This window comes from Streptomyces sp. MMBL 11-1, from assembly GCF_028622875.1.
Lineage (GTDB): Bacteria > Actinomycetota > Actinomycetes > Streptomycetales > Streptomycetaceae > Streptomyces.
The window spans coordinates 7,916,913-7,974,583 of sequence record NZ_CP117709.1; the positions used below are offsets into that span (position 1 = coordinate 7,916,913).

General features: G+C 72.6%; 45 protein-coding genes (2 of these 45 cut by a window edge). 23 read left to right on the top strand and 22 right to left on the bottom strand.

What is annotated here, in order from left to right; genetic code table 11:
* The 5 genes from PSQ21_RS35050 to PSQ21_RS35070 all read right to left on the bottom strand — a co-directional run.
* On the bottom strand, positions 1–492 hold the 5' portion of the coding sequence (locus PSQ21_RS35050; protein ID WP_274035487.1) for a hypothetical protein. The gene continues 27 nt to the left of window position 1, outside the view; the window shows 492 of its 519 coding nt (coding positions 1–492); it begins with the start codon at positions 490–492; its stop codon lies off the left edge, out of view.
* A gap of 142 nt (positions 493–634) precedes the next feature.
* Complete coding sequence (locus PSQ21_RS35055; protein ID WP_274035488.1) at positions 635–13,279, bottom strand: non-ribosomal peptide synthetase/type I polyketide synthase; 12,645 nt, start codon at positions 13,277–13,279, stop codon at positions 635–637.
* 343 nt (positions 13,280–13,622) lie between these two features.
* Positions 13,623–13,952, bottom strand: a complete 330-nt coding sequence (locus PSQ21_RS35060) for an antibiotic biosynthesis monooxygenase family protein (RefSeq protein ID WP_274035490.1) — start codon at positions 13,950–13,952, stop codon at positions 13,623–13,625.
* Positions 13,949–15,073 carry a sensor histidine kinase gene (locus PSQ21_RS35065; protein WP_274035492.1) on the bottom strand — a complete coding sequence of 375 codons (1,125 nt, stop codon included), beginning with the start codon at positions 15,071–15,073 and terminating at the stop codon, positions 13,949–13,951. The genes PSQ21_RS35060 and PSQ21_RS35065 overlap by 4 nt, the downstream gene beginning before the upstream one ends.
* The gene (locus PSQ21_RS35070; protein ID WP_274035494.1) at positions 15,066–15,764 is read right to left on the bottom strand and encodes a response regulator transcription factor; all 699 of its coding nucleotides are present in this window, start codon (positions 15,762–15,764) and stop codon (positions 15,066–15,068) included. Before PSQ21_RS35070 ends, PSQ21_RS35065 begins: the two co-directional genes overlap by 8 nt.
* 86 nt (positions 15,765–15,850) lie before the next feature.
* Between PSQ21_RS35070 and PSQ21_RS35075 the strand changes: the two genes are divergently transcribed.
* The 5 genes from PSQ21_RS35075 (at position 15,851) to PSQ21_RS35095 (ending at position 20,912) form a co-directional block, all read left to right on the top strand.
* Entirely contained in the window at positions 15,851–16,531 is a 681-nt protein-coding gene (locus PSQ21_RS35075; protein ID WP_274035495.1) for a M15 family metallopeptidase, read from the top strand.
* A 23-nt stretch (positions 16,532–16,554) separates the two neighbouring features.
* The gene (locus tag PSQ21_RS35080; protein WP_274035498.1) at positions 16,555–17,649 is read left to right on the top strand and encodes an endonuclease/exonuclease/phosphatase family protein; all 1,095 of its coding nucleotides are present in this window, start codon (positions 16,555–16,557) and stop codon (positions 17,647–17,649) included.
* Positions 17,650–17,982: 333 nt separating this feature from the next.
* Positions 17,983–19,092 (top strand): FecCD family ABC transporter permease, encoded by a 1,110-nt coding sequence (locus PSQ21_RS35085; protein WP_274035499.1) that lies wholly within the window; start codon positions 17,983–17,985, stop codon positions 19,090–19,092.
* Positions 19,092–19,874, top strand: coding sequence for an ABC transporter ATP-binding protein (locus PSQ21_RS35090; RefSeq protein ID WP_274035500.1), 783 nt, complete (start codon positions 19,092–19,094; stop codon positions 19,872–19,874). The genes PSQ21_RS35085 and PSQ21_RS35090 overlap by 1 nt, the downstream gene beginning before the upstream one ends.
* A gap of 15 nt (positions 19,875–19,889) precedes the next feature.
* Positions 19,890–20,912 carry an ABC transporter substrate-binding protein gene (locus PSQ21_RS35095; RefSeq protein WP_274035501.1) on the top strand — a complete coding sequence of 341 codons (1,023 nt, stop codon included), beginning with the start codon at positions 19,890–19,892 and terminating at the stop codon, positions 20,910–20,912.
* On the opposite strand, the gene PSQ21_RS35100 is transcribed toward PSQ21_RS35095, so the two are convergent.
* Positions 20,872–21,807: an NAD-dependent protein deacetylase gene (locus tag PSQ21_RS35100; RefSeq protein WP_443334437.1), complete on the bottom strand. Its 936-nt coding sequence runs from the start codon at positions 21,805–21,807 to the stop codon at positions 20,872–20,874. The genes PSQ21_RS35095 and PSQ21_RS35100 overlap by 41 nt on opposite strands.
* Positions 21,808–22,095: 288 nt before the next feature.
* On the opposite strand from PSQ21_RS35100, the gene PSQ21_RS35105 reads away from it, so the two are divergent.
* Entirely contained in the window at positions 22,096–22,677 is a 582-nt protein-coding gene (locus PSQ21_RS35105; RefSeq protein ID WP_274035503.1) for a snapalysin family zinc-dependent metalloprotease, read from the top strand.
* Positions 22,678–22,784: 107 nt separating this feature from the next.
* Here the strand turns inward: PSQ21_RS35105 and PSQ21_RS35110 are convergent, their stop codons facing one another.
* Together PSQ21_RS35110 and PSQ21_RS35115 are read right to left on the bottom strand one after the other, a co-directional pair.
* A complete protein-coding gene (locus PSQ21_RS35110; protein WP_274035504.1) occupies positions 22,785–23,969 on the bottom strand; it encodes a GDSL-type esterase/lipase family protein in 1,185 nt (394 codons plus the stop codon).
* Positions 23,970–24,040: 71 nt separating this feature from the next.
* On the bottom strand, positions 24,041–24,613 hold the full coding sequence (locus tag PSQ21_RS35115) for a TetR/AcrR family transcriptional regulator (protein WP_274035505.1): 573 nt from the start codon (positions 24,611–24,613) through the stop codon (positions 24,041–24,043).
* An 82-nt stretch (positions 24,614–24,695) separates the two neighbouring features.
* Here PSQ21_RS35115 and PSQ21_RS35120 point away from each other — a divergent pair, with 82 nt between their 5' ends.
* The 3 genes from PSQ21_RS35120 to PSQ21_RS35130 all read left to right on the top strand — a co-directional run bounded on the left by PSQ21_RS35120 (position 24,696) and on the right by PSQ21_RS35130 (position 26,984).
* Positions 24,696–25,187, top strand: coding sequence for an FBP domain-containing protein (locus tag PSQ21_RS35120; protein ID WP_274035506.1), 492 nt, complete (start codon positions 24,696–24,698; stop codon positions 25,185–25,187).
* A 343-nt stretch (positions 25,188–25,530) separates the two neighbouring features.
* A complete protein-coding gene (locus PSQ21_RS35125; protein ID WP_274035507.1) occupies positions 25,531–26,781 on the top strand; it encodes a cytochrome P450 in 1,251 nt (416 codons plus the stop codon).
* Positions 26,782–26,786: 5 nt separating this feature from the next.
* The gene (locus PSQ21_RS35130; RefSeq protein WP_274035509.1) at positions 26,787–26,984 is read left to right on the top strand and encodes a ferredoxin; all 198 of its coding nucleotides are present in this window, start codon (positions 26,787–26,789) and stop codon (positions 26,982–26,984) included.
* Positions 26,985–27,061: 77 nt separating this feature from the next.
* On the opposite strand, the gene PSQ21_RS35135 is transcribed toward PSQ21_RS35130, so the two are convergent.
* From PSQ21_RS35135 to PSQ21_RS35145, 3 genes are all read right to left on the bottom strand, one after another.
* Positions 27,062–27,613 carry a tellurite resistance TerB family protein gene (locus tag PSQ21_RS35135; RefSeq protein ID WP_274035510.1) on the bottom strand — a complete coding sequence of 184 codons (552 nt, stop codon included), beginning with the start codon at positions 27,611–27,613 and terminating at the stop codon, positions 27,062–27,064.
* Between the two features lie 147 nt (positions 27,614–27,760).
* A complete protein-coding gene (locus tag PSQ21_RS35140; protein WP_274035511.1) occupies positions 27,761–28,417 on the bottom strand; it encodes a DedA family protein in 657 nt (218 codons plus the stop codon).
* 944 nt (positions 28,418–29,361) lie between these two features.
* Complete coding sequence (locus PSQ21_RS35145) at positions 29,362–29,907, bottom strand: MOSC domain-containing protein (RefSeq protein ID WP_274035512.1); 546 nt, start codon at positions 29,905–29,907, stop codon at positions 29,362–29,364.
* 207 nt (positions 29,908–30,114) lie between these two features.
* Here PSQ21_RS35145 and PSQ21_RS35150 point away from each other — a divergent pair, with 207 nt between their 5' ends.
* From PSQ21_RS35150 to PSQ21_RS35165, 4 genes are all read left to right on the top strand, one after another.
* On the top strand, positions 30,115–30,741 hold the full coding sequence (locus tag PSQ21_RS35150; protein ID WP_274035513.1) for a class I SAM-dependent methyltransferase: 627 nt from the start codon (positions 30,115–30,117) through the stop codon (positions 30,739–30,741).
* A gap of 92 nt (positions 30,742–30,833) precedes the next feature.
* A complete protein-coding gene (locus tag PSQ21_RS35155) occupies positions 30,834–31,517 on the top strand; it encodes a response regulator transcription factor (RefSeq protein WP_274035515.1) in 684 nt (227 codons plus the stop codon).
* Positions 31,514–33,037: a sensor histidine kinase gene (locus tag PSQ21_RS35160; protein WP_274035517.1), complete on the top strand. Its 1,524-nt coding sequence runs from the start codon at positions 31,514–31,516 to the stop codon at positions 33,035–33,037. The genes PSQ21_RS35155 and PSQ21_RS35160 overlap by 4 nt, the downstream gene beginning before the upstream one ends.
* Complete coding sequence (locus tag PSQ21_RS35165; protein WP_274035518.1) at positions 33,034–33,618, top strand: hypothetical protein; 585 nt, start codon at positions 33,034–33,036, stop codon at positions 33,616–33,618. Before PSQ21_RS35160 ends, PSQ21_RS35165 begins: the two co-directional genes overlap by 4 nt.
* A gap of 132 nt (positions 33,619–33,750) precedes the next feature.
* On the opposite strand, the gene PSQ21_RS35170 is transcribed toward PSQ21_RS35165, so the two are convergent.
* The 4 genes from PSQ21_RS35170 to PSQ21_RS35185 form a co-directional block, all read right to left on the bottom strand.
* Entirely contained in the window at positions 33,751–37,089 is a 3,339-nt protein-coding gene (locus tag PSQ21_RS35170; RefSeq protein WP_274035520.1) for a S8 family peptidase, read from the bottom strand.
* A 195-nt stretch (positions 37,090–37,284) separates the two neighbouring features.
* Positions 37,285–37,833, bottom strand: coding sequence for a GNAT family N-acetyltransferase (locus tag PSQ21_RS35175; RefSeq protein WP_274035521.1), 549 nt, complete (start codon positions 37,831–37,833; stop codon positions 37,285–37,287).
* A 76-nt stretch (positions 37,834–37,909) separates the two neighbouring features.
* Positions 37,910–38,848, bottom strand: a complete 939-nt coding sequence (locus tag PSQ21_RS35180; protein WP_274035523.1) for a sigma-70 family RNA polymerase sigma factor — start codon at positions 38,846–38,848, stop codon at positions 37,910–37,912.
* A 50-nt stretch (positions 38,849–38,898) separates the two neighbouring features.
* Positions 38,899–40,089, bottom strand: a complete 1,191-nt coding sequence (locus PSQ21_RS35185) for an NAD(P)/FAD-dependent oxidoreductase (RefSeq protein ID WP_274035525.1) — start codon at positions 40,087–40,089, stop codon at positions 38,899–38,901.
* 380 nt (positions 40,090–40,469) lie between these two features.
* Between PSQ21_RS35185 and PSQ21_RS35190 the strand changes: the two genes are divergently transcribed.
* Genes PSQ21_RS35190 through PSQ21_RS35215 form a run of 6 tightly spaced genes read left to right on the top strand, consistent with a single transcriptional unit; the run spans position 40,470 to position 44,992 of the window.
* A complete protein-coding gene (locus PSQ21_RS35190) occupies positions 40,470–40,772 on the top strand; it encodes an urease subunit gamma (protein WP_069753525.1) in 303 nt (100 codons plus the stop codon).
* The gene (gene ureB, locus PSQ21_RS35195; RefSeq protein ID WP_274035527.1) at positions 40,769–41,107 is read left to right on the top strand and encodes an urease subunit beta; all 339 of its coding nucleotides are present in this window, start codon (positions 40,769–40,771) and stop codon (positions 41,105–41,107) included. Before PSQ21_RS35190 ends, ureB begins: the two co-directional genes overlap by 4 nt.
* A gap of 1 nt (position 41,108) precedes the next feature.
* Positions 41,109–42,812 carry an urease subunit alpha gene (locus PSQ21_RS35200; RefSeq protein WP_274035529.1) on the top strand — a complete coding sequence of 568 codons (1,704 nt, stop codon included), beginning with the start codon at positions 41,109–41,111 and terminating at the stop codon, positions 42,810–42,812.
* Positions 42,812–43,477, top strand: a complete 666-nt coding sequence (locus tag PSQ21_RS35205) for an urease accessory protein UreF (RefSeq protein WP_274035531.1) — start codon at positions 42,812–42,814, stop codon at positions 43,475–43,477. The genes PSQ21_RS35200 and PSQ21_RS35205 overlap by 1 nt, the downstream gene beginning before the upstream one ends.
* On the top strand, positions 43,470–44,222 hold the full coding sequence (gene ureG / locus PSQ21_RS35210) for an urease accessory protein UreG (RefSeq protein WP_274035533.1): 753 nt from the start codon (positions 43,470–43,472) through the stop codon (positions 44,220–44,222). Before PSQ21_RS35205 ends, ureG begins: the two co-directional genes overlap by 8 nt.
* Positions 44,219–44,992, top strand: coding sequence for an urease accessory protein UreD (locus PSQ21_RS35215; protein WP_274035534.1), 774 nt, complete (start codon positions 44,219–44,221; stop codon positions 44,990–44,992). The genes ureG and PSQ21_RS35215 overlap by 4 nt, the downstream gene beginning before the upstream one ends.
* A gap of 156 nt (positions 44,993–45,148) precedes the next feature.
* On the opposite strand, the gene PSQ21_RS35220 is transcribed toward PSQ21_RS35215, so the two are convergent.
* The 5 genes from PSQ21_RS35220 to PSQ21_RS35240 form a co-directional block, all read right to left on the bottom strand.
* Positions 45,149–46,405: a sugar ABC transporter permease gene (locus PSQ21_RS35220; RefSeq protein WP_274035536.1), complete on the bottom strand. Its 1,257-nt coding sequence runs from the start codon at positions 46,403–46,405 to the stop codon at positions 45,149–45,151.
* On the bottom strand, positions 46,402–47,262 hold the full coding sequence (locus PSQ21_RS35225) for an ATP-binding cassette domain-containing protein (RefSeq protein WP_274035537.1): 861 nt from the start codon (positions 47,260–47,262) through the stop codon (positions 46,402–46,404). The genes PSQ21_RS35220 and PSQ21_RS35225 overlap by 4 nt, the downstream gene beginning before the upstream one ends.
* Positions 47,263–47,373: 111 nt before the next feature.
* The gene (locus PSQ21_RS35230) at positions 47,374–48,453 is read right to left on the bottom strand and encodes a substrate-binding domain-containing protein (protein ID WP_274035538.1); all 1,080 of its coding nucleotides are present in this window, start codon (positions 48,451–48,453) and stop codon (positions 47,374–47,376) included.
* Between the two features lie 122 nt (positions 48,454–48,575).
* A complete protein-coding gene (locus PSQ21_RS35235; RefSeq protein ID WP_274035539.1) occupies positions 48,576–50,042 on the bottom strand; it encodes an FGGY-family carbohydrate kinase in 1,467 nt (488 codons plus the stop codon).
* 85 nt (positions 50,043–50,127) lie between these two features.
* Positions 50,128–51,183, bottom strand: coding sequence for a 2-hydroxyacid dehydrogenase (locus tag PSQ21_RS35240; RefSeq protein WP_274036100.1), 1,056 nt, complete (start codon positions 51,181–51,183; stop codon positions 50,128–50,130).
* A gap of 247 nt (positions 51,184–51,430) precedes the next feature.
* On the opposite strand from PSQ21_RS35240, the gene PSQ21_RS35245 reads away from it, so the two are divergent.
* The 3 genes from PSQ21_RS35245 to PSQ21_RS35255 all read left to right on the top strand — a co-directional run bounded on the left by PSQ21_RS35245 (position 51,431) and on the right by PSQ21_RS35255 (position 54,503).
* Positions 51,431–52,081 carry a histidine phosphatase family protein gene (locus PSQ21_RS35245; protein ID WP_274035541.1) on the top strand — a complete coding sequence of 217 codons (651 nt, stop codon included), beginning with the start codon at positions 51,431–51,433 and terminating at the stop codon, positions 52,079–52,081.
* Between the two features lie 5 nt (positions 52,082–52,086).
* Positions 52,087–52,863, top strand: coding sequence for a DeoR/GlpR family DNA-binding transcription regulator (locus tag PSQ21_RS35250; RefSeq protein ID WP_274035543.1), 777 nt, complete (start codon positions 52,087–52,089; stop codon positions 52,861–52,863).
* A 167-nt stretch (positions 52,864–53,030) separates the two neighbouring features.
* Positions 53,031–54,503 (top strand): FGGY-family carbohydrate kinase, encoded by a 1,473-nt coding sequence (locus PSQ21_RS35255; RefSeq protein ID WP_274035544.1) that lies wholly within the window; start codon positions 53,031–53,033, stop codon positions 54,501–54,503.
* Between the two features lie 20 nt (positions 54,504–54,523).
* On the opposite strand, the gene PSQ21_RS35260 is transcribed toward PSQ21_RS35255, so the two are convergent.
* Positions 54,524–54,745, bottom strand: coding sequence for a hypothetical protein (locus PSQ21_RS35260; RefSeq protein WP_274035545.1), 222 nt, complete (start codon positions 54,743–54,745; stop codon positions 54,524–54,526).
* Between the two features lie 291 nt (positions 54,746–55,036).
* Between PSQ21_RS35260 and PSQ21_RS35265 the strand changes: the two genes are divergently transcribed.
* Positions 55,037–56,593, top strand: a complete 1,557-nt coding sequence (locus tag PSQ21_RS35265) for a pectate lyase family protein (protein WP_274035546.1) — start codon at positions 55,037–55,039, stop codon at positions 56,591–56,593.
* Here PSQ21_RS35265 and PSQ21_RS35270 read toward each other — a convergent pair.
* Positions 56,581–57,671, bottom strand: the 3' portion of a protein-coding gene (locus PSQ21_RS35270; RefSeq protein ID WP_274036102.1) for a pectinesterase family protein. The gene runs 73 nt beyond the window's last position; the window shows 1,091 of its 1,164 coding nt (coding positions 74–1,164); its start codon lies off the right edge, out of view — the gene reads right to left on this strand; it ends in the stop codon at positions 56,581–56,583. The genes PSQ21_RS35265 and PSQ21_RS35270 overlap by 13 nt on opposite strands.

The window sequence follows — 57,671 nt, forward strand, 5'->3', positions numbered from 1 at the left end:
CCAATGCATCTCGGGCAACGGGGTGGTGACCGCGTCCAGTTCGAGATAGGCCAGGTGTCGCAGGAACCGGCTGAACACCTGGGCGGCCGCCGAGGAGTCGTCCCGCACCGGCCGCGCCGCGGTCATGGTGGCGGTGAGGGACCGCGCGTCGGGCTCCCCGTCCGGGGTCTCCACCTTGAGATAGCGGGCGACGCGCTCCGCACCGTACTGCAGCACCGCCTCGCCGACGAGTGCCTGGATGTGCTTGCAGAACATGCCGCGCGCGCCACCGCAGGGCCGGTTGTTGTTGGTGCTGCAGGCGAACGCGTACGTCCGGGCCGCCACGGACGACACGTACACCCGGCCGATGTCCGATCCGCTGGAGACGACCCCCTGCAACCGCCCGTCGGCCAGTTCGACGAACGGCACCTTGGCCAGCTTCCGCGGGCGCGCGGGCGGCATCACCCGCGCCGTACTCGACTTCTCCCAGACCGACAACGCGTCAACTCCCATGCAGGCGAAAGGGGGCGTCCACGCCATCGCGGCGGGACATGAACGAACTTAATCCCGACCACTGACAACGCGGCCGGCAGCCCGCGACGCCTCGGCGTCCGGCCCGCGGCGGCCCGTCCACCCCGTCCGGCACGGGAAAGGGTCATGAACTCCAGAGGTGTCGCGCGAGCAGCTCCGGGTCGATGGTGCGGGTGAGCAGGTGCAGGGGCGCCGCGCGGATGCCGGTCGCCTCCGCCGCTTCCCAGTAGGCCAGCCCGGTGGCCGCGTCGACCGGACCGTGGACGAGCGGCACCTCGGCCCCCGAGGCGTGGAGCAAGGACTCCAGCCGGCAGGACGCGACGGTGTCCGGCACCATCGGCCGCGCGAGGTGGCCGGCCACCGCGGCGGCCGGGAGGCCTTCGGCCACCTCCCGTTCCGCCGGGCCGACGCTCAACAGCCCGCCGCCCACGACCAGGACGTCCTTCGCCCCTTCCATCCGGCCGATGGCGCGGGACGTGTCGAAGCAGTGCGGGAACGAGTCGTCGACCACCGTCGTACCCGGTGCGAGGCGGTCGATGTCCAGGAGCGTGCCGCCCCCGCTGACCGCCGCGACGATCAGGCGGGCGTCGTACACGGCTTCGGGCAGACCGTGGTCCGACTCGACCACCTCCACGATCTCGACGAGGCGGCGTTGCAGGAGGCTCTCGGCCAGCTCCTTGAGCCGTGGCCCGCTGCCCGGTACGTCGCAGAGCAGCAGTCGTGCGGGCGGCTGCTGGGCCCGGCTGAGCAGCAGTTCCAGCGAGGAGGAGCCGATCGAGCCGAGCCCCACGAACGCCACGGCCAGAGAGCCCAGTCGCTGCCCCATCGCGTCGAGAGCCGCGTGCACGGTCCTGACGACGGACACGACGGTCGCCGCGTGACCGGTGGTGACGGCGGGGGTGGTGCGGGCAGGGGGGACACCGTGATCAGCGGGCGCGGCGGTGACGGCTCCTGCCGTGCCGACGGCCCGCAGGACGTCGAAGCCGTAGCCGGTGAGCGAGGGGATCATGCCCGCGAGGGACACGGCCCGCGCACCCAGGGACGAGGCCAGCTCCACCCCCAGGGCGGTGTGACCGAGCAGGTCGTCGCCGGCGGCGAGTTCGTCCGCGAACAGCGGAACGCACACGAAGCCCGAACGGCCCAGCGGCGTACTCAGCGTCTCCAGGAGCCGTGGCCGGCCGTCCGGAAACAGCAGGGTCCGCAGCTGCTCGCGCGGCAGCGCGGCCTCCGGCAGACCTGACAGCCGGGCGAGGTCGGCCGGGGACGGCAGATAGCCGATGAGCGCGGCATCCATCCGCGCATCCCGGCCGGGGCCGTCGGGGCGGGCGAGCCGGCCGGGGCCTGGCACGGCCGAGGCCGCCGCGTGCGCCAGATCGGCGCGCACCGATTCCGCGAACGCCGCCAACGACTCCGGGGTGAACGCCGTCGCCGCCGCCCGGACGGTGATCCGCAGCCGTCCGCCGTCCGGACCGGCGGCCAGGAACACATCCGTACCGGCAGGCGGCGGCGTGTACACACTGTCGCCGTCCTCCCGGGCGACCGCCAGGGTCCTCCCGCTCTCCGGACCCAGGGCGGAGAAGTCCAGATAGGTGAAGAAGAACTGCGAGGTCATGGGCAGCCCGTTGGACAGCGGGGGTACGACCCCCTCGTACGTTCGCGCCTCGGCGGCCTCGGCGGCGACACGCAGCAGATCGCCCTCGAAACCGCTGCCGCCGGGCCGCCCGGCCGCCGGACCCGCCGGACGCAGGGGAACAGCCGTGGCGTAGGGACCGAACACCCGGTGTGCGTCGGGCAGGGAGTGGTCCCGGCCGCTCACCGCCAGACCGAGCACCAGATCCCCCCGGCCCGTGGCAGCCGCGAGCGCCCGGTAGTAGGCGGTGAGCACCGGGGCGTGGAGGGTGGAGCCGGTGCGGGCGGCGAGCCCGCGCAGGGCCTCCACCTGACCGGGCTCGACCGTGAACCCGTAGGTATGGAAGAGCGGGTCGGCGGCGGTCCTGCCGGCGGCGAGTACGGGCGGCCGGTAGGGCGCGCTCAACCGAGCCCACCGGTCCCCGCCGGTCGGGACGCCCCGCCCGGCTGAGACGGTCGGCGCGTCGAAGACCCTCCCGGCGGTGGTCACCCGGGCCGTCGACGGGGTTGTCGCGGTGGCCGTCCCCGTGCGCTCCGCGAGCTGGAGGGCGTGGTCGCGGAACGTGCTGCGCAGGGGGGCCGTCGCCGGTTCTTCACCGCGGGACAGGGCGTCGTACACGGCCGTCAGCTCCCGTACCAGGAGTGCGGCGCTGTAGCCGTCGCCGATGATGTGGTGGGCGTGTGCCACCAGGACGTGTTCGTCGGGAGCGACGGTGAGTACCCGCAGGCGCACCAGGGGCCAGGCCCAGGTTTCGAAACGGCGCGCCCGTTCGGCGGTGACCCGCTCCTCCACCTGACCCGGGTCGGTGAGGGTCTCGAAGTCGACCGGCAGGCGCAGTGAGGACGGAAGTTCCTGCTGGACGGGCGGGCGCACCCCGGCGGGGAAGACGGTACGCAGCATCGGGTGGCGCACGACGAGCGTGTCCACCGCCCTCTGGAAGAGGGTGGTGTCGAGGCGGCCACGCAGACGCAACCGTGTGAGCCAGGACGACGTCGTGCCCGGTGAGACGGCTTCGGCCAGCAGAAAGCCGCGCTGGGTCGGTGTCAGCGGGAAGGCCGGGGGAGTGACGGCCGGATCGAGCGTCCCCGTGCGGTCGCCCACCGGATCGCGTCCCAGGGCCGACGCGCCCGCAGCGCCCGCAGCGGTGTCATCGGTCTCAACGGCGTCAGAAGTGTCAGCGGCGTCAACGGCGGTGCCCGTGGCGTCGGTGGCGGTGTCCGCCGCGGCGTCCACCGCCGAGGCGAGGGCCGCGAGCGTGCGACTGCGGTAGATGACGGTCGGCCGGGGGAGCGGTCCGCCCTGCTTCTCCAGCCGGGCGAACACTTCCAGCACGAGCAGGGAGTCGCCGCCCAGGACGAAGAAGTCGTCCTCGCGGGACACGTCCTCGGCCTGGAGCAGCGCGGACCAGATGGCGGCCAGCCGGACCTCGGTGGGCGTGCGGGGCGGTGTACGGACCTCACCCGTACGCGCGCCGCTGTCCGCGCCCGTGTCAGCCCCGGGACCTCCGGCCGCTCCCTGGAAGGTCAGCAGCCCACGGCGGTCGATCTTGCCCGTGCTCGTGAGCGGCATCCTGTCGACACGGGTGATCCGGGACGGAAGCATGTACGAGGGCAGTGACCCCGCGAGATGGAGCCGGAGCGCCAAGGCGTCCGCCCCGGGAGTCCCGGGCCCCGGTGTGACGAAGGCGGTGAGGCGTCCGTGCTCGGTGAGGACGACGGCGTGGGCGACGTCCGGATGGGTCTGGAGCACCGCTTCGATCTCGCCCGGCTCGACCCGGTTGCCACGGATCTTCACCTGGTCGTCCAGCCGCCCGAGGAATTCCAGGACGCCGTCCTCGGAGCACCGCACCCGGTCGCCGCTGCGGTACCACCGGCGACCGCGCCGGACGGTGAACGCGGCCTCGGTGAGTTCCGGTTCACCGAGGTAGCCCGAGGTCAGGCCGGTTCCGGAGATGAGGAGCTCACCGGCCTCGCCGGGCCGCCGGGGCTCCCCGTCGGGGCCGACGACCTCCACCTCCGTGCCCGAGACGGGGCGGCCGATGGGAAGCCGCCGCACCTGGTCGCCGGGCCGGGCCCGGATGATGTGGCAGCTCGTGTTGATCGTGGCCTCGGTCGGGCCGTACAGGTTGGCGATGTGCTGGCCGTCGCCGAAGAGGTCGAACCAGCGGCGTACATGCGCGGGCGACAGGGCCTCGCCGCCGACATGGATCCACCGCAGCGCGGACAGGTCCGGCGGCGGTGCGCCGTGCCGCACGCGTTCCTCGGAAGCGCTGAGCAGCTGCTCCCAGAGCGTGGGAACGGAGCTCCACACGGTGATGCGGCCGCGTTCGACGTGGGTCAGCAGCCGGTCGGGATCGCGCAGCAGGTCCCACGCCACCGTGACCACGGTGGCGCCGACGAGCAGAGGGGCGAGGAGCTGGCGGACGGAGGCGTCGAAGCAGGGCGACGCGGTCTGGGCGAGCCGGTCGTGCTCGTCGTACCCGAAGGTGTCGATCGCCCAGTCGAGGTAGTTCTCCATCGACCGGTGGGTGACGGGTACGGCCTTGGGCCGGCCGGTGGATCCGGAAGTGAAGATCACGTAGGCGATGCCGTCGGCGTCGACCGGGCCGTCGGGCGCGGGGAGCGCGTCCGACGGCCGGACGGAACCGGCGACACGGCCGGGGCCCCCGGCAGGCCCCGGAACCGTATCCCGGCAGGACGGCGCCGAAGCGTCGACGGACACCAGGGCGACGTCGCCGAGTGCTTCCCCCACCGCCCGGGTGGCGGTGTGGCAGAGCACCGTACGGGCTCCCGAGCGCGTGAGCTGGTCCGTCAGCCGCGCGGTCGGGTGGCCGGCGTCCAGCGGAACCCAGCCCGCCCCGGCGCGCAGGGCCGCGACGACCGAGACGACGGTGTCGGCGCCGGGTTCGGTGAGAAGCCCGACGAGGCTTCCCGGGGTGACGCCGCGGGCCAGGAGAGAGGTCGCGAGGGCGTGGGAGGCACGGTCGAGTTGGGCGTACGTCAGGGTGGTGGCGCCGGTGTCGACGGCGACCGCGTCCGGGGTGGCCCGGAACCGGTCGACCAGCCGGCCCACGAGCGTGGCGGCGCCGGATCCGGTACGGGGCCCGATGCCGTGGTCGGGTACGGACTCCGTGATGACCGGTGCGGCGGGCCGGGGCTCGCCGAGCGCGGCCAACTCGGCGTGGAAGTCCCGGTCCAGGCGGGCCACGGTCGCCGGGTCGAAGAGCCGGACGGGAAAGTTCCACGAGAAGCGCAGCGCCGCCTCGTCCTGCCAGCACAGCAGGCTCAGGCGGGTCGCGGCGGTGGCGGTACCGGCAGCGGTCGGCCGCACGCTCACCGGACAACGCCCGTCGAGCGGGGCGGGGAAGCGCGAGAAGCTGAAGCCGGCCGGGCTCACGGTCCGGGGGCCGGCCCCGGAGGGGTCCGGCGGCAGCAGCCGCGCCAGGTCCAGGCCGGTGAGGCTCGCGTGCCGCTCGCTCTCCAGCCAGATCCCCGCCAGCCGTTGGGCCAGAGCCCCCGCCGACTCGTCCGGGTCCGTCCCGCACAGCAGCGGAAGGGTGTCGGCGAGCGGCCCCACGAGCCGGTCCAGGCCCGGCAGGCGATCGTCCCGCCGGGCGCGGGCTACGTTCACCGCGATCTCCCGCTGTCCGCTCCACCGGGCCAGACAGCGCACGTGCGCGGCGAGCAGGAGATGGAACAGGCTCACCCCGTGAGCGGCGGCCCGCTTCTCCAACGCGGCGGACAGCACCGGGTCGAGAACGCTCTGGTGTGTGGTCACCGGCGCGGCCGGCAGGGCGGACGGATCACCGTCGTACGGCAGGCGCAGCGGTTCGCCCCGGGAGCCCAGCCGCCCCGACCAGTACAGCCGGTCGGCGGCGAGGGCCTTCATGCCGTCCGGGGAGGACCGCTCATCGGCGGCCGCGGCCGCGTACCGCGCGAAATCTGTGCCGAGCGGGGGCAGCGTCGGTGCGCGCCCGTCGGCGAGGGCGGTGTAGAGCGACCACAGTTCTCCGGCGAGGACGTTGAGGCTGTATCCGTCACCGGCCGCATGGTGGATCACCAGCACCAGATGGGACAGCTCCGGGCTCTCCCGGGCGAGGAGCGCGCGCACCGGAGGCTCGGTGGAGAGGTCGAACGGGCGGTTGCACAGGGCCGTTTCGAGCCCCTCGATCTCCCCGGTACGGCCGGTCAGCTCCCGGACCTCGTACCAGGCGGACAGCGCGGCGGGCGGCGCGACGTACTGCCGTGGTGCCACCGAGCCGACCCTGTCGCCGGTGCTCTGGCCGCTCTCAGCGCTCTGGTTGCTCTCCGTGCTGCCCGTGCTCCCGATGCGGATCCGGAGCATGGTGTGCCGGTCGGCCAGTGCGGCGAGCGCCCGGCTCAGAAGCCGGGTGTCCAAGGGCCCCCGGACGGTCTGGCGGACGTAACCGTGAGCCGGGACGTCGGGGTGGAGCCGACTGCTGGTGTGCAGGGCCAGTTGGACGGGGGTGAGCGGGAAACCGACGCCGTCCGGCAGGGGAGACGGGGCCGGAGGAAGGGACCGGGAGGAGTGGGCCGGAGGTGAGGGGGAGGGCATGGTGTCGAGGTGCGCGGCCAGTTCGGCGACAGTCCGGTACTCGAAGAAGAGCGTGGCGGCCAGCGGCCTGCCCAGTTCCCGTTCGAGCTGCCTGACGAGGTCGACGGCGGCGAGCGAGTCGAGGCCGAGGGCGAGAAACGGTTCGTCGTCGGGAATCCCGGTGGCGGGCAGACGCAGCGCCGGGGCCAGCAGCCGCCGAAGCACTTCCGCCGTACCGGTGCGAGGTCCGGTCCCCGCACGCGTATCCCGGTTCGCACGCGTGCCGTCGCCGGTGCCTGTGCCGGGCACCCGGCACGTGGTCGCCGGTTCCGTGCCGGATTCCGTGCTCGTCCCCATGGGTACCGTCGGCGCGGTCGGGTCCGCCATGGCCGCGGGCCCCGGGGGCGACGTCAGGTCGGCGAGCAGCAGTTGCGCCGCGTCGACGCCGCATGCCGTACGGAGCGCCGCCAGCGCGGGGCCGACGGCGACGGGCGGGCCCCCGGCACTCCGTACGGTGGTGGAGCCGCCTTCCGCCCCGGCTCCGAGAGCCGTCGCCATGCCCGTCCCGGCGAGGGCCGCGAGGTTCACCGACTGCCAGGGCCGGCCCGCGTGCCGTTCCGACGCGGCGAACGCGTCGAGGAAGGCGTTGGCGCTCGCATAGTCGCCCAGCGCTCCCGCCAGACCGGGCAGCACGGCACTGACGGAGGAGAACGCGATCCGGACCGCCGGGTCGAGCCCGTGGCGGCGCAGGGCCAGCGAGAGCAGCAGACTGCCCCGGGTCTTGGCGGCCAGGGCTGCCGCCGTCTCCTCCGCGCGCCTGGTGCGCAGGGTGCCGGGGCGCACCGTCCCCGCGGCGTGGAAGAGGCCGTCGAGGTGGGGCAGGCCGGCGAGGAGGGCGTCGACGTCCCGCTCCACCGAGACGTCGGCCACGCGGTAGTGGACGGTGGCGCCCAGCGAGCGGAGTTCCTCGGTCAGTCCCGAGGGAGGACGGGGGGAGCGCCCGGCGAGTACGAGGGTCGGGCGGCCACGCCCGGCGAGGTCCCGGGCGAGCGCGGCGCCGAAGCCGCCGCCGCCCCCGGTGATGAGGAACGTGCCGTCGGGCGGCAGCGGTGATCGCGTAGCCCCGCCCGGTGCGGTGGTGCTGCCCGCCAGCGGCACGAAGCGACGGGTGAGCCTGCGCCCGGCGCGCCAGGCGACGGTGGCGGCCCCGGCGTGGGTGCTGCCGTCCGACTTCGGTTCGGCCAGTTCGGCCAGCACGGCGGTCAGGCGCTGGGACGCGGTGTCCAGCGAGCAGAGGTCGAGGGCGGTGGCCGCGGCGCCCGGTGTCTCCCGCGGCAGCGCCAGCAGGAGCCCGCCGAGGACGGCGTGGGCCGGCCTGGGCCTTTCCCGTTCGGTCCCCGTGCCGTGGACGTCCTCGGTCAGCACCAGCAGCCGGTCCGCGCGCGTCTCGTCGAACCGTGCGAGGGCCTCGCCGAAGGCGGCCAGCGCGGTGTCCTGGGCCCGGTCGAGCGCGTCGGCGGTGTCCTGGCCGGGAGCGGGCCCGGCGACCAGGACCACGGCATCCGGCGGCCCGTCGCCCCTTTCGTGCATCCGGACGCCCTCGGCGGAGAGCTGCGAGGCGAGCCGGTCGACGTACGCGGAGTCCGGCCCTGTCAGCAGCACCGAACGCACGGCCGCCGCCCTTCCGGGCAGGGGGGTGTCCTCCCACAGGACCCGGTGCAGCAGAGGGCTCACGGGCGGATCGGCCCAGTACCGGCGGCGCTGGAAGGGGTAGGTGGGCAGGGGGATCCGGTGGTGCTCCGCGTCGAGCGCGGTACGGTCCAGCGGCACGCCGTGCGACCACAGGCGGCCGACGGTTTCCAGCAGGGCCCCCCGTCCACCGCCGTGCCCGCCACCGGGGAGCCGCTCCGCGTCCGTACGGCCGTCGGAATCTCCCGGGAGGGCGCACATCACCGTCGCTCCGCCGGTGAACGCGCCGGAGGCGGCGGACGCCACGGATGACCCGGGTGTCCCGCCGCCTTCGGCGCTGGCCTCCGGTGCGCCGGCGGCGTACGCCTCCGTCGCCGCGCGGACCGCGCCGGACAGCGTCGCGCCGTGGCCGACCTCCACGAACGTGTCGTATCCCTCCCGCGCCAGGCGTTCCACGGCCTTCCCGAACAGCACCGGACGTTCGGCGTGGTCACGCAGGTACTCCGGGCCGAGGACCGGCTGCCACTCGGCGGTGACGGTGCTCATGAGGGGGACGGAGGGGGCCTGCGGGGTCAGCGCACGGGCAGCGTCGGCGAGCCGGTCGGCCACCGGCCGCATCAGCGGTGAGTGGAAGGCCCGGGAGACCCGCAGACGACGCGTGGGAACGCCCAGGGCTTCGAGGCCGGCGGCGGCACGCTCCACGGCACGGACGTCCCCGGAGAGGACCTGGAGCCCCGGACCGTTGTACGCGGCCACGGCGAGCGCCCCGCCGGACTCCGCCACCGCCGCGGCGACGGCCTCCTCACCCCCGCGGACGGCGATCATCGCCCCGGGTTCGGTGAACGCGCCCATGAGACGGCCGCGTTCGGCCGCGAACCGCACCGCCTCCCGGAGGGTCAGCGCCCCGCCGGCACAGGCGGCCGCGATCTCCCCGGCACTGTGCCCGGCCACGGCGTCGGGCTGCACGCCCCAGGCGCGCAACTGGCGGGCGAGCGCCACCCCGGAGGCGACGAGGAGCGGCTGCGCCACCTCTGTGACCGCCTGCTCGGCCGGGTCCGCCTCCGGGTCCAGCGCCCAGTCCAGCAGGGGCCGCCCGCACACCGGACCGAGCAGCGCGGACGCTTCGTCGAACGTGTCCCGGAACACCCGCGCCGTCCGGTACAGCGCCCGGTCCTGGCCGGGGAACTGCGAGCCCTGCCCGGGGAACAGGAAGACCACGCGCGGCCGGGAACGGACGACGCTCCCGACCTGCCGGACCGCTTCTCCCGTCCCGCCGCCGGCGGTGACGGCGGCGAGCCGCTCCCGCAGATCTCCGTCGGCGACGACGGCGAGCCGGTGGGGCCCGTCGTCCCGGGAGGTACTCGCGGTCCGGCAGACATCGCCCTCGCGCAGCCGCGGACGGCTTTCCAGGTGTGCGGCGAGCCGGGTCACCGCTTCCCGCAGCCCGCCCGGGCTGTGCGCCGACAGGGTCAGCAAGTGAGGCCCGTCGACCGCGACGTCACCCGCGACACCCGTGGAAGGCGGGGCCGGGGCAGGCGGGGGCGCGGCCTGTTCGAGAACGGCATGGGCGTTGGTGCCGCCGAAACCGAACGCGTTGATCCCCGCGACGAGAGGCCCCTCGGACGTCCAGTCCCTCGCCTCGGTCACCACGGAGAAACCGGCGGGGGCCAGGCCCGGCGAGGCGGGGGCGTGGTGCAGCGACGGCGGCAGCCTGCGGTGGCCCAGGGCCAGCACGACCTTCACCAGCGCGGGCAGTGCGGCGGCGTTCAGCAGATGCCCGATGTTCGTCTTCACCGAACCGACCGACCGCGGTTCGCCGTCGGGTCGTTCGGGGAACGCGTGAGCCAGCGAACGCAGCTCGATCGGGTCCCCCACGGTGGTGCCGGTCCCGTGGGCCTCCACATAGGTCACCGAGGCGGGATCGACCCCCGCCGCCTCGTACGCCCGGGTGATGACCTCGCGCTGCCGCAACGGATTGGGCGCCATGAGGCTCATCGACCGGCCGTCGTTGTTGACGGCCGTGCCCCGGACCACCGCGAGCACCGGATCGTCCGCGAGGCGGGCCGCGTCGAGGCGCGTCAGGACGATGGCCGCGCCGCCCTCTCCCGGCACGAAGCCGTCGGCGTCGGCGCTGAAGGCACGGCTGCGTCCGGTGGGGGAGAGGGCCCCCGCCTCTTCCAGCAGCCGGTGCGGGGCCGAGGTCAGGTGGAGGTTGACCCCGCCGACGACGGCGAGGTCGCACTCACCGTCCAGCAGGCTGCGCCGGGCCAGATGCAGCGCCACCAGGCCCGACGAGCAGGCGGTGTCCACGGCGATGGCGGGCCCGTCGAGGTCGAGGCACTGGGTGACCCGGGCGGCGACGAGGGCGGGCAGGTTGCCGGTGAGCGCCGCGGGCCGCGGGGAGCCGTCGGCAGCGGCCCGTTCCAGGATCTGCCGGTAGCCGCTGTCCCCGACCGCCGCGAACACGCCGATCCTGCGGCCGCGTCGGCGGGGTCCCGCGTATCCGGCACGTTCGAGTGCCTCGTGCGCGAGTTCCAGGAAGATCCGGGCCTGCGGGTCGAGCGCGCGGGCCTCGTCCTCGCCGATGCCGAAGCAGCCGGCGTCGAAAGCGGCCGGATCCTCCAGCAGTGCGGCCCATCGCTTCCGGCCGACCGCCGGAGCAGCCGGCCGGGCCCCCGGGAGGTCCTGGCCGTCGTCCCATCGTCCTCGCGGTACGGGGGTGACGGCGTCGTGCCCGTCGACGAGCAGCTCCCAGAAGGCCTCGGGGGTGTCGGCGCCGGGGAACCTGCACGCCATCCCGATGACGGCCGCAGAGGTGTCGGCCGTGGCAGCGCCGGGGACGGTGGCGGCTACGGCCATGTCCCCGGCGGACGCGCCGCCGGTGCGCGGCGGGGCGCTCTCCACCGCTTCCGGGGCACAGGACGTCGGAACCGGCGCCACCGTCAGAAGGTGACCGGCGAGTGCGGACACCGTGCCGTGGTCCCGGATGACCGCCGGCGGCAGCGTCACACCGAAGGCGTCCTCCAGGGCCCCCAGTACCTCCATGGCCTTGACCGACGTCCCCCCGAGGCTCCCGAACGCCTCGTGCGCCCCGATCGAACCGGCGGGTCGGCCCAGCACCCGGGCCCACACCTCCCGCACCGCCTCGACGGTCTCCGCCCGGGCGCGGGGCGCCCTCGCGGAAGCTTCCGCCGCCGGCCGCGCCGCTTCCGCGAGACCGCCCGCCGCGGACGGGGGCCCATCGCCGTCACCCGAAGCGTTCTCACCCGCTCCTCTCCCACCCGTCCCGAACGCGCCGTCCTCGAAACGCTCCCGCAGCCGCCGGCGTCGCAGTTTGCCACTCGTCGTACGGGGGAACGCCCCCGGCGGCAGGGTCAGCACCCGCACGTCGTCATGGAGCAGGGCCTCGCGCACCCGGGCCGAGACACGTTCGAGTACCTGGGCCGCCTCGCGCGGGGGCCGTGCCCAGGGGACGAACACCACGACGCGCTCCGCTCCGGTGACCGGGTCGGTCGACCCGACCACCGCGGGGGCCCCGGGAGGCAGCCCGGGAGTGGCGGCCGCGACCTCTTCCATGTCCGAGGCGTGGAAGGTGCGGCCGTTGAGGAACAGCACGTCCTTGTGCCGGCCCGTGACGCACAGCCGGCCGTCCCGCAGGAACCCGAGATCCCCGGTGCGGAGCCACCCCCCGGCGAACACCTCCGCGCTCACATCGGGAAGGCGGTGGTAACCACGGGCCAGTTGGGGACCGCTCACCATGATGTGCCCGGTCCGCCGGTCCCCGAGGACGGTGCCCGCGTCGTCGACGACGCGTACGGAGCAGCCGGCCACCGGCCGCCCGACGTCCATCAACTCGACGGCGCCTTCGCCCGGTTCGGCGTCCACCGCCACTCCACGGCTCAACGCCGCCCGGTCCAGGACGAGGGGCTCGGCCACTTCCCCCGCCGGCGGGAAGGTCACCGCCAGCGTCGCCTCGGCCAGGCCGTAGACCGGCTGGGCCGCCGCCGGGTCCAGCCCCGCCGGCCGGGTCTTGTCGGCGAAGGCACGCCACACCGCGGGCCCGATCGGCTCCGCCCCGACCAGGATCAGCCGTACCGCCGAGAGGTCCAGCCGGGCCAGGACCTCGTCGGGAACCCGGCGTACGGCCAGCGCCAGGGCGAAGTTGGCCGCGGACAGCACCGTGGCCCGGTGCCGGGCCGCCACCTCGAACCACAGGCGGGGCCGCTTGGCGAACGACAGCGGACCGATCTTGACCTGCCGGGCCCCGGCGGCCAGCGGAGCGAGGTGGGTGCCGATGAGCCCCATGTCGTGGAAGTACGGCATCCAGCTGACCACCACGTCCTCGGGTCCCAGCGCCGAGGCGGCCCGTATCTGCGCCAGATTGGCCAGCACCGCTCCATGGGTCACCTCCACCCCCTTGGGCACACCGGTGCTTCCCGAGGAGAACTGCACGAACGCGACGTCGTCGTGCCCGGCGGCGGCGGGCTCCCGCAGCTCCGGCCCCTCCCGCAGGACATCGAGGGACAGGGCGCGGACAGTGTCGGGGAGGTCGCCCGACAGCGACGAGGCCGAGGCGTCCACGACGACGGGCGGCCGCCCCAGGTGCTCCCAGACCGGCAGCACCCGACGTGCGTCCGGCGCGAGCGGGACCGGAACGAGACCGGCCGCCACAGCACCCCAGAACATCGGCTGGAAGTCCTCGCTGCGGTCGGCGAGCAACGGCACACAGGTCCCGGGCGCGACGCCCGCCTTCCGGAAGCCGCCGGCCACGCGCAAGGACGTGTCCAGGAGTTCGCCCAGGCTGACCGTCAGCTCGCTCCCGTCGCCGCGGACATGTACGACGACCTGCCCGGGAGCCTCACGGACCGCGCCCAGTAGTACATCAAGCAGTGTCACGTCGTACTCCGTCGGTCCGTCGGTCCGTTCCCCGAAGAATGATCTTAGAAAGGCACGGGTCGCGGGGAATCAGCCGCCGGGAGGAGAGCGCATGCACCCTGGGAGTGACCTGATGGAAGAGGTCCGGCTCGGTTTCCGGACCGGGCCGGGAAGCGACCGGCGTGTCCACCGCGAACGCGGGGACCGAGGAGAAGCACCGCCTGGACGGTCCCGTTCGCCGGGACCGTGGCCCGGACGCTCGAAGCGGCCTGCCGGGCCGGAGCGACCCGCCCGGCCGGCCATCGGCCGGACCGGGCGGATCACCCCTCTGCGCGCGCTCGCGCCACCTGTCGTACGTGCCGTGCTACGCGCCGGTCGGGGAGGCCTGCTGCACGACCTCGAAGGACCACACCGTGGACCCGCTGGCCGCCGGCTTGGGCCGCTCGCCGCTGCCGGCGTCACCGCCCTGGTGGGCCGCCTTCATCGGCCCCTCCATCCACGCCTGGAAGGAGGCCTCGTCACGCCAGCGCGTGTAGACGAGGTAGTCGTCCGTGCCCTCGACGGGCCGGAGCAGCTCGAACCACTCGAATCCGTCGGAGCCCTCCACGGCATGGGCCCGGGAAGCGAAGCGCTTCTCCAGTGTCTCGCGTTGTTCCTGGGGGACGGTCAGCACATTGATCTTGACTACGCTCATGGCTCCATCCTGCCGTACGAGGTCCTGACTCCGTCGGCGGGCGGGCCGGTCGCGGGGAGTTCCACCGTGATACGGATCCCGCCGTCCGGGCGCGGGGTGAGGGTGAGCGTTCCGTCGTGCGCGCGGGCGATGGTCTTGACGATGGCCAGGCCGAGGCCGACGCCCGCGTGGTGGGTGCGCAACCGTTCCGCGCCGCGGCGGAACGGTTCGGTGAGCGTCGAGGCCAGCTGCGGGGTGACCTTCGCACCGGTGTTCTCGACCGTGAGCACCGCGGCCCGCCGTCGGACGCCGGTGGTGACCCTGACGGTGCCCCGTTCGGGCAGATTGTGGACGATCGCGTTGTGCACGAGGTTCGTGGTCAGCTGGAGCAGGAGCGTCGGCGATCCGGTCGCGGGGGCGAACTCGCCGCGTGTCTCGACGGTGACGCCCTGTTCTTCCGCGAGGGGGAGGAGGGTCTCGGTGGCCTCCTCCGCGAGCAGCGACAGGTCGACGTGTTCCCGGGTGAAGGAACGCCGGTCGGCGCGGCTGAGCACGAGCAGGGCCTCGGTGAGGTCGATCGCCCGGCCGTTGACGGCGTACAGACGGTCGATGATCTCGTCGGTGTCGCGGTTCGGATCGGTGCGGGCCACATCGAGAAGCGCCTTCGAGATCGCCAGCGGGGTACGCAGCTCATGGGAGGCGTTGGCCGCGAATCTCTCCTGCTCGGCGACGTGTGCTTCGAGCCGGGCGAGCATGGTGTCGAAGGCGTCGGCGAGTTCCCGGAACTCGTCCCTGCGGCCCGGCAGCCGGATCCGGTGGGAGAGCGACCCGTGCGTGGCCGCGCGGGTGGCTTCGGTGATCCGGGTCAGCGGGGCGAGCATGCGGCCGGCGAGGACCCACCCTCCCAGGAGGCCGAAGACGAGAAGGACCGCCAGCACGGTGGCCGCCGCCGGGGCGAAGGTGTACGCGAGGAGCTGACGGTTGGGGTTCTCGTGGAGCATCCGCCTGTCCCAGTCGTCGGGAACGTACTCCAGGAGGAACACCCACACCGCGGTGAGCAGCAGGACGCCGGCGACCATGAGGAAGCCGGCGTAGCTGAGGGTGAGCTTGAGGCGGACGCTCAACCCGGGCCGCCTAGCCATGGTCCTCGCCGTCGCCGCGACCGGTGCCGGACGCTGTGCCGATGCGGTAGCCGACACCCGGCACGGTGGCGATGATCCACGGTTCGCCGAGGCGCTTGCGCAGGGCCGAGACGGTGATGCGTACGGCGTTGGTGAACGGGTCGGCGTGCTCGTCCCACGCGCGTTCCAGGATCTCTTCGGCGCTGACGACACCGCCGTCGGCGGCGACGAGGACGTCGAGCACCGCGAACTGCTTCCTGGTCAGCGCGACGTAGCGGCCGTCCCGGTAGACCTCCCTGCGGAAGGTGTCCAGCCGCAGACCGGCGATCTCCCGCACGGGCGGTCTGCTGTGGGCGCGTCTGCGGTCGAGCGCCCTGAGCCTGAGCACGAGTTCCCGGAGATCGAAAGGCTTCGTGAGGTAGTCGTCGGCGCCGAGCCCGAACCCGGAGGCCTTGTCGTCGAGGCGGTCGGCGGCCGTGAGCATGAGGATCGGCATTCCACTGCCGGAGGCGACGATGTGTTCGGCGATCCGGTCCCCGGACGGCCCGGGGATGTCGCGGTCCAGGACGGCGATGTCATAGGTGTTGACGCTCAGCAGCTCCAGAGCGGTCTCGCCGTCACCCGCGATGTCCGCCGCGATCGCTTCGAGACGCAGGCCGTCGCGGACGGCTTCTGCCAGATACGGTTCGTCTTCGACGATCAGCACGCGCATGTGCCGATGCTACGAGTCGGCGCCTGTCGTCGGCGTATCGAAAACCGCATACGCCCCGGCAACACCGCGCTGCCTTGACTGGCGGTATGACTCGACCACCGCCGTCCTTGCGAACACCACCCCGCCGGACGGGCCGGCTCCTCGTCGTCGGCGCGGTAGCCGTCGTGGCGGCGATCGCCACGGCCCTCGGCCACGCCCTGCTGACCCCCTCACAGTCCCCGTCGCCCTCGGCCTCGGCCCGCTCCCCGTCCGCCGCCCCCTCCTCGGCCCCGGCACCCCTGCCTCCTCTTCACCGTGAGCACCGTGGAGCGCTGGGAGAGGCCGACGGCGTCGTCCCCGACGGTGTGACGGTGCTCGACGACGGGATTCCGGCCGTCGCCCGTCTCGACGCGGATCTGCTCGCGGCTCTCCGCCGGGCGGCACGGGAGGCGGCGCGGGACGGCGTCGAGTTCGCCGTCAACAGCGGCTGGCGATCCCCGGCGTATCAGAATGAGCTGCTCCGCGAGGCGGTCGCGCGGTACGGGTCGGAGGCCGAGGCCGCCCGGTGGGTGGCCACCGCGCAGACGTCGCCGCACGTGTCGGGGGACGCGGTCGACATCGGGCCGGCCGACGCGACGGAGTGGCTGTCCGAACACGGCGCCGCCCACGGACTGTGCCAGACCTACCGGAACGAGCCCTGGCACTACGAGCTGCGAACGGAAGCGATCGACCGGGGTTGTCCGCGCATGTACGCCGACCCCACCCAGGACCCGAGGATGCGACAGTGACCGGCAGCGAACGAGGACGGACGATGACACAGGTGGACACGGCCGGAACCGCGCAGGGCGACCCGGACACGCGCGGTCTTGGCCAGGGCGACGCCCGTCCCCGGGACGAGGGCCCCGGGGACACCGGCCCCCGGGACAAGGGTGTGAGGACAGGTCTCTGGAGGCGCGGCCGGGTACTCGCGGCGGCGGCGCTGCTGCTCGGCCTGGTCCTGATGCTGCACGCGAGCATCCCGAACCGGGTCGGGAACCTCGGCAGCCTGGTGGAGACCTTCCTCCCGTGGTTCGGCCTGTTCATCCCGGTGCTGCTGGCCGGGGCGCTGCTGCGCCGCTCCGTCCTCGCGGTCGTCGCGCTGCTGCTGCCGGCCGCCGTGTGGCTGAACCTCTTCGGCGGGCTGCTCACCGACAAGTCCCACCCGGGCGGCGACCTCACCGTGGTCAGCCACAACGTCGGCGCCGACAACCCCGACGCGGCGGGCACCGCCCGCGCCCTGGCCGCCTCCGGCGCGGACGTACTGGCGCTGGAAGAGCTGGACCCGGCGGCCCGGAGGACGTACGAGAAGGAGCTGGCGAGGGCGTACCCCCACCACACGGTCCTGGGCACGGTCGGCGTGTGGAGCAGGCTGCCGCTGTCGGACACCCGCCCCGTCGACGTCGAGATGGACGCGGGTCCGCTGGGGGACGCGAAGCCCGCCGACGTCAAGCTGGAGTACAACCGGGGGCTGCGCACCACGGTGGCCACCGACCGCGGGCCCCTGGCGGTGTACGTGGCGCACCTCGGATCCGTACGGGTGAATCCCCGGGCGGGCCTCTCGTCGGGCCAACGCGACGCCGGCGCGCAGTCGCTCGGCCGGGCCGTCGCCGCCGAGCGGAACGAGCGGGTGGTGCTGCTCGGCGATCTGAACGGCACCCTGGACGACCGCGCGTACGCGGGCATCACCGCGCGGATGCGATCGGCGCAGGAGGCGGCCGGCGACGGCTTCGGCTTCAGCTGGCCCGCCGGCTTCCCGGTGGTGCGGATCGACCAGATCCTGGTCCGGGGCGTGGAGCCGGAGAGCTCGTGGGTCCTGCCCGCGACCGGCAGCGACCACCTCCCGGTGGCGGCCCGCATCAGCTGGTGAACACCGCGGAGGGCTCCGGACGCGTCCGGAGCCCTCCCGCCGCCTCGCGGGGCCAACGGGGCCTCCGTGTCGTGCTGTTGCTCACCCTCCTCCGAAGGAGGGCGGACGAACGCGCTAGGCTGCGTTGCGCCACGGGGGAAGTCCGGTCGAAATCCGGCGCTGACCCGCAACGGTAGACGGACCCCCCGGGGGTTCCGTGAGCCCGATCACCCGCGGCGGAGAAGGCTCCTGACGATTCGCCGTGGACTGCGAACGGGCGCTGCGCGGGGCGGCCGCCGTCCGGGGCCGCTCCTCATCGCGCGACGCACGGCCCGAGGCGAAAGCGACCGGCCTGTGGCCACGTCTGTCGACCGCATACCCTCCAAGCCGCCGCGCCCCGCGCACGTCGGCACCGGACCGGCGCCACCCCGGCGCACGCCCCTGCCGCTCCTCGTGGCCGGCCTGGCTCTGGCCCTGCCCCTCTCGCTCGTCTGCGGGGCGGCGCTCGGGGCGTCCGGGCTCTCCTGGGCGGAGGTGACGCGCTACCTGTGGGCAGGGCTCACCGGCGGGGCCATCGGCCCCGACGAGGTCCCGGCCTACACCATCGTCTGGGAGCTGCGTCTGCCACGAGCCGTGCTGGCCGCCGTCGTCGGGGCCGGCCTGTCCGCCATCGGTGTCGCCGTCCAGGCCATGGTGCGCAACGCGCTCGCCGACCCGTTCGTGCTCGGCATCTCCTCGGGCGCGGCGGTCGGCGCCAACGCCGTACTCATCTTCGGGGCCCTGGGAGCGCTGGGCGTCTGGGCCCTGTCCACGGCGGCGTTCCTCTCCGCACTCCTCGCCATGCTGCTCGTGTACGCGGTCGCCCGCACCGAACGCGGACTGACCCCGCTCCGGCTCGTCCTGACGGGAACCGCGATGTACTACGGCTTCTCGGCCGTCACCACGTTCATGGTGTTCGCGGCCGAGCGCGGGGAAGCGGCCCGCTCCGCGATGATGTGGCTGCTGGGCAGCCTCGGCGGGGCCAACTGGACGGCCGTGCCGATCGCCGCCGGTGCGGTGCTCGCCGGCCTCGCGCACCTCGGCTGGTCGGCACGGCGCCTGAACGCCCTCGCCCTGGGGGACGAGACCGCCGCCGCACTCGGGGTCGATCCCGGAAGACTGCGCAAGGAGCTCTTCCTCGTCTCCGCGGCCGTCACCGGGGCGGTCGTCGCGGTGAGCGGGGCGATCGGCTTCGTCGGCCTGATGGTCCCGCACGCCGCGCGGATGCTGGTCGGCGCGGACCACCGCCGGCTCCTGGCCGTCGCGCCCCTGGCGGGAGCCGTCCTGCTGATCTGGGTGGACATCCTCTCGCGCGTGGTGCTGGCGCCGGCCGAGCTGCCGGTGGGCGTCCTCACCGCGGTCATCGGCGTTCCCTGCTTCATCCTTCTCATGCGCCGGCGCGCCTACTCCTTCGGAGGCATCTGATGCGGATCGACGTCGACGCGCTCACCGTCGAGATCGCCGGTGCGCGGCTGGTGGACCAGGTCACCCTGGGCGCGGCCGACGGGCAGCTCGTCGGCCTGGTCGGTCCCAACGGCAGCGGCAAGTCGACCCTGTTGCGCTGTGTCTACCGGGCCCTGCGCCCTTCGGCCGGCGTCGTCAGGATCGGCGGTGAGGACCTCCACACCCTGAGCGCCCGGGAAGGCGCCCGACGGCTGGCCGCCCTTCCGCAGGACGCGGTCGCCGCGTTCGACTTCACCGTCGCCGAGATCGTCGCCATGGGGCGGCTGCCGCACCAGGGGCCGGTGGCCCGGGCGTCCGACGAGGACCGGCGCCTCTGTGCCGAGGCGCTGGAGGGGGTCGGCGCGGGACACCTGGCCGAACGGGGCTTCCTCACCCTCTCCGGCGGCGAGCGGCAGCGCGTCCTGATCGCCCGCGCCCTGGCCCAGCGGCCCCGGGTCCTGGTACTCGACGAGCCCACCAACCACCTGGACATCGCCCACCAGCTGGAAGTCCTCGCCCTGGTCCGCGACAGCGGCCTGACCGTGCTCACCGCCCTGCACGACCTGAATCTGGCGGCCCTGCACTGCGATCTGGTCCACGTCATCGACAGGGGCCGGATCGTCGCCTCCGGGGCCCCGCACGCGGTCCTGACCACCGAGCTGCTGGCCGACGTCTTCGGCGTGCGGGCGCACCGCGTCGCGCATCCGGAGACCGGCGCGCTGCAACTGCTCTTCGACCTCCCTCCTGTTCGCCCCACTTCCTGAAGGAGCCCCGACACCATGCGCGACCCCCTGCGTCCCGCCGCCCTCGTCCTCGCGGCCGCCCTGGCCCTCACCGGCTGCGGAGCGGACATCACCTCGCGGGCGGAAGGGAGGGACAACGCGTCCGGGGCCGACCGCCACTACCCGGTCACCGTCGAGAACTGCGGGGAGAAGAAGACGTACGACAAGGCCCCGCGACGCGTCGTCACCAACGACACCGGTATCACCGAGATCATGTTCGCCCTCGGGCTCGAGGACCACATGGCCGGGTACGTGATGCCCGACGACAAGGGCGACATGACGTCCGTCCCCTGGAAGGACGGCTACCGGAAGACCAAGTGGCTCTCCAAGGAGCGGATCAACAAGGAACTGGTCCTCGACGCCCGCGCCGACCTGGTCTTCGCCGGCTGGAACTACGGATTCAACGAGGGTGAGGGTTTCACCCCCGCCGAACTGGAGCGCGTGGGCATCGACTCGTACCTGCTCAGCGAGTCGTGCCGGAACGGGCAGGGCAAGGCCCGCGGAGTCATGCCCCCTCTCGAAGCGCTCTACACCGACCTGCGGAACCTCGGAAAGATCTTCGACGTCGAGGACCGGGCGGACACCCTCATCACGTCGTTCCGCGAGGAGGTCGCCGCCGCGCGGGCGAAGGCGGCCAAGGGCGACGACCGCCTCCGCGTCTTCCTGTACGACGACGGGAAGGACAAGCCGCTGACCTCGGGCGCGTACGCCGGACCGCACGACATCATCACCAAGGCCGGCGGCGACCACATCATGAAGGACCTCAAGGACAGCTGGACGACGGTGGGCTGGGAGACCGTGGTCGACCGTGACCCCGAGGTCATCGTCATCAACGACTACGGCGCCACCGGAGCGGAGGAGAAGCGCAGGTTCCTGAAGTCCTACAAGCCGCTCGCCGGCGTATCCGCGATTCTCAACGACCGGATCGTCGTACTCGACTACGTGGACCTGGTCGAGAGCCCGCGCAACCCCGCGGCCGTCAGCTCGCTGGCGGAGGAGCTGAGGAAGTTCGCCCGCTAGGTCCTGCCGTCCGGTCGTCGTCGACGGGAACGCCCAGCCGGCCGGCCGCGGTGGTGAGGGCCTCGCCCAGCGGGAGGGCGATACGGGCCAGGGCGTGCCGGTCGCCCCGGGTCGGGTCCCGGTTGACGATCAGCACCGGCACTCCCGCCTGGGCGGCCTGGCGGACGAACCGGAGCCCGGACATCACCGTCAGCGAGGAGCCCAGCACCAGCAGGGCGCTCGCCCCCCGGACCATGTCGCGGCAGTGTTCGACCCGCCCCGGGGGCACGGCCTCGCCGAAGAACACCACGTCCGGTTTGAGGACGCCGCCGCAGACCGCGCACGGCACCACGCGGAAGTCCCCGACCTGCTCGTCCGTGAGATCCGCGTCGCCGTCCGGATTCATCGAGGCGGCCACCGGCGCGAAGCCCTCGTTGGCCTCCTCCAGCCGGCGCGCCAGCTCGGGGCGCGGGCTGGAGGCACCGCAGGACAGGCAGACGACCCGGTCCAGGCGACCGTGAAGGTCCACCACGCCTTCGCTGCCGGCGGCCTGGTGCAGGCCGTCGACGTTCTGGGTGATCACACCCGAGAGCAGTCCCCGCCGCCCGAACGCGGCCACGGCCCGGTGCCCGGCGTTGGGCCGGGCGCGGCCGAACGTGCGCCAGCCGAGATGGCTGCGTGCCCAGTACCGGCGACGGGCTCCGGCGTCGGCGGTGAAGTCCTGGTAGGTCATCGGGGTGTGGCGGCTCAGGCTCCCGCCCTCGCCCCGGTAGTCGGGGATGCCCGACTCCGTGGAGATGCCCGCACCGCTCAGGACCAGAACACCGCCACCGCGCAGCGCCTCGACGACCGGCTCCAGGTCCGTCGTGCCCGGCAGTGGCTCCTCGGCGGAGGTCCAGCTCAGGGTGGGTCGCATGCGCATGCCCTCAGCGTACGGAACATCCCCCGATGGCGACGACGCCCGGCGACCGGGTCGCCGGGGCCGACCCGATAGGACGAAGCGTCCCGGGCCGAAGATCCCGGCAGGGTGCGTTTCCGGCCTTACTTTGTGACAGGTGCATGATCAAGGTGCGTTCGCGGCATAGGTTCTGCGGCCCCGGGAGGATCGGCGACCGGCCTTGGTGTCCCCACGGTTCGCGGTGGCGATCCTCCCACTCCCTCGGCTCCGCGCGGAGCCGAGCCCCCCATGAGTGAAGGGACGACCATGCTGGATTCCAGATGGCTCAGAGCAGTCGGTGTCGCCGCGGCGATCACCCTGGCCACGGGTACGGCGGCGCAGGCCGCCCCCGCGCCGGACCCGGTGACGGCGCAGGGCGCGTCGGCGGTGGTGACGCTCCGGTACGACGACAGCCGGGCCGGCGGCTGGGAGGCGGCGATCGCGGCAGGGGTCGCCTCGTGGAACTCCAACGTCGACAACGTCAAGCTGGTCGAGGCCGCACCCGGCACGCGTGCCGAGATACAGATCGTGGCCACCAGCGGCTGGCCGCAGGCCACCCTCGGCCCGGTCCGGCCCGGCGGCCTGGCCAGGGTGGAGCTGGGCAGCCAGGCGGTCGCCCAGGGCCACGACAAGACCCGTATCGCCGCTCACGAACTCGGCCACAGCCTGGGGCTGCCGGACACCAAGCCAGGGCCCTGCTCCCAGCTGATGTCGGGATCCAGCGCGGGAATCAGCTGCAAGAACGCCCTGCCGAACGCGGCCGAGCAGTACCGCGTCGAGTACGCCTACGCGGGCGGCCTCGCCGCGCGCGTGCCTGCTGACGGGCGTGTCCTGGTGGACGCCTCGTAACCGGTCGTACGAGGACACGCGAGGTGTCGGCCCCGTCCTGAACCGGCGCCCGGTCACCCCCGTTCCCGGGTTCCGGCACCCGCCGCCGGAACCCGGGAACGGGGGATTCACCGGTCCTGCGGGGCGAACGGTCCGCCGTGGCCGAACGCGAGGCGGGCGAAGCGTTCGGCGATGCGCCGGTGGGCGGCGGGATCCGGGTGCAGGTCGTCGGGGAGCGGGAGTTCGGCGTGGTCGCTCTCGCCGTAGAGGTCGAGGCCGTCGAGGTAGTGCAGATGAGGGTCGGCGGCGGCGCGCTGCGCGACGATCCGGGCCAGCTCGTCCCGGATGATGGTGAGGGTCAGCTTCCCGGCGGTGCTCTCCGCGGGGTCGCCGATGGCCACGAACCGCAGCCGCCCCTCGCTCATCGCGCTGGTGTCCGGGGCGCTGGGGCCCGGAGTTGTCTCGTGGATGGGACAGCAGATCGGCGAGACCACCAGCAGCGGTGCGGTGGGGTGGCCTTCGCGGATCGTGTCGAGGAAGCCGTGGACGGCCGGGCCGAACGCGCGCAGCCGCATCAGGTCGGCGTTGACGAGGTTGATGCCGAGCTTGACGCTGATCAGGTCGGCGGGAGTGTCGCGCATGGCGCGGGCGGTGAAGGGGTCGAGCAGGGCGCTGCCGCTGAATCCCAGGTTGATCAGCTCGGCCTCGCCGAGGTTCGCGGCCAGGGCGGGCCAGGTGCCGGTCGGGGTGGCGGCGTTGGATCCGTGGCTGATGGAACTGCCGTGGTGCAGCCAGACCGGCCGGCCGGTCGGCGCGGGGCTCCGGACCGGCGCGTCGGTGCGCAGGGCGACCAGCTGGGCGGTCTCGTCGTGCGGAAGCCAGATCTCGACGTCCTTCTCGTCGTCCGGCAGACCGGTGAACCGGAGCGTTTCCACGGGGCCGGGCCGGGTCCGCGAGGCCATCGAGGCCAGATCGATGGTGATCGTGTCGCCGTCGGGGGCACTGGCCCGGGCCGCGGGGCGGCCGTCCACGAGGAGCTCGTACACGCCGTCGGGGCGCGGCGGCGCTCCGGGGTAGACGCGCTTGGTGGCCACCACGTCCAGCTCGACGACGGTGGCCCGGGTGCGGAACGCCAGCCGGACCCCGGAGGGCTGCGATTCGGCCATGGCCAGCTGGTCGTCGGGAATCTGCCGTCGTGCCGTCGCGGGCAGCCGGTGCGGCAGCACGCCGCGCTCGGTCCGTTCCAGGTCGAGCGCGCCCCGCAGGATGTCGGTGCTGATGGGGGTCGTCGTCCAGACGTGCCGGGTGGTCATGTTCTCGGCCTCTTCGTTCGTCGAGGGGCGGCGGGCAGGTCAGGTTCGTGCGTTGAGGGGCGGCGGGCAGGTCAGGAAGGGGCGGGCCAGTTGCGCAGCAGGGAGTCGAGCGCGTCGAGGATCTCCGTCCAGCTCTCCTGGGAGTCGGGGGAGCTGTGGCGGAAGCCGCCGGCCGTCTCCAGCCCCACGTAGCCATGGAAGACGCTGCCCAGGAGCCGCACCGCGTGTGTCTGCTGGAGTTCGGTCAGGTCGTAGCCGCGCAGGATCGCCCGCATCATCCGGGAGTGCCGGACGCCGGCGCTCATGGCCGCCGTTTCCGAGTCGAGCCGGAACCCGGCCGCGGCGAAGCGTCCCGGATGCTGGAGGGCGTAGTCGCGGTAGGCGTTGGCGAAGGCGCCGAGCGCGTCCCGGCCCGCCCGCCCCGCGAGCGCCGCCGACGCTTGGTCGGCGAGTTCCTCCAGGGCCAGCAGGGCGATCTTCGTCCTGAGGTCGTGGGCGTTCTTGACGTGTGAATACAGGCTCGCGGTCCTGATGCCCAGCTTCCGGGCGAGCTCCGACGGGGTCACCTGCTCGAAGCCGATCTCGTCCGCCAGCTCGGCCCCCGCCCGTACGACGCGCTCCGCGGCCGGTCCTGCTCGTGCCATGCGACCCTCCGAACGCTTACCTACGGTTACCTAATCAAATATACGTTTGCCTAATGAGATTAGGCAAATTAGCGTGAGCCGCATGAAGTCCCTGACCGAGCAAGAGATCCGTACCTCCTTCGTGAACTGCACCAAGGGCGAGGCCAAGCGCCTGTCCGTCCCCCGCGACCTCGCCGACCGGCCCTGGGACGACCTGGACTTCCTGGGCTGGCGCGACCCTCAGGCCCCCGACCGGGCCTACCTGGTGCTCGACCCGGGCGACGGCCCCGTCGGCCTCCAACTGCGCTCGTCGGACGCCGGGTCCTGGCAGACCCGCCGCAGCATGTGTTCGATCTGTGTGACCGTCCACACCGGAGGCGTCTCCCTCCTGGTCGCCCCCAAGTCCGGGAAAGCGGGCCAGCAGGGCAACTCGGTCGGCGCCTACATGTGCAGCGACCTCGCCTGCTCGCTCTACGTACGCGGGAAGAAGGACGCGGGTGTCGGGGCGCGGCTCCGGGAGTCGCTCACCCTGGAGGAACAGATCGAGCGAACGGTGGCGAACCTCGTGGCGTTCATCGCCAAGGTGACGGCGTGACCCGACGGGTCCGCGGGGGCGCCGCCGCGCGGCACGGGAGACGCGGGCGCGCCTCCGCCGGCCGTGGGCGGCGCGGTTCGACGGCATGGTTCCGGACGCCGAGGTGAACGGTTCCGGCCGTGGCGGGGGCGATGTCCGCTCCGACGCCGCTCCACCGCACCCGCTGGACCTGAGCGGACGCGAAACCGTTCGACCATGTGCGAACGACATCGGCCAGATCCGCGGTCCCGCGATGTGGCCGGTCCGGGCGTCGACCCGATAGGTGCCTGGGGCATCCAATTGGGGGAGGTGCGGAGCGACCCGCTCCGCACCGATCACCGAGCACTGCGAGGCGACCGCTCCCATGACGGAATCCACGACGGAACCGGCCCGCCAGGACCCCGCTCTCACCGGCCCTTCCACCGCACCGACCTCCGCGACACCGTTCCCGCAGGACCGCGAGTGCCCCTACCACCCGCCCACCGGGTACGAGCCGCTGCGCGCGGACCGGCCCCTGAGCCGGGTCACCCTCTTCGACGGACGCCCGGTCTGGGCGGTCACCGGCCACGCCCTGGCCCGCCGGCTGCTGGCGGATCCGCGGCTGTCCACCGACCGCACCCACCCCGCGTTTCCCGTTCCGGCCGAGCGGTTCGCGAACGTGCAGCGGCGGCGTGTGGCTCTGGTCGGCGTCGACGACCCCGAGCACAACGTCCAGCGCAGGATGCTCATCCCGAGCTTCTCCGTGAAGCGGATCGCCGCGCTGCGCCCCCGCATCCAGGAGACGGTGGACCGACTGCTGGACGCGATGGAGCGGCAGGGGCCGCCGTCCGAACTGGTCGCCGATTTCGCGTTGCCGGTGCCGTCGATGGTGATCTGCGCGCTCCTCGGTGTTCCGTACGCCGACCACGAGTTCTTCGAGGGCTGTTCGCGGCGGCTCCTGCAGGGTCCGGGCGCGGCCGATGTGGACCGGGCCCGGATCGAGCTGGAGGACTATCTGGGCGCCCTGATCGACCGCAAGCGGGTGGAGCCGGGGGAGGGGCTCCTGGACGAGCTGATCCACCGGGACCACCCCCAGGGGCCCGTCGACCGAGAGGACCTCGTCTCGTTCGCCGTGATCCTGCTCGTCGCGGGGCACGAGACGACGGCGAACATGATCTCGCTCGGTACGTTCACACTGCTGAGGCACCCGGGGCAACTGGAGGCACTGCGGTCCGGAAAGACGACGACGGCCACGGTGGTCGAGGAGCTGTTGCGGTTCCTGTCCATCGCCGACGGTATTCAGCGGCTGGCGACCGAGGACATCGAGGTGGCCGGGACGACGATCCGCGAGGGCGAGGGCGTGATCTTCTCGACCTCGCTCATCAACCGCGACAGCGCGGTGTTCGAGCATCCGGAGACGCTCGACTGGGACCGGTCCGCCCGCCACCATCTCGCCTTCGGCTTCGGCGTCCACCAGTGCCTGGGCCAGAATCTGGCCCGCACCGAGCTCGACATCGCCCTGCGCACGCTCTTCGAGCGGCTGCCGGCACTCAGGCTCGCCGTGCCCGCGCACGAGATCCAGCACAAACCCGGGGACACGATCCAGGGTCTGCTGGAACTGCCCGTGGCCTGGTGAGCGGCATGGGCGTCCAGGTCGACAAGGAACGCTGCGTGGGGGCCGGCATGTGCGCGCTGACCGCGCCGGACGTGTTCACGCAGGACGAGGACGGGTTCAGCGAGATGCTTCCCGGCCGCCCGGCGGGGCCGGGGGACCACCCGCTGGTACGGGAGGCCGTACGGGCCTGCCCGGTCGGGGCGGTGTCCCTGACCGACGACTGACAAGCGGGTGCCCGGCGGGAGGACGTACCATCACGCCCGCCGGGCACCCGCCCGCTACGAGAAGAGCACCGGCCGGCTCAGAGGCCGAACTCCTGCGGCGACACCCCGAGCGCCATGCACGCTTCCCGCAGCACCTGCGCCTCGGCCGGGGCGATGTACCCGTCAGCGCCGGCGATCACGAAGCCGGTCTGGACGACCGCCTTGGCCTCCACGGGCTTCTTCGCGGCCTTGGCGATCTCCTGCATGGCCTCGGTCTTGCCCTGCTGGAAGTTGAACATCATCTGATCGACATGCTTGTTGAACCTCTGCCGCAACTGCTCGGGAGGGAAGTTCTGCAGGACGTCGTTCTGCAGGATCAGCGTCTCCACGTGGTGCCGCTCGGCGGGGTCGACAGACCCGTCGGCGGCCGCGACCAGAGCGCACATCGCCATACTGGCGTCCCGGTACGCCCCGCTCTTGAGCTCCGTCTTCAGGGAGCCGAGCTGCGACTTGAGCAGCCCCACCAGCTTCTCCTTCGAGCCGCCCGCGGCTCCGGTACCCGCCGGTCGCTGGCCGGCGGGGCCCCTCGTACCCTGCGACTGCTGCTGCAGCCCCTTGGCCTGATCCTTGATGCGGTCCCACATGGCCATGCGTGCCACCTTGTCGATCGGATCGATGGGCCGCGCAACGCGCGCGGCCTCCTGCAACCATTCTTCGCGGACCGCCCGTCGGCGGCCCACGCCCGGTGACCGGTGAGCCTCCCGAAGCCGGCTGCTCCGAAAGGCTCGTCGAACCGATCACGCGTGGTCCTTCTGCCGATCACCTCGACGGGAACGCAGCCTGCGACCGACCGCCACGGCCAGCGCTACGACCACCAGCACCAGAACGACCTTCGAGAGCACCCCGACGTAACGCTCCACGAGGTCCCACTGGTCACCCAGCAGATACCCGGCCATGATGAGGATGAAGTTCCAGATGAAGCTGCCCAGAGCGGTGAGCAGGACGAAGATCGGCAGTGGCATCCGCTCGACGCCGGCCGGGACGCTGATCAGGCTGCGAAAGATCGGAATCATCCGGCCGAAGAAGATGGCTTTCATGCCGTGCTTGACGAACCATTGTTCGGTCTTCTTCAGGTCGGACACCTTCACCAGCGGAAGCCGCTCCCACAGGGCGTACATACGGTCCCGGCCGAAGAGAGCGCCGATCTGGTAAAGGGCGACAGCGCCCACCACCGACCCCAGCGTCGTCCAGAACAGGGCGGAGAACAGGCTGAGCACTCCCTGCCCCGCGGCAAAACCCGTCAGCGGCAGAATGACTTCGCTCGGCAACGGCGGGAAGAGGTTTTCCAGGGCGATCGCCAGTCCGGCCCCGGGGCCGCCCATGGTTTCGACCAGGCCGGTCGCCCATCCTGCGATGCCGCCCGCCGGCTCCGAGGCGAGAGGGAAATACTGCATGTGTGTTCTGCTCCAGGACTGAGTCGGGGCCGAGGTCAGGGTGCTGACCACATCGGCGTCACATCTTTTGGGGCCAGAAACCCCACAGGCTTTGATCGGATACCGGGAGGGGAATCCGAGGGGCCATCGCGATCGCGTCGCGGAGGAAATCCGCGTGACGTGCGGATGGCGACGTGAGGGCGCGTTATCCGCGAGCGGGAGGGATCAGGGCCTGAGCGCGGGGGACCGCTCACCGAACGGGTCGGGTGGGGAGCAGTTCACCGAGTCGAGTGCCGAGCCGCTGACTGCGGCAGGGATGCTGACCGCGTCAGGGGTGCGGGGTCCGGCGGACCGCGGCAGGGTGATCGGACGGACTGCTCAACAGCGAAGGATCGGGACACGGGCAGGGCTTCGCGAGCCGGAGTGCGGAGCATGCCGCCGGGTGGCATCCGTCGCGCAGTCGTGAAGATCCGGCGATGACGAGGGAACGCCCGCCTGCGCGGGGGGCGGCGAGGACGTCGTGCTTCCCGCCTTGTGGCGGTGCTGGAGCGTGACGTCACCATCGAGGTCCTCCAGCGGAGCGCTCGGCCCGGATCCGTCGAATACGGACACGGCGTGAGAATGAGCTGCCGTCTCGAAGGCCTGCGAGGTCTGAGCCGAGGCGCCGAGAGCGAACGCGGAAATCATCAGCAGCACGGCGATTCCGGCGCAGAAGGCCAGCATCTCCCTGCTGCGCATTCCTACGCTCCCTGTCCGGTCGATTCGGCTCGTAGGTCGAAGTGTCAAAGCCGCTCGGCGAATTGCCGCCGCAGGAGTGCACTCTAACAGCCTGAACCGAGGCGAACCCGAGCCTCATTTCGCCGTACGGCTCACGCGCCGCGGCAGTTGTCGCGTCCACCGGGCACCGGCCGGGCGGCGGGGCCGCCGTCGTGCCGCAGAGGCCGCTCGCCCCCCGGAACGGCTGTCTAGACGCGTTCCAGGGCCTGGTGAGGGAGAGGCGGCAGCTCGATCCCGACGGTGTCGCCGGCGCGGACCGTCCCACCGGTACGGACCACGGCCATGATGCCCGACTTGAAGGTGAACTCGCCTGACACGGGGTCCAGGGCGAACATCTCGCCCAGCAGCCCGTGGCGGAAGTCGTTGATCTTCGCGCACGGATTGCGCAGCCCGGTCACCTCCAGCACCGCTTCCTCGCCGAGGCGCAGCAGGGTCCCGGTGGGAAGGCCGAGAAGATCGACTCCCGCGGTCGTGATGTTCTCGCCGAGCCGGCCCGCCGACACGTCGAAGCCCTTGAGTGCGAGCTCCTCGAAGAGTTCCTCGTGCATCAGGTGGACCTGGCGCAGGTTGGGCAGGTCCGGTTCGTACGTCATGCGGAACTGGTGGCGAATTGTCTTTCCCGCATGCACGTCACCCTCCACGCCGAGCCCGGCGAGCAGGGTGATGAACGGGTGGGTGGGTTTGCTGAACGCGTACCGCTCGTTGCGGCTCACCGCGGTGACCCGGCCGCCCATCGTGTCCTCCGTGCGTCGTCGTCCGTGGGCGCCGATCCTACGGAGGTGTCCTAGGGCTCGGCGGGGGAGCCCGGACGTGAACAGCACCGCGAGACGCCCCGAGGCCCGCAGCGACCGCTCGGGGCGGCCCGGAGCCACCCGGACCGGACTCCGTGTGACAGTTTCGTTTATGCTCCCGCTGGGGGCTGACCGGAAGGCAATCTGCACATGACTGGGCAACGCGACCGTTGGGCGGAACTGACCGGTGGACAGGCTGGGGAGGAATACGCCCAGCGGTTCGCGCGGCTCGCCGAGTCGGGCCACGACATCCACGGCGAGGCCTCCTTCTGCGCCGCGTTGCTGAAACCGGCCGGCCGGGTGCTCGACGCGGGCTGCGGCACCGGCCGGATCGCGATCCGGCTGGCCGAACTGGGCCACCACTGCACCGGCGTGGACGTCGACTCCTCGATGCTCGCCGTCGCACGCCGCGAGGCGCCCGCGCAGGACTGGCGCCTCGGTGACCTGGCCCGGCTGGACGCCCTCGGCCTGGACCCGGACTTCGACCTGGTGCTCGCCGCCGGAAACGTCATCCCCCTGCTGGCCCCCGGCACCGGGGCGACCGTCGTCGGGAACCTTGCCGCCGCACTGCGCCCCGGCGGTCTGCTGGTCACCGGCATGGGACTGGACGCCGCACACCTGCCGCTCGACGAAGCACCGGTGACCATCACCGAGTTCGACCACTGGTGCGCCCGGGCCGGACTGGCCCTGCGGCAGCGCTACGCGACCTGGAACGGCGACCCGTACGACGAGGGCGGCGGCTACGCGGTCAGCGTGCACACCCGCCCCGCCACCTGAACCCGCGGCCCGTCCGGCAGCCCGTTCCCGCCACTCGCCCGCCGAACCCCCCTCTCGCGATCCTTCCTGTCCCAGGACCTGGAGATACCGGCATGCCACGCGTCGTCCTTGTCGAAGATGATCCGTCTGTACGCGACGGCGTCGAGATGGGGCTGCGCCGGCGCGGGCACGAGGTCCTCGCCACCGCGACCGGCGAGGCCGGCCTGGAGGCGCTGGACGCGTTCCGCCCCGACCTCCTGCTGCTCGATCTGATGCTGCCCGTGATGGACGGCGTCGAGGTGTGCCGCCGCGTACGCGCGAACAGCCAGTTGCCGATCATCATGCTCACCGCGCGCGGTGATGACGTGGACATCGTCGTCGGGCTGGAGGCCGGTGCGGACGACTACGTCGTCAAGCCCGCCCGCACCGAGGTCATCGAGGCCCGCATCCGCGCCGTGCTGCGCCGCTTCGAAGCCCCGGCCGGCGCCCGGCCCGCCGTCGAATACCACGGCGACCTGGACATCGACCGGGCCGGTCACACCGTCCTCAAGGCGGGCGAGCCGGTCGCCCTCGCACCTTCCGAGCTGAAGCTGTTGCTGTTCCTGTCCGCGGCGCCGGGAAAGGTCTTCAGCCGGCAGCGGCTCCTGGAAGAAGTCTGGGATCACAGCTACCACAGCGACGTGCGCCTGGTGGACGCCTGCGTGCGCCGACTCCGCATCAAGATCGAAGACCTGTCCGACAGCCCTCGGTACATCCAGACCCTGCGGGGATTCGGCTACCGCTTCGGCCCGCTGTGAAGATACCCGGAGCGGCCGCCGCGTTCGGCGTGCGTACCCGGCTGGTGCTCGCGTTCCTCCTGGTGGCCGCGGTCAGCGCGGTCACCACCGCCGCGCTGACCTACCGGGAAGCTCGCAGCGCGGTCCTCGAACGCGCACAGGACACGGCCGTCGCCTCCTTCCGCGAGGAGGTCGAGCGGTTCGTCCCCCGCCTGCCCCTGGACCTGGAATCGGTCCGGTGGGACCTGTACGACATCGCGGCGCGCTCCAAACCCCATCCATGGATCGTGTTCGCCGAGTACGGCTCGGTGCGCGTCTCCTCGGGCGACCGGCCCGCCTCCGGTGTGCTGACCGGGGAGCTGCGCCGCGCCGCGCGGACCTCGCCGCACGGCAGCTTCCAGCGGGTCGTCAAGGACGAGAAGGCGTATCTGACGATCGGGATGCCGGTGCTGACGCGGGTCGTCGCGGGCGGCCGCGCGGTGCCCAGCGGCCTCGTCCTCTACGCCGTGATGCCCATGGCGAACGAGGAGGCGGACATCGACGCCCTGGTGACCGCTGCCCGCGACGGTGCCCTGCCGGGACTGGTGGTGGCCCTGGTGCCCGCCCTGTTCGCCGCGCGCAGCGTGCTGCGCCCCGTCCGGGAACTGCGGCGTGCCGCGCACTCCATGGGCGGGGGGCGGCTCGACGCGCGGATCACCGTACGCGGCAGGGACGAGATGGCCGACCTCGCCCGGACGTTCAACAGCTCGGCGGCCCGCCTCGAACACTCCGTACAGGAACTCCGGGACGCCGGGGCGCGGGCCCGGCGTTTCGCCTCGGACGTCTCGCACGAACTGCGCACCCCCCTCGCGGGAATGCTCGCCGTCACGGAAGTCCTGGACGAGGACGCCGGGACGCTCGACCCGGACACCGCCCGTGCGGTGCGCCTGATCAGCCTTGAGACCGGCAAACTGGCCGTGCTGGTGGAGGACCTGATGGAGATATCCCGCTTCGACGCCCGCGCGGCCGGACTCAACACCGACGAGGTGGACGCGGCGGAGGCCATACGCAGAACCCTGTCCGGCAGGCAGTGGCAGGACCGGGTCCGTGCGGAGCTGGCCGAGGGCATCCGTATCCGCCTCGACCCTCGCCGCTTCGACGTCATCGTGGCCAACCTCGTCGACAACGCCCTGCACCACGGCGCCGAACCGGTCACCGTACGGCTGTCGTCCCGCGCGGGTGCGCTGATCACCGAGGTGCGGGACAGCGGCCCCGGGATCGCCCCCGACGCACTGCCGCACATCTTCGACCGGTTCTACAAGGCGGACGCCGCGCGTTCCCGCTCATCGGGCAGCGGCCTCGGCCTCGCGATCACCCAGGAGAACGTGGTCCTCCACGGCGGCACGATCCGCGCTTCGAGCGCGCCCGGCGGCGGCGCGCTGTTCACGGTGGAACTGCCCTTCGACGGGCCCGCGTCGAGGCCCGACGCGCCGGACGATCCGCCGCCCGCACACGGCGAAGGGCCGGGGACGGGTCCCGGACGCGGGGAGGCCACCGCGTGAGGAAGCGGACGCGCCGCGGGGTCGCGCTCGCCACGCTGCTGCTCGCCGGGGCGCCCCTCTCCGGCTGCGGTATCCAGGAGACGGGCGTGGTCGGGGCCGGGAGACCACCGGTCGGCGACCTGCTGCCCCCGCGGGATTCACGGATGCTGTTGTTCTTCTTCTCCCCCGACGACGAACTGCTGCCCGTGCCACGGATCGTCGAAGTCCCCTGGCAGGACGGCTCCGGGAGTTCGCCCTCGGAGAGCGAGGAGGCGAGCGAGGCCCTGTCGCCCCTGACGGCCGTCACCGCCCTGCTCGACGGGCCGAACAAGGCCGAGCGGCGGGCCGGGCTCCGCAACACCCGCTCACTGCCCCGTGCGGCGTCCGCCGTGGACCGGGTCGTGACGGGCGCTTCCACCGTCGAGGTCAGGCTGAACCTGCGGGTGAGGCGGCTGTCCGCCCCCGCCCGCGACCAACTCGTCTGCACGGCCGCCTTCGCCGCGCACGCCCAGGGGGCCCTGCCCGTCACCCTGGCCGGGCAGGACGGTGCCCTCGCCCCGGCCGACTGCTCCCTCCGCCCGGTCCCGGTCCCGGCACGCTGAGCGAGCGTGGGGCGGGAACGGCCGACGGCCCCGCCACCACGCCGACGGTACGACAGCGGCCCGCCGGAACCTCCGTTCCGACGGGCCGCTTCGCCTGGCATCACCCCGGGCGGCGTTCCGCCCGGTGGCGTCTCACCTGCCGAAGAAGGCGTTGTGGATCGTGACCGTCGACTCGTTGCCGTTCGTGTCGGTGACGACGGCCTTCAACGAGATCGCCTTGCCCTTCGCCGGGGCGCTCACGGTGATCGTGCCCGCGGTGACCTTGGCGGGCAGCCACTTCTCGTTGTCGTACGACACCATCACCCGCAGCGCCTTCAGACCGGCTCCGGCCGCCGCGCCCTGCACCACGACGGGGAACGTCTGCTGGGAGCCCGCCGGGACGGTGGAGTCCAGCGCGAGCCGCGGCTGGAAACGGACCGTGGAGACCGGCAGCGTCGTCGGAGCCGCGGTGCGTGCGGAGGTGAAGGTCCACGAGGCGTCGATCCGGTTCCCGGCGCGGTAGACCGCCGGGTTCCGGTTGACCGTGGTCGCCACCTTGTACGTGGCGGACTCCTCGGGCAGCGCGAAGAACCGCTCGCTTATGGCAGCGTCCTCCTTCGCGTACAGCACGCCGTCGCGGTGGATCGTGGTGGTCGCACCGGCGTACCGGGCGAACCCGGAATGGCCCTGCCCGTCGCTGAGGAGCGCCAGCGAACCGTAGAGGTTGTCGCCGTCGCGCACGAGCCCTTCACCGGCCTTGATCTGCGGCCCCATCACGCCGGCGTGGAAGGTGTCGGTGTGCGTCGTCCCCGGCTCGAACCTCCGGGCCGTGTCCCAGAAGTAGGCCGCTTCGATCTGTCGGCCGCCCGCCGGGTCCTTGTCTCCCAGGACACCCGCCGAGATGTTCCAGACGGCGTCGTCGTCCGTGGACAGGTACACCTTCCGGGTCCCCGTCAGGGGGTGCACGGTGAAGGCCGGTTCGATACCCCCGTTGGCCAGTTCGCCGTATGCCTGGACGACGCTGTCGAGGCCGGGCACCGACGCCCCGATCCGCACCTTCACCAGGGCCATGTTCCTGGTCGTGTACGTCTTGCTGTAGCCGGTGGCCAGCTCCGGGACCAGGCTGCCGGCGAGCGCGTTGTACTCGGTGCCCCCCTGCTTCCAGTGGGCGGACCACTGCTGGTAGAGGGAGCCAGCGGACGCCCGGGGACCCTGATGCGCGGTACGGACGTTGTCGAAACTGGTGAAGTCGCTCCACAGTCTGATGCCCGCCTCGGGCGTGTCCAGGGCGTACATCATCCCCGCGCGCGTCGGAGTGGCCGTCGCGTCCGGCACCTTGAACGTCACCGGCCGGGTGGTCCGGGCGTCGAGGTCGACCGTGGTCGGGCCGGTCACCGAGAACTGGGGGTTGTTGATCAGATCGGCTCCCTTGCCCGGAGCCGCGGGGTCGACCAGCATGTCGGCCGACAGGTTGTAGGTGCCGCGCGGCAGCCGGACCGTTGCCGAACCGGACGACAGATCCGGGAAGAACCGCAGGCGGGAGGCGTGACCGAGATACCCCTTGAGGTCCGCCTGCCAGCCGGTGCTGGGCGCGCCGTCCCGACCGGTGGCCTTGAAGGTGACCTCGTACGACTCGACCTCCCGATCCACCGCGGCCGCCGTCCGCACGGTCTGGCCGCCCCCGGACGCCACGACGGTGGCCGAGTAGGAGCCGTCGACCGTACCGCCGAGGCGGGTGTCGGCGGTCAGGTCCACGGCGGCGGTGCCACCCGCCGGGACCGTGACCCGCTGCGCCCCGAGGGCGAAGAAGCCGGCCGGTGCGGGCTGCCCGTCCCCGCCGGTCGGCGCGGACAGCGACAGGTCCAGCGTCACGTCGCTGCTGCCGTTGTTGCGGTACGTCACCTGCTTGGTGACGGGGGCGTCGTCGGTGTGGGGCCAGGTCTGGGTGCCCAGGTTCACGGAGACCGGCTCGGCGACGACCGTCTGGTCGATCGCCTTGTCGACGGTGAGCCGGCCCGCGCCCTGCTGGAAGACCGAGTGGGAGCCGTCCTTGGCCGAGCCCGTCAGAGCGGCCTTGATCCGGTCGCCCGTCCAGGTGGGGTTCTTCTGCTTGAGGATCGCCGCGGCCCCCGCGACGTGCGGAGTCGCCATCGACGTGCCGTTCAGGCTGTGGTATCCGGGCGGGTCCTGTCCCGGCACGCCCGCGGCGGCGGCCGCCGTGATCGACACGCCCGGCGCGGTGATGTCGGGCTTGACGGCCTTGTCGCCGGTACGGGGGCCGACGCTGGAGAAGTCGGCGATCAGGTCGTTGTCGTCGACGGCGCCGACGGTCAGGGCCGCGTCGGCGCTGCCCGGCGATCCGACCGTGCCCTGGTCCGGCCCGCTGTTGCCCGCGGCTATCGCGAACAGGACGCCCTTCTCCGCGGATACCTTGTTGACCTGGGCTTCCAGTGGGTCGATTCCGGGTGTGTCGACGCCGCCCAGACTCATGTTGATGATGTCGGCGCCCTGGGCGACGGCCCAGTCGACCCCCGCGATGACGCCGGAGTCGTCACCGACGCCCCGATCGTCCAGCACCTTGGCGTTGATGAGCCGGGCCCCCGGGGCAACGCCCTTGAACCGGGCGTCCTTCGCTCCCGTGCCGGCCGCGGTGGAGGCGACGTGCGTGCCGTGCCCGTCACGGTCCTTGGCGTCCGGGGAGCCGCTGAAGTTCCGCTCCGCGGCCACCCTGCCCGCCAGGTCCGGATGGGTGGTGTCGATGCCGGTGTCCACGACGGCGATCTTCACTCCGGTGCCGTCGAACGACCGGGCCCAGGCCGCAGGGGCGCCGATCTGACCGGTGCTGCGGTCGAGGGAGGCCTTGCGCACGCCGTCGAGCCAGATTCGCGCGATACCGGACGCGGTGGCCGCCGAACCGTCCTTACGCTGACGTGTCAGGGCGTCCCACAGCGCGCCCTTGCTGTCGGTGGCCGCGGCAGTGGTGACGGCATCGGCGTCGAGGGCCGACAGGGCCCGGCGGACGGTGGTGCCGTCCGCGGACCGCACCTCGGCACGGGCGGACCCGGCCGCCGCCCCCCGGTAACCGACGATCACCTTGAGCCCGGCCCGGTGGGCCCTGAGACTCTCCGGCTCGGCCAGTGCGGTGATGTCGAACAGCCGCCGGTCCAGCCTGCCGTCCGCGATCAGCTGCCGGGCGTCACGCGGCACCACATGGGTGCGGCCGTCGTGGATCTCGGTGAAGAAGGGGATGTCCTCCCGGCCCTTGGCCCGCTGGATGCCCTCGACCCGGCCCTTGGCGCCGACGAGGACCCGGTCGCCGGTGATCAGGGTGACGGTGTCGACGGTCCGGCCGGCCGGCACTAAGGCCTTGGCGGTCGGGGATGCCATGTCCGGGCCACCGGTCTTCCCCGACGCCGGACCGGTCATGCCGGCGGTCAGGGCGACCGAGGCCGCGGCGACGAGCGCGTACGCCCTCGTTGATCTTTTTCGCAAGATTGCCCCTGCTCAGGAGTGGTTCGGGCGGGCGAAGACCCGGCCGCACGGGGCGCGTTCGGCCCCGGATTCCTGAAGTATGTCGAGGGCGTTCGGACGCACTCAATGATCGTTGTGTAACAGCGGAGCACCCTGATCCGGTCTGCTCGCGAGGGCGTACGGCACCGGATCGGGGCGGGGGCGCACGGCCCCGGATCAGTCGGACGGCGTGACCGGACTCGTTACGCCCAGCCACTGCTCGGCGCCGTACTCCTCGAACCGCGCCACCTCGGTGAACCCCAGCTTCCGCGCGAGGCGCATCGAGGGGCTGTTGGCGGTCCGGGTGCAGAGAACCACCGGCTCGCCGGGAAGCGCTGCGGCGAACCAGCCGAGCGCGGCGGCGCATGCCTCGGAGGCGAACCCGAAGCCCCAGGCTTCCGGCAGCAACAGATAGCCGAGTTCGAACTCCCCGGCATCCGGACGGAGGTGGCCCGGGAGATCCCCGGGCCGACGGTCGAGAGTGACCGCGCCGATCATCGCTCCGTCGAGCTCCACCACGAAGAAGCCCCGCCGTCGCCCCGGCACCTCGGGGACGGAGCGTTCGAGAGCGTCGCGCGGTCGGGGGCCACCGAGGTGGACGCCCACCTCCGGCGATGCGAACAGCTCGATGAACGCCGCACGGTCCCGCGCCTCGGACCCACGGAGCACGAGCCGTCGCGTCCTGATCGGGACGGGCGGCCAGACGGCACCGTCGAGTTCGGCCATGGAGGGCAAGCTATCGCAAGGCGCGGGAGGACCGCCCCCCGCCGTCTCCTCCTCGGCGCGATCCGCCGCTGTCCGGTCACCACGCGTCGATGACCGGTGGGCCGGATTCGTGGTGCTGCCATGCCTCGTCGAGCCGCGCGAGCCGTTCCGCGGCGGCGATGCCATACAGGGACGCGACCTTGCCGTCGCGGACCTCGAACGCCACGGCGCCCACCACCCGGCCCCCGACCACGGCGACCACGGCCGGGGCGCCGTTGACCCACGCGAGATGCAGCGCCGGTGAACCGCCGGCCAGCCGCCGCTTCGCCGGCGTGGCCTTGAATCCCGCCCGCACGAAGGAGGCGACCCGCTCGCGCGACCGGTACCGCAGCAGCCGCCTGGCCAGGCCGGCGCCGTCCGAGACCGCCGTCACGTCCTCGGTGAGCAGCGCCACCAGCCGATCGGTGCGCCCCGAGGTGGCGGCTGCGAGGAACTCCTCGACGACCCGGCGCGCCGAGGCGGGGTCGGCCGCGCCACCGCGGCGGCGCTCGGCCGCGACCCGGGTACGGGCCCGGTGGGCATGCTGCTGGCTCGCCGATGTGGTGATGTCGAGGATCGCGGCGATCTCGGCGTGGCTGTACGAGAACGCCTCACGCAGGACGTAGACGGCCCGCTCGGTCGGCGAGAGGTGCTCCAGGAGGGTCAGTACGGCCAAGGTCACCGATTCACGCTGCTCGAAGGTGTCGGCCGGGCCGAGCATCGGGTCGCCGTCGAGGAGCGGTTCGGGCAGCCACGCGCCGGCCGTTCGCTCGTGACGCGCCTGTGCCGAGCGGAGGCGGTCGAGGCAGAGGTTGGTGGCGACCTTGGTCAGCCACGCTTCCGGTACCTCGATCCGCTCGCGGTCCGCGGCCTGCCACCGCAGGAACGTGTCCTGCACGGCGTCCTCGGCGTCGGCCGCCGAGCCGAGCAGACGGTACGCGAGGGAGGCGAGCCTGCTGCGGTCGGCCTCGAACCGGTCGACGGCTGCGCTGTCCATGCGAAACAGCCTAAGGGCTGTCCCGCGCCTCCCGGCGGGCGCGTCAGCCATCAGGCGGTGACCCGCGCACCGGTCCGGCCGGGCGCGGGCGTCAGGCGGTGCCTGCGCTTCGGGATGCCGAAGGTCGGATGGGCGATGCCCCACCCGGCCCCTTTGAGCACACCCGACTTGAGTCGTGCGGCGGTTCGGCCGCCCAGGTACCAGGCCTTCGACCGGACGTCCCCGTCCACCATCTGGAAGATGGCGTCCCGCCGTCCGAGGCTGATGTGGTTGCCGAAGTACTTCAGCCCGGTGGCCGGGACCTCGCGGCCCGTCAGGCGCGCGATGATCGCGGCGGTCGCCTGCATGTTGGTGAGACCGGCCGAGGCGCAGGACATCGGCAGCGGCCGGCCGTTCTCGCCGATCGCGTAGGCGCTGTCGCCCGCGGCGTAGATGTCCGGGTGGGAGACCGAACGCATGGTGCGGTCGACGACGATCTGGCCGGTCCCGGCGACCTCCAGCCCGGCTGCCGCCGCCATGGGGTGCACGGCGAACCCGGCCGTCCACACGGTCACGTCGGCGTGGATGGACCTGCCGTCGGCGGCGATCACCCGTGTCGCCTCGACGGCTTCGACGGCGGTGTGCTCGTGCACGGTGACGCCGAGCCGGTCGAAGGCGCCGCGCAGGTGACGGCGCGCCTTCGGGGAGAGCCAGGCGCCCAGCTCACCGCGGGCCGCGAGCGCGACGGAGAGTCCGGGGCGCGACTCGGCGAGTTCGGTCGCGGTCTCGATGCCGGTCAGTCCCTCGCCGACGACCAGGACGGTGCCTCCCTCATCCAGGGCGGCCAGACGCTCCCGCAGGCGCAGCGCCGAGGACCGGCCGGCCACATCGAAGGCGTACTCGGCCGCGCCGGGGACGTCATGGTGGGCGACGGAGCTGCCGAGCGCGTAGAGAAGGGTGTCGTAGGCGAGTTCACCGGGGCCGTCATCGCCGGTCACGGCGACGGTCCCGCGCTCGGGGTCGATACCGGTGACACGCGCCAGACGCAGCCGCACCCCGGTGCCCGCGAATACGTCGGCGAGCTTGCGGGAAGCGAGCTCCTGGCCGCTCGCGAGCTGGTGGAGCCGCATCCGCTCGACGAAGTCGGGTGCGGCGTTGACGACGGTGATCTCGGTGTCGGCGGGGGAGAGCCGACGGGCCAGGTTGCCGGCGGCGAAGGCCCCGGCGTAGCCGGCGCCGAGGACGACGATGCGGTGCTTCATGGCATGGCTCCTGTCTCGTTCGTGTACCCCTTGAACGGGACAGCGCTCCCTTTGCTGACAGAAGTCGAATGTGACACAGGTCACACTGAATGGATGAAGGGTTCACGGGCTCCGGAAGCGCGCCGACGGGCGGACCGCGGGCCGCCGCGCGGAGCGTGCCCAGGTGGTCGCGGAGTCCGGTCGGCGTATGGCGAGCCCGCTCCGTGCCGGAGTGGCGGGCCGATTTTTGTGCGCTTTGCCCGTATGTAGTGGGTCGTAACCACAAAAAGGGACTTTTTGCCGTGCGCCGGAATTTGCCACGCCGCGAAGAGAAGAGCTATAAGAGGCATGTGGTTCAGGCGCCGCCGGGAATTCCGGGGAGGCCGCCATGGAGGTTTCCCATGTTTCTGACTCCGTCCGACACGGAGAAATTGCTGCTGAGTGTTGCCGGAATGATCGCCCGTGACCGGCGCGCCCGCGGCGTCCGCCTCAACTACCCGGAGACCGTCGCCCTGCTCGCGTGCTGGGCGATGGAACGGGCCCGTGAGGGTGCCCCGGTCAGCGAGCTGATGACGGCGGGGAGGGCGGTGCTCACCCGCGCTGACGTGCTGGAAGGCGTCCCGGAGATGCTGCACGACGTTCAGGTCGAGGCGACCTTCCCCGACGGGCGCAAGCTCGTCACGATCACCTCGCCGATCCCGTGATCCCGGGCGAGATCCGGACCGGCTCCGGAGTGCTGCGTATCAACGCGGAAAGCGCGGTATTGGCGGTCACCGTGGTGAACGACGGTGACCGGCCTATTCAGGTCGGATCGCATTTGCATTTCCCCGACGCGAATCCGGCGCTTTCTTTTGACCGGGCCGCGGCCCGGGGATTTCGGCTCGATATTCCGTCGGGCACGTCGCTGCGCTTCGAACCGGGCGTCGGCGTCGACGTCGGCCTCGTCGAACTCCGCGGCCACCGCCGCGTGCCCGGCATCGTGCTGCCCGGGAACCGCACACCGGCCACCACACCCACGCCTCGAACGGAGGACCTGTGACATGGCCCAGCTGACCCGCGCCGCCTACGCCTCGCTCTACGGCCCCACCACCGGGGACCGGATCCGCCTCGCCGACACCGATCTGTGGATCGAGGTCGAGGAGGACCGGTGCTTCGGCGGTGACGAAGCCGTCTTCGGGGGCGGCAAGTCCATCCGTGAGTCGATGGCCCAGGCCACCGCGTCCCGGGCCGAGGGTGCGCCCGACCTCGTCATCACCAACGCGGTCGTCCTGGACCACTGGGGTGTCGTCAAGACCGACGTCGGCGTCCGCGACGGGCGGATCGTCGCCCTCGGCCGCTCCGGCAACCCCGACATCAGCGACGGCGTCCATCCCGATCTGGTGATCGGCCCCGGCACCGATGTGATCTCCGGCGAGGGGCGCGTCCTCACGGCCGGGGCCGTCGACACCCACGTCCACTTCCTGATGCCGGAGACCCTCCACGAGGCGCTCGCCACCGGCACCACCACCGTCATCGGGGGCGGCACCGGCGCCACCGAGGGATCCAAGGCCACCACCGTCACCCCCGGCGCGTGGAACCTCGCCATGATGCACCGCTCCCTCGACCGCGTCCCGCTCAACGTCATGCTGTTCGGCAAGGGCTCCACCGTCGGCGAGGAAGCCCTGCGCGAGGCGGCCCTCAGCGGTGCCGGCGGCTACAAGGTCCACGAGGACTGGGGCGCCACGCCGGCCGCGATCGACGCCGCGCTGCGGGCGGCCGACGCGTACGGCCTCCAGGTGGCGCTGCACGCGGACAGTCTCAACGAGGTCGGCTACGTCGAAGGCACCCTCGACGCCATCGCCGGACGCGGCATCCACGTCTTCCACGCGGAGGGTGCGGGCGGCGGCCACGCTCCCGACATCATCACCATGGCCTCCCACCCGAACATCCTTCCGGCGTCCACCAACCCGACGCTCCCGCACACCGTCAACACGGTCGCCGAGCACCTCGACATGCTGATGGTGTGCCACCACCTCAACCCCCGGGTCCCCGAGGACCTCGCGTTCGCCGAGTCCCGGATCCGGGCCACCACCATCGCCGCCGAGGACGTGCTGCACGACATCGGCGCACTCTCCATCACCTCGTCCGACGCCCAGGCGATGGGCCGCATCGGTGAGGTCGTGTGCCGCACCTGGCAGGTCGCCCACGTCATGAAGCAGCGCTTCGGCGACCGCGGCAGCGAACTGCCCGCCGACAACGAGCGGGCGCGCCGCTATGTCGCCAAGTACACGATCTGCCCGGCCGTTGCCCACGGCATCGACCACGTCGTCGGCTCCGTGGAGCCCGGGAAGCTCGCCGACCTGGTGCTCTGGGACCCCGCCTTCTTCGGCATCCGGCCCGCCGCCGTCATCAAGGGCGGCATGGCCGTGTACGCGCCCCTGGGCGACGCGGGCGCGGCGATCCCCACCACCCAGCCGGTCCTCATGCGCGCCAGCGCCGCCGCCGAGGCCGCGCCGCACCTGTCGGTCAGCTTCGTCTCCCCGATGGCACTGGCCGACGGACTGGCCGAACGGCTCGGGCTGGTAAGGGAGCTGGTCGCCGTTCGGCCCACCCGGCACCTCACCAAGGCGGACCTGCCGAACAACACGGCGCTCCCGGCCATCGACGTGGACCCGGAGACCTTCGCCATCCGCATCGACGGGGAGCTCGTCGAGCCGGCCCCCGCCGCCGAACTGCCGCTGGCCCAGCGGTACAGCATGTTCTGATGGCGCTCCTCGCCCCCTACCTCCTCGCCGACGGGCGGCTCCCGGTCGGCGCCCACACCTACAGCGCCGGCCTCGAACCGGCCGTCGCGGCGGGCCTCACGCGTGCGGAGATCCCCGCGCTGCTGAGGGCCCGCCTGCACACCACCGTCGTCACCGAAGCCGCCGCCGCCGTACTCACCCTGCGGGCGGCCCTGCGCGCCCCGGTGGACTACGGGCCCGTGCAGGAGGCGCTCGCCGCCCGGACGCCGACGGCGCCGCTGCGCGAGGCCTCCGCCGCACTGGGCCGGGGCGTGCACCGCCTCGCCCGTCGGCTGGCCCCGGACCACCCCGCGGTCACCGCCCTGACACGGCTCCACCCGCGCCCCTTGCGGCCGGTCGCCCTCGGGGCGCTCGGAGCCGCCCTGGGGGTGGGGGAGGAGGCGCTGGCCAGCGGCGTCGTCTACGACGAGCTGCAGACCATCGCCTCCGCCGCGCTCAAGCTGCTGCCCGGCGACCCCCTCGACTCGGTCGCGTGGATCGTCGCCGCCGAGCCGGACGCCGCGAGAGCCGTCACCGCAGCACTGGCCGTGCGCACCCCCGCCGAACTCCCCGCCCGTACACCACCGCTCACCGAGCAGTGGGCACTCGAACACGACCGACGCGAACGGAGACTCTTCCTTGCCTGACAACGCATCCGCCCAGCAGCCCGGACAGCCCGCCCAGGGCCCCAACGAGCACTACCACCAGCCCCTCGACCAGCCGCGCGCCCTGCGCCTCGGCGTCGCCGGCCCCGTCGGCACCGGTAAGAGCTCCATCCTCGCCACCCTCTGCCGCGAACTGGCAGGCGAGCTCTCCATGGCCGTCGTCACCAACGACATCTACACCGACGAGGACGCCCGCTTCCTCCGCTCGGCCGGCGTCCTGCCCACCGAACGCATCCGCGCCGTCGAGACCGGAGCCTGCCCCCACACCGCGATCCGCGACGACGTGAGCGCCAACCTCGACGCGGTCGAGGACCTGGAGGAGGCCTACGGACCGCTGGACCTGGTGCTCATCGAAAGCGGCGGCGACAACCTCACCGCCACGTTCAGCCCCGCCCTCGCCGACGCCCAGCTCTTCAGCATCGATGTCGCGGGCGGCGGGGACGTCGCCCGCAAGGGCGGCCCGGGCATCACCGGCGCGGACCTCCTGGTCATCAACAAGACCGACCTGGCCCCCCATGTGGAGGTCGACGTGACCGCGATGGTCGCCGACGCCGAACGGGCCCGCGACGGTCTGCCCGTCCTCGCGCTGTCCAAGCACGACCCTCGGTCGATCGCCGAACTGGCCGACTGGGTGCGGGCCGTGCTGCTGCGCCACCGCTCCGGCACCCATGTCCCGACCGACCCCGGCCCGATGGCGCCCCACAGCCACAGCCACGACGGCTCGTGACCGGCCCGCCCACGCCCGCCGCCCGCCCGGCCGAGCCCGACGATCCGGCGGTCGTCGCCGTCGAGCGTGACGCCACCGGCAGGCACCTCGCCCGCGAGCTGTCTCCCGGTGCGTTCCTCGCCCCCCGCCCCCTGCTGCCGTGCGCGGACCGCCTGCGGATCGCCCTCGTCGGCACCCGGGCGGGTCTGCTGGCCGGCGACGATCTCCGGCTGCACGTCTCGGTCGGCCCGGGGGCCCGCCTGGAACTGGTCGAAGCCTCCGGGCTGGTGGCGTACGACCACCGGGGAGGCAGATCGGCGTGGCGGGCCAGGATCGACATTGCTGCGGGTGGCCGGCTGGACTGGGACGGGAAGCCGTTCGTCGTCGCGCACGGGGCGTGGGTCGACCGCACGATGGAGGTGACGCTCGCGCCGGGCGCCCGGATGCTGTGGCGCGACACTCTCGTCCTGGGCCGCTCCGGTGAGCGCGGTGGCCGCGTACGGGCCAGGACCCGGACCGTGTACGACGGCCGGGAGCTGCTGGTCGAGGACCTCGACCTGACCGACCCGGAGATGCGGGAACTGCCCGGCGTCCTCGGCCCGAACCGGATCATCGGCTCCGTCACCGCCCTCGGTGCCCGCCCGTCCGGCCCGCCCCACCCCTACCGGACGGACCTCGCGGGCCCGGGGGCCCAGGTGCGGCTGCTGGGCACCGGGGCACCGGCGATGGAAGCGGACCTGGCGGAGCTGTGGGACCACTGGCGGAACGAGAGCGTCGTCGAGCCCCGCTGATCAGGGGCGTTCCGGGACGGTGAAGGGGTTGGGCGCCGCCCGTCCAGTGGTGCGGCCCGCGCGGGAGGAGCGAGACGAGAGACCCCGTCGATCCCGCCGTAGCCGTAGCCGTAGCCGAGATCGTGCACCGGATACGGGCGGCGCCCACCTGCCTCATCAGGCCCTGCCATGGGAGACCCGTGAACGCCGGGCCACCGCATCCAACGACACCGCCAGCAGCAGTACGCCGCCGGTCACCATGAAGCGGTACGCGGAGTCGAGATTCAGCAGCGTGAGCCCACTGGAGATGGACTGGATCACGAGAACGCCGAGCAGCGCGGCGAACGCGGTGCCCCGGCCGCCGAACAGACTGGTGCCGCCGATGACGGCCGCCGCGATGGCGTTGAGGTTGACGTCACCGCCGCCGCTGCTCTGGTTGGCCGCCGCGAGCCGCGAGGCGGAGAGGACGCCGCCGACGCACGCGAGCGTCGCGCACAGCACGAACGCGGTGGTGAGAACGGCCTTCACGTTCACGCCCGCACGTCGGGCGGCCTCCATGTTGCCGCCGACCGCGTACATCGACTTTCCGAACGAGGTGCGGGACAGGACATAGTGGAGCGCCAGCACCAGGGCGAGGAAGAACACGAACATCCAGCCCACCCCTCGGTCCCGGTGGAGATACCAGACCGCCGCGCCGAGGCCGGCCAGCAGCGCCAGGCTCCGCGCGGCGAGCAGACGTCGGGAGGCGGCGGTGAGCCCCGCCCGACGGCGCTCCGAGGCGCGGGCGGCGCCGGTCGCGTACAGCACCGCCGCGCCCACGACGACCAGCGTGTACGCCAACCAGGGTGGCAGGAACTGGAGTTGGGCGAAGGTCACCAGTCCGGAGTCGAAGGGCAGGTTGATCGATCCCTTGGGCCCGAGTATCCACAGCTGCACACCGAGGAAACCGAGGAGGCCGCCGAGGGTGATGACGAAGCTGGGTACCCCGATCCGGTGGTGGACCTGGGCGTAGAACCAGCCGATCAGCGCCGCGAGGGCGAGCGAGACGGCGACGGCGAGCCAGGCCGGCAGCCCCCGGTCCACGAAGAGGACCGCCAGCACGGCAGCACCGAGGCCGCTGATGGAGCCGACCGACAGATCGATCTGGCCGACGAGGAGGACACAGACCACCCCCAGGGCGATGATGCCGACCGGCACGCTCTCGAGGGCGAGGTTCGTGAGGTTCGCGCTCGACAGGAAGACGGGGTTGAGGATCTGCATCACGCCCCAGATCACGACCAGCCCGGCGAGGACGGGCAGAAGACCGAGGTCGCCGCCGCGCAGCCGGACGGACAGCGCCCGCAGGCGGTCGCGCGCACCGGCGGGCCGGGGCGTCGGCGCGACGGGCCCGCCCCGGGAGAGTTCCGGACCCGTGACAGCGGCCTGGTCCCTCATGATGCTTCCCCCCGGTGTGCCGCACCGGTCCTGTGCGCCGGCTCCGTTCCGCCGCCCGTGGTCCGGTCGCGGCCGGCGCGGCGGCTGACCACGTTGTCGGTGGCTCCGGTGATGGCCGCCACCAGCTCCGACGCCGTCGTTCCGGCCGCGTCGAAGACACCGTTGTTGCGGCCGAGCCGCAGGACGGCCACGGTGTCGGCGACGGCCCGCACGTCTGCCATGTTGTGGCTGACCATGATGACGCCCAGGCCGCGCTCCCTCAGACGCTCGATCAGATTGAGGACTTCCGCCGTCTGCGCCACGCCCAGGGCGGCCGTCGGCTCGTCCAGGATGATCACCTTGGGGTCGCCCAGGAGGGTCCGCGCGATGGCCACCGTCTGTCGCTGCCCGCCGGACAGGGCCGCGACCGGGACGCGCACCGAGGGGATCCTGGCCGACAGCTCCGCGAGCAGAGCGCGGGAACGGACCTCCATCCCGACCTCGTCCAGGCGCAGCCCACGTAACTCGCGTCCCAGGAAGAGGTTTTCCACCACGTTCAGGTTCTCGCACAGCGCGAGGTCCTGGAACACGGTCGCGATGCCGAGCCGCTGGGCGGTGGCCGGGGAGGAGATCGTCACCGTCCCGGCGCCGAAGCCGACGGTTCCGGCGTCCGGCTGCTGCACCCCGGAGACCACCTTGACCAGGGTCGACTTTCCCGCGCCGTTGTCGCCGACCAGGGCGACGACCTGCCCGGCGGCGACATCGAGGTCCACGTCGGTGAGTGCGGCGACGGCGCCGAAGGATTTGCTTATTCCGCGCAGGGAGAGCAGCGAGCCACCCGGCGCCTCCTGAGGGGAGGGCGAGGAGTCAGCGGACATGGACCGGCCTTCCGGGGCGGGCGGGCGGGGGAGCGGTGGCCGTGGCAGGGGCGGGAAGGCGTCCCGACCGTCGTGGACGGCCGTGGTCGCCGCGGCCGGGCAGGGGTGGGACTACGTGAGGCCCACCTCGGCACAGGCGGCGGCGTACGTCGCCGTGCAGACCTCGGCGGTCTTCAACGGCTTTCCGTCGCCCACCAGAACCTTCCCGATGTTCTTCCGGGTGACCACGGTGGGGGTGAACAGTTCCGAGGGGGTGCCGAAGAGCGTGGTGTCGCCGCGGGGCTTCTTTCCCCGGGCGAAGGCGTACGCCGCGGTGGCCGCGGCTTCCGCGACGGTCTTGATGGGCTTGGAGATGGTGTTGTACTGGTCGCCCTTGATGATCCGCTGGGCGGCGGCGAGTTCGGCGTCGTTTCCGGTCACCGGTGGCACGGCCGCTCCGGCCGCCTTGAACGCGGCGATGGAACCGCCGCCCGTGCCGTCGTTGGCGGCCACCACTCCGGCGATCCTTCCCGGGAACTTGGCTATCTGACCGCTGACCCAGCTCTGGGCCTTGCCCGGCTCCCAGGCAGGGGTGTCGTACTCGGCGAGGAGATCGAATCCGCTGGAGTCGACCGCGCTGTGCATGCCCTTCTTGATCAGGCCCGCTGCCGCGTCGGTCGGTGACCCGTTGACCTGCAGGAGACCGCCCTTTGCCGAGGTGGCCCTGAGGTGCTCCACCAGGGACGTGCCGATCATGGAGCCGATCTTCTCGTTGTCGAAGGAGACGTAGTAGTCGGCCTTGACCGCCGGGATCGGCCGGTCGTACGCGATGACGGGGACCCCCCGGCCCTGTGCCGTACGGACGGTGCCGGCCGCCGCGGCGGAGTCCACCGGATCGATCACGATGACGTCGGCGCCCTGCGCGAGAGCGGAGTCGGCCTGCTGCTGTTGCTTCGCCGCATCGCCGCCCGCGTTCTGGTACAGGACCGCGCAACCACCGCAGAGCTCCTTCATCCTGGCCTTGAAGAGGGGGGCGTCGTACAGCTCGTACCGGGTGGAGGCGATATCGGGCATCAGGAACGCGATCTTCGCCTCATCCGACGACCGGTCGTCCGTTCCGTTCGGTGCTTTCGTCGTACAAGCGGCGGCGGAGACGATCACCGTCATCACGGACACGGCAGCGGCGAACGATCTGACAGAGCGTTGCTTCACTGGAATCTCCCGGTCTCGAGGCGGAGAGCCCTCCTTCGCGTCAAATTAACAGCGACCGTGTTAGTAGTGTCAATGGGCATGTCATAAATAACAGGGTGGCGGGCCGATTCGGAGGCGCCCGGTCAACCGCCCGACCGCGCGCGGGCCTTCCACGCGCCCCGGGCCGTCGCCAGCTCCGCCCGGTACCGCTCGTATCCGTCCTCGTAGAGCGCCCGTACGGCCTCACGCGGTTCGACGACCTGGTGGCGCCCCGGCGGCCCCTCGTACCCGGGGGACAGGGAGGCCCGGGCGACGGACACCACGCCGAGCGCCCCGACCTGCTCCTCCAGCGGTACGCGGACGGGCCGGCCGAGCACGTCGGCGATCAGGCGGGCCCACATCACCGACCGGGTGCCGCCGCCGCACAGGGCGAGGGTGCCGCTCAGCCCCGCTGTGTCCAGGCAGTGCCTGGCCGCGTAGCCGATGGCCTCGCAGACGGCCCGCACGGTGTCCTCCCGGCCCGTCGCCAGGCTGAGCCCGTCGAGTCTGCCCTGGGCCGACGGCTCGACGAACGGGGCCCGTTCGCCCGCTTCGGACAGGAAGGGGAAGGCATGGACGCCCCGGGCCCCGGGCGGGCTGTCGGTGAGCAGCGCGTCCACGTCGGCCGTGGTCGCGCCGACGAGGGCGAGCACCCATTCCAGCGCCGCTGTTCCCACCATGGCGGGCATGGCGCGCAGCCACCGGCCGGGGGTGGGCGTGCACAGCCACATACCGGCGGGCTCGGCGAGCGGGTCGAGATCGACGCGGTCGGTCAGCACCTGGCTCGCGAGGGTGGTGCCGAGGATGAGAACGCCGTCCCCCACCTCGCGCACCCCGCTGCCGATCGCGCAGGCCGGCAGGTCGTAGGGCCCCGCCACGACCGGCAGCCCCTCGGACAGCCCCAGGAGCCGGGCGCCGCGACCGTCCAGTGCGAGCACCGTTCCCGGGGCGGCGGGAGGAGGCAGCAGACCCGCCCGTTCCCCGACACCGCAGGCCGCCAGGGCCTGGGGCGCGTAGCGGCGGGTGCGGGGGTCGAGGAACGGCAGTGTCGCGTCGGACGCGTCGAGGCACACCCGGCCGGTGAGGCGCTGGGCGACCGCGTCGACGCAGTACCCCGCGACGGCGGCCCGGTCCAGCGACTCCGGCTCGTGTTCCTGGAGCCAGCTCAGCAGCGGCCCGTGGCACCCGGGGAACATACCGGAGCCGGTGTGCGCGTAAGCGGTGCTGATCGTGCCGTCCACCAGCCAGCGGGTCACCAGCTCGGAGGCGCGCGCGTCCATCCAGGAGATGGCGGGCCGCACCGGGCGGCCCGCGGAGTCCCGCAGCCACAGCCCGTCCCCCTGCCCGGTGAGCGCCACGGCGTCCGGCGGCCGGCCGGCCGCGGCGGCGACCTCGCGCACGACATCACCGACACCGGCCACGACGTCGTCGAGATCCTGCTCGACCCGTCCGCCCGGCAACATGTCCAGACGCGAGCGCCGGCTCGCCGAGGCGAGGGCGCTGCCGGTCCCGTCGAACGCCACGGCCTTGGTGACCGACGTCCCGATGTCCACACCGATGATGGTGCCCACGCCTGCTGCCTCCTGTACGAGCCGATTCGAGCCGATTCGAGCCGATGGGTTCCCGGGCGACGGGCCACCGCGACGGCGGCGGCCGTCAGCGCCGGCCGGCCGCCAGGACGTCCTGGTTCGCGAGGTGGGACAGCTCCTCACCGCGCAGGAAGCGGCCGACCTCGGCGGCGGTGATGGCCGCCGCCCGCCCCGCCGTCTGCCGGGTCGCGCCCGCGAGATGGGGTGTGGTGATCACGTTCGGCACGTCGCGCAGCGGCCAGTCGGCGGGGATCGGCTCGATGTCGTACACGTCGAGGGCGAGAGCCCCGAGACGGCCGCTGCGCAGCAGCTGTGGCAGCGGCGCGTGGTCGAGCAGTCCGCCGCGGGCGGAGTTCACCAGGACCGCGCCGTCCGGCAGCAGCCCGAGGCGGCGGGAGTCGATCAGGTGGTGGGTCTCCTCCGTCAGGCGGGCATGCAGACTCACCACCTGACTCCGGATCAGAAGGACGTCCAGATCCACCAGTTCGACCCCGTCCGCCTCGACCGCCGCGCGGTCGGCGTACGGATCGGCCGCGAGCACATGAGCACCGAAGGCGCGCATCACCCGTGCCACGATGCGGCCGATGGCGCCGTAACCCACGAGGCCGACGGTGGCCCCGCCGAGCTCGCCGCCGCTCTCCTCGTACGCGTACAGGTCGCCCCGCCAGACGCCCCGCTTGAGCTCCGCGTCGGCGGCGGCGATCCGGCGCATCGCGGTGAGCGTCAGCCCCACGGCGAACTCCGCGGCGGCCGGGGCGTTGCGGCCGGGGGCGAAGCTGACCCTGACCCCGTGGCGGGTGGCGGCGGCCAGGTCCACATTGACCGGCCCGCCCCGGGAGACGGCGACGAGACGCAGTGCGGGCGACGCGGCGAAGACCCGCTCGGTGAACGGGGCCATCTGCGTCACGCAGACCGAGACCCCGGCCAGCGCCTCGACGAGCTCGTCCTCCGTGCCGCTCGCCTCGCGCACTTCCGCGACCGGCCCGAAGGGCTCGTGGGGCCAGGGGAGGGTCAGTTCGGCGAACTCCGGGAGGTCCCGGCCCGTGCGGGACAACTCCTGGCTCACTGCCGCGCGGATCAACGAGGGGCGGACGAAGTGGTCGCCTGCGGCGAGGATGCGCATGACGTCGGATTCCTTCTGCGAGGCGAGCCGGGGTGGCTGCGTGGCGAGCAGGTCGGAACGTGATCCGAGCCGCGAGGGGCCGGTCCTGGGCTGTGGAATTTCTGTTAAATTTAACAGCGCTCGCGTGAACCAGCAATGCGCCCGGCCGGGGCGGCGCAAGGGCTTGGACGTCCGCTCCAGCCCCTGCCGCGGATGCGTACCGCCTCGGACCGCGACTTCGACCTCGACCTCGGAAGGGGCCCTCTCCATGACCACGCGTCTCCTGCTGGTACGCCATGGCGAGACCGAGTGGCACGCGGAGAACCGGTACGCCGGTGTCACCGATGTCGCCCTGACACCCAAGGGCGTGGCTCAGGGAGCCGACCTCGGATCCTGGGCCGCCCGCAGTGGCGTGGACGCGGTCGCCTGTTCCCCGCTCGGCCGCGCCCGCCGGACGGCGGGTCCCGCGGCGGCGGCGCTGGGCCTGGCGGTGGACGTCCGCGAGGGGCTGCGGGAAGTGGACTTCGGATGGGGCGAGGGCAGGACCGTCGAGGAGATGGCCGAGGAGGACCCCGAAGCCGTGCGACGGTTCCGTGAGGACGCCGACTCCGGCGCCTTCCCCGGTTCCGAACCCGTGGTCCTGGCCGCGGCGCGGGCGACCGCTTCCCTGCGCGACCTCGCACACCGTCACCAGGGGGGAAGGGTGCTCGTCGTCGCTCACAACACCCTGCTGCGCATCGCCCTGTGCGAACTCCTCGGACTGCCCCTCGGGCGCTACCGGCGGATCTTCCCGCGACTGGACAACGGGGCCGTCACGGAGATCGAGATCCGCGGCGCGGAGACGGCGCTGCGCTCGCTCAACGTACCCACCGTCGCGCCCCCCGCCCCCGTGCCCGTCCCGAGCCCTGCGGGAGACTGACCCCCATGACCAAGAGATCCGCCGAAGAACGGCGACGGCTCATCGCCGACCATGTCGTGGAGCAGGGCACGGCCACGGGCGCCGCCCTCGCCCGGCTCACGGGTGTGAGCCTGATGACCGTCCACCGCGACCTCGACGACCTCGCGCGGCAGGGGGTGCTGCGACGCTTCCGCGGCGGCGCGTCCGCCCTGCCGTCCACGGTGTTCGAGTCGAGCCTCGACTACCGGCTCGGCGTCAACACGGCGGAGAAGAACGCCGTCGCGCGCGCCGCCGCCGCGCTGGTGGAGCCCGGAATGTCGGTGATGCTCGACGATTCCACCACGGTCCTGGTCATGGCCGGCCTGCTGGTCGACCTCGCCCCGCTCACCGTCGTCACCAACGCCCGCCGGGTGCTCGACGTCTTCGCCGGGTGCGAGGGCATCCGCCTCATCGCCCTGGGCGGGGAGTACTCGCGCACCCATGACTCCTTCCTCGGGATGCCCTGTGTCGAGGCGGTGGAGGCGCTCTCCGTCGACCTCGTCGCGGTCTCCACCTCGGCCCTCGACGCCAGGACGGCCTACCACCAGGAGCAGGACGTGGTGCTGGTCAAACGGGCGATGCTCACGTCGGCGGCGACCAAGGTGATGCTCATGGACCACACGAAGCTCGCCCGGACCGCGCTGCACCGGGTGGGGCCCGTCGGCGACCTGGATCATCTCGTCGTGGACGACGGAGCGGACGCCGAACTGCTCGCCAAACTCCGCGAACGGACCCGGGTGACGGTGGCGGCCGTCGCACCATGAAGCCGTTCCTCCCGCCAGGAAACCATTCCTCCCGTCATGATGGAACGTATGTTAATTTCACACGCACGTGGCCGCCGCGATGGCACGCTCGGGGTCGCCGCGACGGATCGCCCACCCGGCCGGTGGGCATCTGAGGCCCGTCCCGCCGGGGAAGGACGCTTTCCGCCATGAGCAGTGAATCCCGTCGCACCGTGCCCCACCCCCCGGCCGTGATCGGCATCGACGTGGCGACCGCGTCCGTCCGGGTGGTGTGCGTGGACGGGCAGGGGCACCTGCTCGCCGAGGCGCGGGGCGAACTGCCGCCCCCCGTACGGACCGCCGCGGGGACGAGCGAACAGGACGCCCGGTCATGGTGGCCCGCCGTACGGTCGGCGCTCCGCCGCACCACCGGCGCACTGCCCCGGGGCGGCCGCGAGGTGGTCGCGGTGGCCGTGTCCGCCACGTCCGGAACCATCGTGCCCACCGGGGCCGACGGACTCCCGCTCGGCCCGGCCCTGATGTACGACGACCGGCGGGCCGCCGACGTCAACGCCGAGGCCCAGCGGGCGGGCAGCGCCCGGTGGGACGCGCTCGGCCTGTCCGTGGGACCGACCGCGGCGCTGGGCCGAGCTGTCTGGTGCCTGCGGACGTATGGCTCGGGCCTGCGCCACGTCCTGCACACACCCGAGATCGTCGGGCGCGAGCTGACGGGCCATCCCGTCGCCACGGACTGGAGCCACGCGCTCAAGTCCGGTTACGACGCCCGTGCCGCGGAGTGGGCGCACGAGGTCTTCGACGTCCTCGACTTCCCCCTCGCGCTGCTCCCCTCCGTACGCGCCCCCGCCACGGAGGCCGGAGTCGTCGGCCCGGAGGCCGCCGAGGCCACGGGCCTGCCCGAAGGGTGCTCCGTACGCCTCGGGATGACGGACGGCTGCGCGGGCCAGATCGCCACGGGGGCCGTCGAGCCGGGCCGTTTCGTGGGCGTGCTCGGCACCACGTACGTCCTCAAGGGGGTCACCGCGGACCTGGTCCGCGACGCGACCGGGGCGTTCTACAGTCACCGGCACCCCGACGGCTGGTGGCTCCCCGGCGGAGCGTCCAACACCGGAGGGGAGTGCCTGGCCGACGTCGCCCGGGCCCGCCTGCCCGCGCTGGACGCCGCCGCGGCGGCCCGGGGCCCCGCTTCGTACGTGCGCTACCCGTTGCGCCGTGCAGGCGAACGGTTCCCCTTCGTCTCCGGTGCGGCGCGCGGATTCGAGCTGGGCCGGCCCCGCGACGAGGCGGACGCCCACCGGGCCGCACTCGAAGGAGTCGCCTTCGTCGAACGGCTGGCCCTGGAGCGGGTCCAACGACTCGGTGTTCCGGTGCTCGGCCCCCTGCACGCGGCAGGCGGGGGCAGCCGCAGCGCCGTGTGGACGACGATCCGGGCCACCGTCCTGGACCGCCCGGTCCGGGTCGTCGAGCGCGCGGAGACGGCCTTCGGCGCCGCGCTCCTCGCCGCGACCGGCACCCTCCACGAGGACCTCGCGGCGAGCGCCGCCGCCATGGTGCGCGGCGGCGCCCTCGTCGAGCCGGCGCCGGGGGAACGCCCCGCCCTGGACGACGCCCACGGCCGCTTCGTCGCGGCGCTGCGGGAGCGGGGCTGGCTCCCCGACGACTGACGCGTCGTGCCCCGGGACCCTCAGGAGGCCGGCCGCCCTTCATGATCCGAGCGGTCGCGTACGCCGTCACCGTGTGCGCCGCCGCTGCCGGGCGACAGGCCGGCGACGATGACGTCGGCGATGTCCTGCTCGTGGATCGGGTTGCCGGTCCGGGCGGGCAGAGGCTCGACCACCCGTCGGTCGGAGCGGATGGACGGCCGCCAGAGGAGCAGGGCGTTGGCGGCGAACTCGCCGGGCCGCACGATCGACCGGTCGAGCCCGGACTCCGACGCGAGAAGCGACTCGGGAAATCCGCTGCCGCACGCACCTTGTCATGCTGGCCCGACCCCTCTACTTTCACTTAGAAAGCGCTTGCTGCCCCGTCGCTTCCCGTAGGGAGCCCGGGGCGTCGGGGCGCTGCCGCATACACCCTGGTGGATCGAGCCGCTTCTGCGTGGCTCCCTGCGGGAGCGCTCCCATATGTCATGGGCACGTCATTAAATGCGTGCTCTGTGCCTCATCACCCACCAACCGAAGACGCAGGGGAGACGAACATGGGACGACCAGTCGCACGGCGGCTGCAGGCCGCCGTGGCAACCCTGGCCCTCGCGGCCGCGACCGGAGCAGTGCTGTCGGCGCCCGAGGCGGCGGCGGCAACCGGGAGTGCCACCGGCTACGCGACGCAGAACGGCGGGACCACCGGCGGGGCAGGCGGGCAGACAGTCCGCGCCACCACCGGGACCCAGATCCATGAGGCGCTGTGCGGCCGGGCCGACAGCAGTACCCCGATCGTGATCGAGGTCGAAGGCACGATCAACCACGGCAACACCACCAAGGTGTCCGGCAGCAGCTGCAACACCGCCGCGGGCGTGATCGAGCTCAAGCAGATCAGCAACGTCACGATCGTCGGCGTCGGCAGCGGGGCCGTCTTCGACCAGCTGGGCATCCATCTGCGCGAGGCCAGCAACATCATCATCCAGAACGTGACCGTCCGGAACGTCAAGAAGTCCGGCTCGCCCACGTCCAACGGCGGGGACGCCATCGGCATGGAGTCCGGCGTCCGCAACGTCTGGGTCGACCACACGACCCTGGAGGCGTCGGGCGGGGAGTCGGAGGGGTACGACGGACTCTTCGACATGAAGGCCAACACGCAGTACGTGACGCTCTCCTACAGCATCCTCCGCAACTCCGGCCGCGGCGGTCTCGTGGGGTCCAGCGAGAGCGACCTCTCCAACGGCTTCATCACCTACCACCACAACCTGTACGAGAACATCGACTCCCGTGCGCCCCTGCTGCGCGGCGGCATCGCCCACATCTACAACAACCACTACGTGAAGCTCAACGAGTCCGGAATCAACTCCCGGGCCGGGGCCCGCGCGAAGGTGGAGAACAACTACTTCGAGGACTCCAAGGACGTCCTCGGCACCTTCTACACCGACCAGGCCGGCTACTGGCAGGTCAGCGGCAACACCCTCGACAACGTCACCTGGTCGAGCCCCGGCGGCACGACCAGGCCCGCGGGCCCCGACATGAAGTCCACCACCACGGTGAACATCCCCTACACCTACCGTGCCGACGCGGCCAGTTGCGTGCCGGACGTGGTGAGCCGCACGGCGGGCGCGGGCAAGGGCCTGAAGGTCTCGGACGGAAACTGCACACCGCAGACTCCCACTCCGACGCCCACCGACCCGACGCCGGGACCGACGGACCCGACTCCCGGGCCGACCGACCCCACCCCGCCCACCGGTACCAACCTCAGCATCGGAGCCGGCTCCGACGGCTCCAGCAAGGCCGCCGGAACGAGCTACGGTGATCTGCGGGACGGCGACCTGAACACCTACTGGTCGCCCGTGGGTCCCACCGGCTCCGCCTCGATCAAGTGGGCCTCCGACACGGCCGTCTCCTCGGTCCGGATCCGTGAGGCGGCGGGCTCCGCGGGCACGGTCAGGACGTGGCGGCTCCTCGACGCGGACACCGGCGCCGTCCTGGCCTCCGGCACCGGTGCGGGGGACATCGCCTTCCCCCGCACCTCCCTGCGGAAGATCACCTTCGAGATCACCGGATCGACCGGCACCCCGAGGATCGCCGAGTTCGAGACCTACGCGGGCTGACCACGCAGGCCGCGCCCACCGTCCACGGCCCGTACCTCCCACGTACCCGGGAGGTGCGGGTCCCGGGCGTCCAGCCAGCGGTCCGGGGTGTGGGCACGGGCCTCGGCCGCGCTGAGCAGGGGGCGGTTCGCGGGGACAATGACGCGGGCTCCCGGGCCGGTGTTGCGGTGCTCGGCGAAGCGCTGGTCCTGCCACGGGAAGCCCGCGGACATGGTGGCGTACGGCTCCCTCGCGTCGATCCCCGGACCGAGCCGGCTGTCGCGGACGGTCAGCATGGGGTGCGCGGTGAGGTCCGAGGAGGGCACCCAGGGGCGGGCGAGCTTGTAGTACGCGTCGGGGGCGGTGCTCGTGACCCGGGAGCGCAGGACCAGGAAGCCGTACGGATTGGCTCCGACGGTGCTCGGCGCGAAGACGTAGCCGTACGGGGCCGAGGACAGGTCGGTGCGGGTGAGCGCGCGGAAGTGGCAGCGGTCGAAGACCGCGGTGGCACGGCCGAAGACGAAGTCGACGTCCCCCTCCACATAGCAGTCACGGTAATACTGGCGGGCGAACGCGGTGACGGCGAGGGAGTCGGCGTACAGGGTGTCCTGGTGGCCGAGGAACCGGCAGCGGTAGAACGCCGACCGGTCCCCCTGGACCTTGATGGCGACGGCCTGCGTGCCGGTGTACTCGGGGTTGTCGGAGCGCAGCCAGTCGTTGGCGAAGGTCAGGTCACGGGCGGTGAACCCGGCCGCCCGGACGGTGACGGACGCCGATCCGCTGGTTCCCAGGGTTCCGGAGCCGTCGGGCCTGGGTGTGCCCGCCGCGTTGTCGTACACGAGCACGGTGTCCCGGGCGTCGCCGTTCGCACCGATCAAGGTGAGCCCTTCGTGGGCGGGGCCGATCAGCACCGTCGCGCGGTACACACCGGGGGCGATCACGAGCGTGCGTCCGGTGCCGGTCGCCGCGTCGACGGCGGACTGTACGTCGGTGTGGTCGCCGCGGCCGTGCGCGTCGACGTAGAGCGTGCGCGGGTCCAGGCGCCGGGCGGGTGAGCCGTAGCGCCCGAACGGGCGGGGGTCCGCGGCCCCGGCGTGGG

What these genes read in the sequence shown, in the direction of transcription:
- PSQ21_RS35180 (WP_274035523.1), bottom strand. Translation starts at nt 38,848, where the DNA reads ATGGACAGCGCAGCCGTCGACCGGTTCGAGGCCGACCGCAGCAGGCTC.
- PSQ21_RS35155 (WP_274035515.1), top strand. Translation starts at nt 30,834, where the DNA reads ATGCCACGCGTCGTCCTTGTCGAAGATGATCCGTCTGTACGCGACGGC.
- PSQ21_RS35095 (WP_274035501.1), top strand. Translation starts at nt 19,890, where the DNA reads ATGCGCGACCCCCTGCGTCCCGCCGCCCTCGTCCTCGCGGCCGCCCTG.
- PSQ21_RS35265 (WP_274035546.1), top strand. Translation starts at nt 55,037, where the DNA reads ATGGGACGACCAGTCGCACGGCGGCTGCAGGCCGCCGTGGCAACCCTG.
- PSQ21_RS35130 (WP_274035509.1), top strand. Translation starts at nt 26,787, where the DNA reads ATGGGCGTCCAGGTCGACAAGGAACGCTGCGTGGGGGCCGGCATGTGC.
- PSQ21_RS35065 (WP_274035492.1), bottom strand. Translation starts at nt 15,073, where the DNA reads ATGGCTAGGCGGCCCGGGTTGAGCGTCCGCCTCAAGCTCACCCTCAGC.
- PSQ21_RS35080 (WP_274035498.1), top strand. Translation starts at nt 16,555, where the DNA reads ATGACACAGGTGGACACGGCCGGAACCGCGCAGGGCGACCCGGACACG.
- PSQ21_RS35190 (WP_069753525.1), top strand. Translation starts at nt 40,470, where the DNA reads ATGTTTCTGACTCCGTCCGACACGGAGAAATTGCTGCTGAGTGTTGCC.
- PSQ21_RS35090 (WP_274035500.1), top strand. Translation starts at nt 19,092, where the DNA reads ATGCGGATCGACGTCGACGCGCTCACCGTCGAGATCGCCGGTGCGCGG.
- PSQ21_RS35220 (WP_274035536.1), bottom strand. Translation starts at nt 46,405, where the DNA reads ATGAGGGACCAGGCCGCTGTCACGGGTCCGGAACTCTCCCGGGGCGGG.
- PSQ21_RS35100 (WP_443334437.1), bottom strand. Translation starts at nt 21,807, where the DNA reads ATGCGACCCACCCTGAGCTGGACCTCCGCCGAGGAGCCACTGCCGGGC.
- PSQ21_RS35185 (WP_274035525.1), bottom strand. Translation starts at nt 40,089, where the DNA reads ATGAAGCACCGCATCGTCGTCCTCGGCGCCGGCTACGCCGGGGCCTTC.
- PSQ21_RS35255 (WP_274035544.1), top strand. Translation starts at nt 53,031, where the DNA reads ATGAGCAGTGAATCCCGTCGCACCGTGCCCCACCCCCCGGCCGTGATC.
- PSQ21_RS35250 (WP_274035543.1), top strand. Translation starts at nt 52,087, where the DNA reads ATGACCAAGAGATCCGCCGAAGAACGGCGACGGCTCATCGCCGACCAT.
- PSQ21_RS35175 (WP_274035521.1), bottom strand. Translation starts at nt 37,833, where the DNA reads ATGGCCGAACTCGACGGTGCCGTCTGGCCGCCCGTCCCGATCAGGACG.
- PSQ21_RS35075 (WP_274035495.1), top strand. Translation starts at nt 15,851, where the DNA reads ATGACTCGACCACCGCCGTCCTTGCGAACACCACCCCGCCGGACGGGC.
- PSQ21_RS35225 (WP_274035537.1), bottom strand. Translation starts at nt 47,262, where the DNA reads ATGTCCGCTGACTCCTCGCCCTCCCCTCAGGAGGCGCCGGGTGGCTCG.
- PSQ21_RS35245 (WP_274035541.1), top strand. Translation starts at nt 51,431, where the DNA reads ATGACCACGCGTCTCCTGCTGGTACGCCATGGCGAGACCGAGTGGCAC.
- PSQ21_RS35125 (WP_274035507.1), top strand. Translation starts at nt 25,531, where the DNA reads ATGACGGAATCCACGACGGAACCGGCCCGCCAGGACCCCGCTCTCACC.
- PSQ21_RS35200 (WP_274035529.1), top strand. Translation starts at nt 41,109, where the DNA reads ATGGCCCAGCTGACCCGCGCCGCCTACGCCTCGCTCTACGGCCCCACC.
- PSQ21_RS35115 (WP_274035505.1), bottom strand. Translation starts at nt 24,613, where the DNA reads ATGGCACGAGCAGGACCGGCCGCGGAGCGCGTCGTACGGGCGGGGGCC.
- PSQ21_RS35150 (WP_274035513.1), top strand. Translation starts at nt 30,115, where the DNA reads ATGACTGGGCAACGCGACCGTTGGGCGGAACTGACCGGTGGACAGGCT.
- PSQ21_RS35120 (WP_274035506.1), top strand. Translation starts at nt 24,696, where the DNA reads ATGAAGTCCCTGACCGAGCAAGAGATCCGTACCTCCTTCGTGAACTGC.
- PSQ21_RS35105 (WP_274035503.1), top strand. Translation starts at nt 22,096, where the DNA reads ATGCTGGATTCCAGATGGCTCAGAGCAGTCGGTGTCGCCGCGGCGATC.
- PSQ21_RS35140 (WP_274035511.1), bottom strand. Translation starts at nt 28,417, where the DNA reads ATGCAGTATTTCCCTCTCGCCTCGGAGCCGGCGGGCGGCATCGCAGGA.
- PSQ21_RS35240 (WP_274036100.1), bottom strand. Translation starts at nt 51,183, where the DNA reads ATGCGCATCCTCGCCGCAGGCGACCACTTCGTCCGCCCCTCGTTGATC.
- PSQ21_RS35060 (WP_274035490.1), bottom strand. Translation starts at nt 13,952, where the DNA reads ATGAGCGTAGTCAAGATCAATGTGCTGACCGTCCCCCAGGAACAACGC.
- PSQ21_RS35205 (WP_274035531.1), top strand. Translation starts at nt 42,812, where the DNA reads ATGGCGCTCCTCGCCCCCTACCTCCTCGCCGACGGGCGGCTCCCGGTC.
- PSQ21_RS35135 (WP_274035510.1), bottom strand. Translation starts at nt 27,613, where the DNA reads ATGGCCATGTGGGACCGCATCAAGGATCAGGCCAAGGGGCTGCAGCAG.
- PSQ21_RS35110 (WP_274035504.1), bottom strand. Translation starts at nt 23,969, where the DNA reads ATGACCACCCGGCACGTCTGGACGACGACCCCCATCAGCACCGACATC.
- PSQ21_RS35070 (WP_274035494.1), bottom strand. Translation starts at nt 15,764, where the DNA reads ATGCGCGTGCTGATCGTCGAAGACGAACCGTATCTGGCAGAAGCCGTC.
- PSQ21_RS35145 (WP_274035512.1), bottom strand. Translation starts at nt 29,907, where the DNA reads ATGGGCGGCCGGGTCACCGCGGTGAGCCGCAACGAGCGGTACGCGTTC.